55 protein-coding genes and 5 tRNA genes (1 of these 60 running past the window's edge) are annotated in these 57671 nt (G+C 48.1%); 44 read left to right on the top strand and 16 right to left on the bottom strand.

Annotation, left to right across the window (positions count from 1 at the left end):
- The 3 genes from R6242_RS15025 to R6242_RS15015 all read right to left on the bottom strand — a co-directional run.
- On the bottom strand, positions 1 to 302 hold the 5' portion of the coding sequence (locus tag R6242_RS15025) for a DsbC family protein (RefSeq protein WP_318428248.1). It extends 427 nt beyond the left edge of the window; 302 of the gene's 729 nt are visible here — the first part of the coding sequence; it begins with the start codon at positions 300 to 302; its stop codon lies off the left edge, out of view.
- A 7-nt stretch (positions 303 to 309) separates the two neighbouring features.
- Entirely contained in the window at positions 310 to 1485 is a 1176-nt protein-coding gene (locus R6242_RS15020; RefSeq protein WP_318428245.1) for a UbiH/UbiF family hydroxylase, read from the bottom strand.
- A gap of 114 nt (positions 1486 to 1599) precedes the next feature.
- A complete protein-coding gene (locus R6242_RS15015; RefSeq protein ID WP_318428243.1) occupies positions 1600 to 2256 on the bottom strand; it encodes a glutathione S-transferase in 657 nt (218 codons plus the stop codon).
- An 82-nt stretch (positions 2257 to 2338) separates the two neighbouring features.
- Here R6242_RS15015 and R6242_RS15010 point away from each other — a divergent pair, with 82 nt between their 5' ends.
- Entirely contained in the window at positions 2339 to 4594 is a 2256-nt protein-coding gene (locus R6242_RS15010) for a DNA internalization-related competence protein ComEC/Rec2 (protein ID WP_318428240.1), read from the top strand.
- 160 nt (positions 4595 to 4754) lie between these two features.
- Here R6242_RS15010 and R6242_RS15005 read toward each other — a convergent pair whose 3' ends face one another.
- A complete protein-coding gene (locus R6242_RS15005) occupies positions 4755 to 7460 on the bottom strand; it encodes an ImpA family metalloprotease (protein WP_318428238.1) in 2706 nt (901 codons plus the stop codon).
- Positions 7461 to 7864: 404 nt separating this feature from the next.
- Between R6242_RS15005 and R6242_RS15000 the strand changes: the two genes are divergently transcribed.
- The 5 genes from R6242_RS15000 to R6242_RS14980 all read left to right on the top strand — a co-directional run bounded on the left by R6242_RS15000 (position 7865) and on the right by R6242_RS14980 (position 13389).
- Positions 7865 to 9325, top strand: a complete 1461-nt coding sequence (locus R6242_RS15000; protein WP_318428236.1) for a catalase — start codon at positions 7865 to 7867, stop codon at positions 9323 to 9325.
- A gap of 343 nt (positions 9326 to 9668) precedes the next feature.
- Positions 9669 to 11453 carry a DNA helicase RecQ gene (gene recQ / locus R6242_RS14995; RefSeq protein WP_318428234.1) on the top strand — a complete coding sequence of 595 codons (1785 nt, stop codon included), beginning with the start codon at positions 9669 to 9671 and terminating at the stop codon, positions 11451 to 11453.
- A 94-nt stretch (positions 11454 to 11547) separates the two neighbouring features.
- Positions 11548 to 12294: a substrate-binding periplasmic protein gene (locus R6242_RS14990; protein WP_318428232.1), complete on the top strand. Its 747-nt coding sequence runs from the start codon at positions 11548 to 11550 to the stop codon at positions 12292 to 12294.
- A 225-nt stretch (positions 12295 to 12519) separates the two neighbouring features.
- Complete coding sequence (locus tag R6242_RS14985; RefSeq protein ID WP_318428229.1) at positions 12520 to 12840, top strand: DUF2845 domain-containing protein; 321 nt, start codon at positions 12520 to 12522, stop codon at positions 12838 to 12840.
- A gap of 66 nt (positions 12841 to 12906) precedes the next feature.
- A complete protein-coding gene (locus R6242_RS14980; protein ID WP_293936013.1) occupies positions 12907 to 13389 on the top strand; it encodes a hypothetical protein in 483 nt (160 codons plus the stop codon).
- A gap of 13 nt (positions 13390 to 13402) precedes the next feature.
- On the opposite strand, the gene R6242_RS14975 is transcribed toward R6242_RS14980, so the two are convergent.
- Together R6242_RS14975 and R6242_RS14970 are read right to left on the bottom strand one after the other, a co-directional pair.
- Positions 13403 to 14107, bottom strand: a complete 705-nt coding sequence (locus R6242_RS14975) for a hypothetical protein (RefSeq protein ID WP_318428227.1) — start codon at positions 14105 to 14107, stop codon at positions 13403 to 13405.
- Positions 14104 to 15189 (bottom strand): oxygenase MpaB family protein, encoded by a 1086-nt coding sequence (locus R6242_RS14970; RefSeq protein WP_318428224.1) that lies wholly within the window; start codon positions 15187 to 15189, stop codon positions 14104 to 14106. The genes R6242_RS14975 and R6242_RS14970 overlap by 4 nt, the downstream gene beginning before the upstream one ends.
- Before the next feature lie 678 nt (positions 15190 to 15867).
- Between R6242_RS14970 and R6242_RS14965 the strand changes: the two genes are divergently transcribed.
- The 6 genes from R6242_RS14965 to R6242_RS22310 all read left to right on the top strand — a co-directional run bounded on the left by R6242_RS14965 (position 15868) and on the right by R6242_RS22310 (position 22279).
- Entirely contained in the window at positions 15868 to 18576 is a 2709-nt protein-coding gene (locus R6242_RS14965; RefSeq protein WP_318428221.1) for a hybrid sensor histidine kinase/response regulator, read from the top strand.
- Positions 18577 to 18888: 312 nt separating this feature from the next.
- Positions 18889 to 19896, top strand: a complete 1008-nt coding sequence (locus tag R6242_RS14960) for a methionine ABC transporter ATP-binding protein (protein WP_293936006.1) — start codon at positions 18889 to 18891, stop codon at positions 19894 to 19896.
- Positions 19896 to 20570, top strand: a complete 675-nt coding sequence (locus R6242_RS14955) for a methionine ABC transporter permease (RefSeq protein ID WP_318428218.1) — start codon at positions 19896 to 19898, stop codon at positions 20568 to 20570. The genes R6242_RS14960 and R6242_RS14955 overlap by 1 nt, the downstream gene beginning before the upstream one ends.
- Positions 20571 to 20675: 105 nt before the next feature.
- A complete protein-coding gene (locus tag R6242_RS14950; protein ID WP_318428216.1) occupies positions 20676 to 21449 on the top strand; it encodes a MetQ/NlpA family ABC transporter substrate-binding protein in 774 nt (257 codons plus the stop codon).
- Between the two features lie 418 nt (positions 21450 to 21867).
- Positions 21868 to 22113, top strand: a complete 246-nt coding sequence (locus R6242_RS14945) for a hypothetical protein (protein ID WP_318428213.1) — start codon at positions 21868 to 21870, stop codon at positions 22111 to 22113.
- Positions 22055 to 22279: a PaaI family thioesterase gene (locus R6242_RS22310; RefSeq protein WP_412100266.1), complete on the top strand. Its 225-nt coding sequence runs from the start codon at positions 22055 to 22057 to the stop codon at positions 22277 to 22279. Before R6242_RS14945 ends, R6242_RS22310 begins: the two co-directional genes overlap by 59 nt.
- 139 nt (positions 22280 to 22418) lie before the next feature.
- Here R6242_RS22310 and R6242_RS14940 read toward each other — a convergent pair whose 3' ends face one another.
- A complete protein-coding gene (locus R6242_RS14940) occupies positions 22419 to 22622 on the bottom strand; it encodes a cold-shock protein (RefSeq protein WP_130107085.1) in 204 nt (67 codons plus the stop codon).
- A gap of 457 nt (positions 22623 to 23079) precedes the next feature.
- Between R6242_RS14940 and R6242_RS14935 the strand changes: the two genes are divergently transcribed.
- The 5 genes from R6242_RS14935 (at position 23080) to R6242_RS14915 (ending at position 26157) form a co-directional block, all read left to right on the top strand.
- Positions 23080 to 23418 carry a zinc ribbon domain-containing protein YjdM gene (locus R6242_RS14935; RefSeq protein WP_318428210.1) on the top strand — a complete coding sequence of 113 codons (339 nt, stop codon included), beginning with the start codon at positions 23080 to 23082 and terminating at the stop codon, positions 23416 to 23418.
- 175 nt (positions 23419 to 23593) lie between these two features.
- Positions 23594 to 24238 (top strand): glutathione S-transferase, encoded by a 645-nt coding sequence (locus R6242_RS14930; protein ID WP_318428208.1) that lies wholly within the window; start codon positions 23594 to 23596, stop codon positions 24236 to 24238.
- A 70-nt stretch (positions 24239 to 24308) separates the two neighbouring features.
- Positions 24309 to 25304 carry a LacI family DNA-binding transcriptional regulator gene (locus tag R6242_RS14925; RefSeq protein WP_318428206.1) on the top strand — a complete coding sequence of 332 codons (996 nt, stop codon included), beginning with the start codon at positions 24309 to 24311 and terminating at the stop codon, positions 25302 to 25304.
- A gap of 96 nt (positions 25305 to 25400) precedes the next feature.
- A complete protein-coding gene (locus R6242_RS14920; RefSeq protein ID WP_318428204.1) occupies positions 25401 to 25853 on the top strand; it encodes an Rrf2 family transcriptional regulator in 453 nt (150 codons plus the stop codon).
- 91 nt (positions 25854 to 25944) lie between these two features.
- Entirely contained in the window at positions 25945 to 26157 is a 213-nt protein-coding gene (locus tag R6242_RS14915) for a VF530 family protein (protein ID WP_293935994.1), read from the top strand.
- A gap of 92 nt (positions 26158 to 26249) precedes the next feature.
- On the opposite strand, the gene dsbG is transcribed toward R6242_RS14915, so the two are convergent.
- The 3 genes from dsbG to dsbD are packed head-to-tail and all read right to left on the bottom strand — an operon-like array spanning position 26250 to position 29570.
- Positions 26250 to 26996: a thiol:disulfide interchange protein DsbG gene (gene dsbG / locus R6242_RS14910; protein WP_318428201.1), complete on the bottom strand. Its 747-nt coding sequence runs from the start codon at positions 26994 to 26996 to the stop codon at positions 26250 to 26252.
- A 10-nt stretch (positions 26997 to 27006) separates the two neighbouring features.
- Complete coding sequence (locus R6242_RS14905) at positions 27007 to 27795, bottom strand: redoxin family protein (RefSeq protein ID WP_318428199.1); 789 nt, start codon at positions 27793 to 27795, stop codon at positions 27007 to 27009.
- Between the two features lie 5 nt (positions 27796 to 27800).
- Complete coding sequence (gene dsbD / locus R6242_RS14900) at positions 27801 to 29570, bottom strand: protein-disulfide reductase DsbD (RefSeq protein WP_318428196.1); 1770 nt, start codon at positions 29568 to 29570, stop codon at positions 27801 to 27803.
- A 110-nt stretch (positions 29571 to 29680) separates the two neighbouring features.
- On the opposite strand from dsbD, the gene R6242_RS14895 reads away from it, so the two are divergent.
- The 20 genes from R6242_RS14895 (at position 29681) to R6242_RS14800 (ending at position 50703) form a co-directional block, all read left to right on the top strand.
- Positions 29681 to 30346, top strand: a complete 666-nt coding sequence (locus tag R6242_RS14895) for a response regulator transcription factor (RefSeq protein WP_318428194.1) — start codon at positions 29681 to 29683, stop codon at positions 30344 to 30346.
- On the top strand, positions 30343 to 31662 hold the full coding sequence (locus tag R6242_RS14890) for an ATP-binding protein (RefSeq protein ID WP_318428192.1): 1320 nt from the start codon (positions 30343 to 30345) through the stop codon (positions 31660 to 31662). Before R6242_RS14895 ends, R6242_RS14890 begins: the two co-directional genes overlap by 4 nt.
- A 304-nt stretch (positions 31663 to 31966) precedes the next feature.
- Entirely contained in the window at positions 31967 to 32224 is a 258-nt protein-coding gene (locus tag R6242_RS14885; RefSeq protein ID WP_318428190.1) for a hypothetical protein, read from the top strand.
- A 59-nt stretch (positions 32225 to 32283) separates the two neighbouring features.
- Entirely contained in the window at positions 32284 to 33120 is an 837-nt protein-coding gene (locus R6242_RS14880; RefSeq protein ID WP_318428188.1) for a DUF692 domain-containing protein, read from the top strand.
- Positions 33095 to 33238 carry a hypothetical protein gene (locus R6242_RS14875; RefSeq protein WP_318428185.1) on the top strand — a complete coding sequence of 48 codons (144 nt, stop codon included), beginning with the start codon at positions 33095 to 33097 and terminating at the stop codon, positions 33236 to 33238. The genes R6242_RS14880 and R6242_RS14875 overlap by 26 nt, the downstream gene beginning before the upstream one ends.
- A complete protein-coding gene (locus R6242_RS14870; protein WP_318428181.1) occupies positions 33213 to 33974 on the top strand; it encodes a DNA-binding domain-containing protein in 762 nt (253 codons plus the stop codon). Before R6242_RS14875 ends, R6242_RS14870 begins: the two co-directional genes overlap by 26 nt.
- 544 nt (positions 33975 to 34518) lie before the next feature.
- Positions 34519 to 36789: a nitric-oxide reductase large subunit gene (locus R6242_RS14865; RefSeq protein WP_318428179.1), complete on the top strand. Its 2271-nt coding sequence runs from the start codon at positions 34519 to 34521 to the stop codon at positions 36787 to 36789.
- Positions 36790 to 36947: 158 nt separating this feature from the next.
- Positions 36948 to 37265, top strand: a complete 318-nt coding sequence (locus R6242_RS14860) for a DUF2249 domain-containing protein (protein ID WP_318428176.1) — start codon at positions 36948 to 36950, stop codon at positions 37263 to 37265.
- A 381-nt stretch (positions 37266 to 37646) separates the two neighbouring features.
- Positions 37647 to 38684, top strand: coding sequence for a copper-containing nitrite reductase (gene nirK / locus R6242_RS14855; protein ID WP_318428173.1), 1038 nt, complete (start codon positions 37647 to 37649; stop codon positions 38682 to 38684).
- 51 nt (positions 38685 to 38735) lie between these two features.
- The gene (locus R6242_RS14850) at positions 38736 to 39119 is read left to right on the top strand and encodes a cytochrome c (protein WP_318428171.1); all 384 of its coding nucleotides are present in this window, start codon (positions 38736 to 38738) and stop codon (positions 39117 to 39119) included.
- Positions 39116 to 39868, top strand: coding sequence for a formylglycine-generating enzyme family protein (locus R6242_RS14845; protein ID WP_318428169.1), 753 nt, complete (start codon positions 39116 to 39118; stop codon positions 39866 to 39868). The genes R6242_RS14850 and R6242_RS14845 overlap by 4 nt, the downstream gene beginning before the upstream one ends.
- Before the next feature lie 45 nt (positions 39869 to 39913).
- Positions 39914 to 40513, top strand: a complete 600-nt coding sequence (locus tag R6242_RS14840; RefSeq protein ID WP_318428166.1) for an SCO family protein — start codon at positions 39914 to 39916, stop codon at positions 40511 to 40513.
- A 506-nt stretch (positions 40514 to 41019) separates the two neighbouring features.
- A complete protein-coding gene (locus R6242_RS14835) occupies positions 41020 to 42993 on the top strand; it encodes a TonB-dependent copper receptor (protein WP_318428164.1) in 1974 nt (657 codons plus the stop codon).
- 384 nt (positions 42994 to 43377) lie between these two features.
- Positions 43378 to 44685: a GGDEF domain-containing protein gene (locus R6242_RS14830; RefSeq protein ID WP_318428161.1), complete on the top strand. Its 1308-nt coding sequence runs from the start codon at positions 43378 to 43380 to the stop codon at positions 44683 to 44685.
- 458 nt (positions 44686 to 45143) lie between these two features.
- Positions 45144 to 46025, top strand: coding sequence for a ribokinase (gene rbsK / locus R6242_RS14825; RefSeq protein WP_318428159.1), 882 nt, complete (start codon positions 45144 to 45146; stop codon positions 46023 to 46025).
- The gene (gene rbsD / locus R6242_RS14820) at positions 46026 to 46424 is read left to right on the top strand and encodes a D-ribose pyranase (RefSeq protein WP_293932059.1); all 399 of its coding nucleotides are present in this window, start codon (positions 46026 to 46028) and stop codon (positions 46422 to 46424) included.
- Positions 46425 to 46701: 277 nt separating this feature from the next.
- Positions 46702 to 48177, top strand: coding sequence for a sugar ABC transporter ATP-binding protein (locus R6242_RS14815; protein ID WP_318428156.1), 1476 nt, complete (start codon positions 46702 to 46704; stop codon positions 48175 to 48177).
- Between the two features lie 2 nt (positions 48178 to 48179).
- Entirely contained in the window at positions 48180 to 49118 is a 939-nt protein-coding gene (locus tag R6242_RS14810) for an ABC transporter permease subunit (RefSeq protein WP_318428153.1), read from the top strand.
- A 114-nt stretch (positions 49119 to 49232) separates the two neighbouring features.
- Positions 49233 to 50168, top strand: coding sequence for a ribose ABC transporter substrate-binding protein RbsB (rbsB, locus tag R6242_RS14805; RefSeq protein ID WP_318428150.1), 936 nt, complete (start codon positions 49233 to 49235; stop codon positions 50166 to 50168).
- Between the two features lie 214 nt (positions 50169 to 50382).
- Positions 50383 to 50703, top strand: coding sequence for a hypothetical protein (locus R6242_RS14800; protein WP_318428148.1), 321 nt, complete (start codon positions 50383 to 50385; stop codon positions 50701 to 50703).
- A gap of 303 nt (positions 50704 to 51006) precedes the next feature.
- Here the strand turns inward: R6242_RS14800 and R6242_RS14795 are convergent, their stop codons facing one another.
- The 3 genes from R6242_RS14795 to nadA all read right to left on the bottom strand — a co-directional run bounded on the left by R6242_RS14795 (position 51007) and on the right by nadA (position 53614).
- On the bottom strand, positions 51007 to 51450 hold the full coding sequence (locus R6242_RS14795; RefSeq protein ID WP_318428145.1) for a hypothetical protein: 444 nt from the start codon (positions 51448 to 51450) through the stop codon (positions 51007 to 51009).
- Positions 51451 to 51488: 38 nt separating this feature from the next.
- The gene (locus R6242_RS14790; protein WP_318428143.1) at positions 51489 to 52538 is read right to left on the bottom strand and encodes a bifunctional nicotinamide-nucleotide adenylyltransferase/Nudix hydroxylase; all 1050 of its coding nucleotides are present in this window, start codon (positions 52536 to 52538) and stop codon (positions 51489 to 51491) included.
- A 158-nt stretch (positions 52539 to 52696) separates the two neighbouring features.
- Complete coding sequence (nadA, locus tag R6242_RS14785) at positions 52697 to 53614, bottom strand: quinolinate synthase NadA (RefSeq protein ID WP_318428140.1); 918 nt, start codon at positions 53612 to 53614, stop codon at positions 52697 to 52699.
- 280 nt (positions 53615 to 53894) lie between these two features.
- Here nadA and R6242_RS14780 point away from each other — a divergent pair.
- The 7 genes from R6242_RS14780 (at position 53895) to R6242_RS14750 (ending at position 56191) form a co-directional block, all read left to right on the top strand.
- Positions 53895 to 53970: transfer RNA gene (locus R6242_RS14780), tRNA-Gly, on the top strand.
- A gap of 38 nt (positions 53971 to 54008) precedes the next feature.
- A tRNA-Gly gene (locus R6242_RS14775) sits at positions 54009 to 54084 on the top strand.
- A gap of 33 nt (positions 54085 to 54117) precedes the next feature.
- Positions 54118 to 54193 (top strand) — tRNA-Gly (locus R6242_RS14770).
- A 21-nt stretch (positions 54194 to 54214) separates the two neighbouring features.
- Positions 54215 to 54290 (top strand) — tRNA-Gly (locus R6242_RS14765).
- Positions 54291 to 54332: 42 nt separating this feature from the next.
- A tRNA-Cys gene (locus R6242_RS14760) sits at positions 54333 to 54406 on the top strand.
- 207 nt (positions 54407 to 54613) lie between these two features.
- The gene (locus R6242_RS14755) at positions 54614 to 55774 is read left to right on the top strand and encodes a site-specific integrase (RefSeq protein ID WP_318428138.1); all 1161 of its coding nucleotides are present in this window, start codon (positions 54614 to 54616) and stop codon (positions 55772 to 55774) included.
- Positions 55775 to 55792: 18 nt separating this feature from the next.
- Positions 55793 to 56191 carry a thioesterase family protein gene (locus tag R6242_RS14750; protein ID WP_318428136.1) on the top strand — a complete coding sequence of 133 codons (399 nt, stop codon included), beginning with the start codon at positions 55793 to 55795 and terminating at the stop codon, positions 56189 to 56191.
- Here the strand turns inward: R6242_RS14750 and R6242_RS14745 are convergent.
- The 3 genes from R6242_RS14745 to R6242_RS14735 all read right to left on the bottom strand — a co-directional run bounded on the left by R6242_RS14745 (position 56175) and on the right by R6242_RS14735 (position 57469).
- Positions 56175 to 56666, bottom strand: a complete 492-nt coding sequence (locus R6242_RS14745; RefSeq protein ID WP_318428134.1) for a hypothetical protein — start codon at positions 56664 to 56666, stop codon at positions 56175 to 56177. The two genes, R6242_RS14750 and R6242_RS14745, sit on opposite strands and share 17 nt — an antisense overlap.
- 112 nt (positions 56667 to 56778) lie before the next feature.
- The gene (locus R6242_RS14740) at positions 56779 to 57189 is read right to left on the bottom strand and encodes a DUF5675 family protein (RefSeq protein WP_318428131.1); all 411 of its coding nucleotides are present in this window, start codon (positions 57187 to 57189) and stop codon (positions 56779 to 56781) included.
- A gap of 1 nt (position 57190) precedes the next feature.
- Positions 57191 to 57469, bottom strand: coding sequence for a hypothetical protein (locus R6242_RS14735; protein WP_318428129.1), 279 nt, complete (start codon positions 57467 to 57469; stop codon positions 57191 to 57193).
- Positions 57470 to 57671 lie beyond the last annotated feature (202 nt).

Below are 57671 nucleotides of genomic sequence, written 5' to 3'. Positions count from 1 at the left end.
GTTTTTTGTAATTCAGCAGCACGCTGCTCTGTTAGGCTAGATTTTTTAGCCAAATCAATCATATCCCCAGCCAAGATATATTCACCCTTAGCATCGGTATACACAATCTGCCGCTTTGCAATCACTACCTCGTAAATACCTTTCATTGGCGTGGTATTGATCGAGGTAATTTCACGGCCAGGTAATTGCTTTGCCAGCTTTTGCTTAAGCTGGGAAATAGAATTATCTGCCGATGCAGAGCAAGCCGTTAAGGCTAAAAAACCAGCAGCAATCAAAACTTGAGTAATAGACTTCATTTTCATAAATATCCTAAGCATCCATTGCATGGCGAATCAATTGTCTTTTTAGCCATGGTAATTGGTTAGTGGCCCCTAAGCCTAGATTCCGTAAAGTTTTTAGCAGGGGATTGGTGTTATTAAATAATTTTTGTAAACCATGACACACACTTTGCATAGTGTAGACCGCTTCACTGCGCGCACGTTCATAGCGACGCAACAATAAATAATCACCAATTTGATTAACCGGCGTTTGTGCCAATAATGCCGCTAATTCAGCCACATCACCAAAACCTAAATTTACGCCCTGCCCTGCTAAGGGGTGGACGGTGTGCGCGGCATCGCCAATCAGCACCACCTTATCGCTCACGGTATGCGGCAATTGATTTAAGCGCAGAGGAAAAGCTGCTGGTGCTGTTATCAGTTGCAAAGCCCCTAAACGTGCCCCGCCTGCTGCGGCAACATGCTGGCACAGCGCTTCAGGAGATAGCGCCATTAATTCAGCTCGCTTGGCATCATTACAAGACCAAACCATCGACATGCGATGACCTGCCAATGGCAACCAAGCCAAGATGCTATCGGGCATAAACCATTGATGCGCCACGCTAAGATGCGGCTTTTCAATTGTGAAATTAGCCACCACGCCAAACTGCTGATACGGCGTGACCTGTGGCTCAATTCCTAGCTGACTACGCACCCAAGAATTTGCACCATCCGCCCCCACCACCAAACGCGCACGCAATTGACGTCCATCGCTTAGACTAAGCGTAGCCCCACGCTCATCCACATTAAGTAAGCTAGGCGTAGCAGGTGCAATAATTTGGATATGGCTACAATCGGCAAGACCAGCCCATAGTGCTTTTTGCAGTTCGCGGTTTTCTAGCATAAAAGCCAGCTCATCCACGCCTGCTTCCAGTGCATTAAATTGTAAAGAGGCGGCATGAGCATCGCCAAATATTTTCATCGCAGATGTAGCTTGTAAACGCGTGGCATCCATCTGTTGCCACGCACCAATCCGCTGCAATAATTGCCGGCTAGCACGGCTAATGGCATAAATGCGCTGGTCCCAAGACTCTAGTGGCCAATCCCAAGCGGGCTGGCGGCCTTCTATTAGCATGACCGTAAGGCTAGTCTGTTTCAGCGCCAAAGCTAAGGCACTTCCTACCAAACCGCCACCTACGATGATGACATCTGCGTCAAAATTTTCCATGGAGCGAAGTTTATCAGGCTGTTGCTTTAGAAACCAAACAAAGAACAGTTTGCTACAGCCAATTTTTCACAGCACTAGGGCCTGTTGACGTATGACTCAAGCGGCACTGGCTGGCTATCTGCGGCCGCCAAAGGCTTCAAGCAACATATCCTGCTGCGGGAGGACTAAGGTTTCTAGCAATGCCGACTTCTCCCACTCACGCATTGCGGGGTGAGCCAGCATCCATTCGCAATAAATAGCCGCATCATCGGGCAAGGCCACGTTATAGCAATGAAAACGCCAAACAACGGGGGCAAACATTGCATCCACAATTGAAAAATCACCAAACAAATAATGCCCAGCCGTGGCGTAGCGACGCGCCTCTCGCCACAAAAAGCAGATTCGCTCAACATCGTGCTTTACATTCATGACTAGCTCGCCACCTTGAGCGCGCAATTTAATATTCATCGGCATTAGGCTACGTAAGCTGGTAAAGCCTGAATGCATTTCAGCTGAAATACTTCGCGCCCTCGCCCTTGCTTGCACTTCCTTTGGCCACATCTCAGGGTGTTTTTCGGCTAAATACTCTGCAATGGCCAAGCTATCCCAAACATTAAATTCTTGGTCATATAAGCAGGGATACAGGCCACTCTCAATGTATTCCCGATACTCACACTCCCCCAGCAAGGGCGCGCTTTTTTCAATAAAATCGATATTAAAATGCTTCAGTAACAGCCAAGGACGCAAAGACCAAGAAGAGTAATTTTTGCTACCTATATGCAATTGATACATTTGCCACATCCTTTTGCTAGAGCGCTTTCAATAGCCTATGTCATCGGAATGGTTATTACTAGTTACCCTGCTAAGCTAAAACATGCTGACCCGCTATTTACTCCTAATCGCGGGCTTTGTAAGTGGAATATGCCTGCTGCAAAGCCTAGCGTCCCTACCTGTGCTTTGGCCCTTGATCGCCACAGCGCTAGTCTGCTTTAGCTTGCAGCGTAAGCACTTTATTTTTTTATTACTGGCGGTGATGTGCTGCGGCTTTAGCTGGGCCAATTGGCGGGCGCAACTGCGGATGGCGGATAGGCTTCAGCCAGCGCTTGAGCAGCAACCGATTGAGGTAGATGGCTACATCACGGATTTGCCGCAGGCTACGCGTTTTGGCACACGGTTTTTGTTTATTCCAGAATCAAGCGGCCAGCCCTTACCCAGCAAGCTGCAATTACAATGGTATGGCGCGCCAGATAGGGTCAAAGCGGGTGAGCGTTGGCATTTTTTACTGAAACTAAAACAAGTGCATGGCCAAAGTAACCCAGGGAGTTTTGATTTAGAAAGCTGGTTTTTGCAGCAGGGCATCGGCGCAACGGGCACAGTAAAATCGGGGGTTCTTTTACCCGAGCAACGTGCTTGGCTGCATCGGATTCGTGCCCAGCTACGCAGCAAAATTCAGCAGGCCCTACCCGGTGCGCCGTATCAAGGCGTGATGATTGCGCTCACCGTGGGTGATCAGGGTGCAATTCCTTCCGAGCAATGGCAGCGCTTTGCTGCCACGGGCATTACCCATTTAATCAGCATCTCGGGCTTACATATTACTTTGCTTGCGGCGATTGCAGCGGGTATCTGTAAAGCATGTTGGCGGCGTATTCCCTATCTAGCGGCACGTTTTGCCGCCCAACGCGCCGCACTACTCGCTGGCGTATTTACCGCACTTTGCTATTGCCTACTGGCGGGGATGGCCGTGCCCACTCAGCGCACCCTCTTTATGCTAGCTATTGCAGCGCTCTGCCTATGGCGGGCGCAGCCCAGTGCCAACAGTGCCATTTGGGCCGCCGCCTTATGCGTCACCGTGGCCATTGATCCATTTGCGGTGTTATCCATTGGATTTTGGCTATCTTATTTGACGGTGGGCGCGCTGCTTTGGGCGGGAGGGCGGCAAATTGGGCAAGGAGCTAAATGGCAGATGTGGATCAGCACGCAGGCCGCCGCCACCATCGCCTCTGCCCCCATCTTGCTCGTGGTGTTTGGGCAGTTGCCGCTGGTTTCACCCTTAGCCAATGCGTTTGCGATTCCTATTGTGAGCGTGCTGATTACACCGCTCGCCCTTCTTGGCCTACTCGATCCCTTTGGCTACCTACTCTACGCCGCCGAGCGCTTGTTTGCGGGCACCGACTACCTGCTGCAATGGTGCAGCACCTTGCCCAGTCTTGCGTTTAATATGCCCTCCGCGCTCACCCTTATCCCCGCAGGATTTGGGGTGATGCTATTACTGCTGCCACGCGGTGTACCGGGGCGACATTTGGGGCTGATTTGCTGCCTGCCGCTGTTTATACCGACGCCCAATCACATCGCCGCCAATAGCTACCGGCTTACCGTGCTGGATGTGGGCCAAGGCTTGGCCGTATTAGTACAAACAGCCAAGCATCAGTTGCTATTTGATACTGGCCAGCTACCAAACGGTGAGCGCGTGCTGCTGCCTGCCTTACGCAGTCAGAGCATTCGTCAGCTCGATGCACTGGTGTTATCCCACAACGATATGGATCATATTGGCGCGGCCCCGCCGCTACTCAAAAATATCCCCATCCAAACCATCTGGCATAGCCTGCCCGACGATCATCCCCTCTTCGCCTCACTGCATATCAACCGGCAACACTGCCAGCTTGGCAAAAGCTGGGTTTGGGATGGAGTGCGCTTTCGCTTTATCTGGCCCGATCCGGCCTACGCCGCCAGCACCGATAACGCCCGCGGCTGCTCTCTACTGATCGAAAATGATCAGCATACTGCGCTCATCCCCGCTGATATCGGCATCCATGAAGAAGCCGAGCTGATTAATCAGGGCTTGGGAAAAATCGATATTCTGCTGGTGCCACACCACGGCAGTAAATCATCGTCGTCCTTAGCCTTTGTAGAGACAACAACGCCACACTATGCTGTTTTTTCAGCTGGCTATTTAAACCGCTTTGGCCACCCCAAGCCAGAAATCACCGCACGCTACGCCGCCGCCCAAGCAATCAACTTACGCACAGATCAAGAAGGCGCGCTGATTTTTGATGTGGATAAAGAAATAAAGCTCAGCAGCTGGCGAAGAGCCCACCGCCATTATTGGCAGCAGGCCAGTGCGGCGTTTTAGCCGCTAATAGTCAAAACAAACACAAATTTTTACTGAGCATAAGGCGCGGTTAATTTGCACCGCCATGCCATAACATCGTGCCCAGAATGGCCTGCTTTGTGGATATTTAGCCAGAGCGCTACGATAACCCACGCATGCATTGGGCTATCGCAGCGGTCATTTACAGCGGATAAGCTGGGCTGGTGGTTGATAAATCCAGCCATTTTCCCGTTGAGACTTGATTGAATTTCTTCTGCGCCAGCGCATAAAACTGCTCTGTTGCCACAGGCAGCTGCAAGTCCGCCACCGAATCAAGCGCCGTTTGGCTGAGCGGCAAGCCATACATAGCAAAGATTTTACGCACGTCTTGGCCGATGATTTTAGAGCTCAGCACATAGATCAGCTCATGATTGCTGATGGTGTTATTTGCATAGCGGCTCATGCCATATTTGTTGCCAGCGGCCCACTCCTTGCTAACTAAACGATCCGCCTTGGTCAGCAAGGTAAAATAATCCATGCTGGCCTGCATGCTAGGTACGGCTTCTTTAGCACGATATTTGCTGAATAAAAAAGCCAGCTGAAAATGCACCGCCCGCATTGGGTCTTGCGATTCACCGCCCCACAGGCGTGCTTCCATATCAGCGCGCTGTGCTTCGCCAGTTTTCCCACTTTTCCGGTTTTCTACAATGTACTGATAGAGCGCTGGGTGATCAGTGATATGGCCATTATCTAGGCCAATCAATGCGTACTGACGCATCATATGGGCGCTGGCCAGAATATTGTTATCACACTCCACCAAGCAGCCCTTGCCGTTCAGCTCAATATGCATTACCCGTTGCACGGTATTGTGGCCCAGCTCGTGCGCATGGCCCCAGCCGGTACCGCTGATTCCGGCGTAGCCATCAGAGGGATTACCGGAGCAGAGATAGCCGCAGGCAGCAATCCAGCCCACAAAATGCTGCACGCCCGGCGCACGGTGAACCAGCCCATCACACGTCCAGCCTACAGACGTACACAGCGTGGCTACATTGCTCGACATCGGCATATTGCTATAGCCATTGGCGATATGATTTGAATCGAACAACATGCCTTTGATTTGATCGACGATATAGACTTTTGGATCCAGGCTGCCCATCGCCTCAATCGCGTAGGCCGTGGTTTGCTGAATTTCACCACCGGTAAACTTAGCTGTCTGCCAGCCAAAATCCTTACGCTTTAAGGCCGCCACGGCTTCATTAACCTCGGCATCGCTTTGCGGCTTAGTAAAATCAAAATGTGCGTATTTGGCTGCGCCACGAATCTTTAGCGTGACGCTTTGACCAGGCGTTGCGCCACTGTAATTCAGATACAGCGGGCCACCAGATGATGTAACAAACACAGTTTCACCACTGGTTTTTAGTGGAATACTGAATGAATGCGGGCGGCGTGGCCGCTTATAGCCTTCGCTCACCGCATCGACCAGCGGGTTACCCCAGGTACGCAGGTAGTTGGTTTGCACGGCCAGCTTGCCGTTGCCACCGCTTACTTCGATATACAGCGGCTGGCCTGGCACCGCTGCACGTCCAATGGCGGTAGTGCCATCTGTTTGCGCAATGGTGACTTCAATCGTTTCAGCGCTACTACTCACCGGCAGGCTTTGTGCTGCTACCGGCATAAAGTCCCCTTGCCCCGCTTTGGCCACCGTGGTACTGGCACGGTTAAACACCAGCCATGAATCGGTAGCGTAGGTGCGCAAAAACTCAGCGGGCTGCGTCTCACGATTAATTTTGCCGTAGACGATATCGGGGCGATATAAATCGGCCCATAGCACCAGCAGCTGATGCAGATCGCTAACCGGCTCAGCAAAAATATCAACACCAGCGCTTTGCTGAGTAGCCAGCTCGTTGTGTAAGGCCGTAATAGCATCAGTGGATGCGCTATCTTTGCTCAGATCAAGGCTTAAACTACTGCTGCTCATTTGTGAAATGGCCTGCACCAGCGGCGACATCTTATCGCCCGCTTTCAACACATCACTCAAGGTGCGGCTATTGCCCACCGATGTGCCGGCGGTGCTGGCAAAATAATTACCGCCATAGCCGCCCAAACTCATACCTAGGCCCTGCAAGACTTTACGCCCGCCTGCAGAATCGCCCCAATTTGGGTGCATATAAATAACCGCTTTACCGCTACTTAAATAATGACGCACTTGGCTAAGCAACGCCGCATCATCTTTAACTGCCCCGCCATAAATCAATACATCCGCATCCTGCCCGCAGCTATCCACGGCCAGATCACAGCTGGTAGAGGCGGCCCCCATACGGCTTAACAGCTTAGTCACGGTTTTAGCGTCGTAGCCTGCAGTTGCAAATTTCACTGTGGCAGGCAGCGGGCCAGCAGCCTTGCCAGTCAGCACCCAATTAAAAGCGCGGTTAAATAAGGGGTAGTGCTGGTTTTCTGCTGACTGAGCGGCCATCCAGCTTAAAACATCGGCACCATAAGCTAAGCCACGTCCCTTGCCATATTGCGCAATCGCCGCCATGCCACGGCCCTCGTCCGAGCTGATCAACGGGCTGGCAATGGTCGACAAGCCAATGCCAATCTGATTACTGTTTTTGCCAATATTCAGCGTTAAATCAAGATTGGCAGTGCCATAAATATCGCCCAGCGCGGCATTTTGCTGCTGCTGATAACGCTTAGCCAGCGCTAAAGCCTGCTGTAATAGTGGCTCACGCTGGGCCGTGCTTAAGCCTGCCACGCTGCCATTTTTAACGGCGGTGGCAATTAAAGCGACATCGTTGCTAGACACACTGGCCGTAGATGAAGCGGTGCTAGATGAATCAGAACCACCACCTCCACAGCCCGTCATTAGGGCAAGGATCAGCGTACTCAGAAGTGCTTGATATTTCATCAGAAGAATGGCCTTTATAAAAAAGCAGTGCTACTCGCGATTTGCTATGCAGCGAATCGCGAATATTAGAAATTTATAATACTTACAACTGCGCAGAGTATATGACATCAGCGTTTTACACCATCCACAATCTCCGCAATCTGCCAGCCTAAAACTCCCGCCGTCTATCAGACGCCCCTGCCCTCTCCCCCATCTTGGTCAAAAGTGATACAGGCATAGCCCTCGGTTAATAAAATCTATCAATCACATTTAAACAATCAATTTGTTTTAGCTATTATAAAAACCCATAATCGCTTCAACAAGGAGCCACCATGAAGCAAGACACACTTGGGGAACTCTTTTGCGAACTGCTTGCCAGTCTTAGCTGGATGCAGTGATCCCAATCTTTGCAAAGGAAACACATCATGACATCGAAAAAACTCACCACCCAAGCAGGCGCACCTGTCAGCGATAACCAGCATGCCATGACAGCAGGCCCGCGCGGCCCAATGCTGATGCAAGATGTTTGGTATATGGAAAAGATGGCGCACTTTAATCGTGAAGTGATTCCAGAGCGCAGAATGCACGCCAAAGGCTCGGGCGCTTACGGTACATTTACGGTAACGCACGACATCAGCCCCTACAGCAAGGCCAAGATTTTTTCAGAAATCGGCAAGGAAACGCCGCTGTTTATGCGCTTTTCTACCGTAGCCGGTGAGCGCGGTGCGGCGGACGCCGAGCGTGATATTCGCGGTTTTTCGATGAAGTTTTATACAGAGGAAGGCAATTGGGATCTGGTCGGCAATAACACACCGGTGTTCTTTTTACGCGACCCGCTCAAATTTCCTGATCTAAACCACGTGGTGAAACGCGACCCGCGTACCAATATGTTTAACGCCAATTCGCAGTGGGATTTTTTCTCCAGCCTGCCAGAAGCCCTGCACCAAATCACCATTGTAATGAGCGATCGCGGCCTGCCTAAAAACTACCGCCAGATGCACGGCTTTGGCAGCCACACTTTTAGCCTGATTAATGCTGACAACAAGCGCACTTGGGTGAAATTTCACTTTAAAAGCATGCAAGGCATTGAAAACTACAGCAATGCAGAGGCTGCAGCCGTGGTAGCGGCAGATCGTGAAAGCTCGCAGCGCGATTTATACAACAGCATCGAAAACGGCGCTTTCCCACGCTGGAAAATGGCTGTACAGCTAATGACTGAAGCCGAGGCGGACAACTACGCCATCAACCCCTTTGATCTGACTAAGGTCTGGCCACACGGTGACTTCCCGCTGCATGAAGTCGGCATATTGGAGCTGAACCGCAACGCAGAAAACTACCATGCCGAAGTGGAACAATCGGCGCATAACCCAGCCAATGTGGTTCCCGGCATTAGCTTCTCGCCAGATAAAATGTTACAAGGTCGTTTATTTGCTTACGGAGACGCACAGCGCTATCGCCTAGGTGTAAACCACGGCCAGCTACCGGTGAATGCCCCTAAATGCCCATTCCACAATTATCATCGCGACGGGCAAATGCAAACGGGTAATTACAATGGCAGCGCCTACCCAAGCTACGAGCCAAACAGCTTTGGCGGCCCGGTTGAAGACCCAAGCGCAGCCGAGCCACCTTTGGCCATTCACGGCAGCGCCGACCGCTACAACCCACTGCAAGATCAGCCGGATGATTACATCCAAGCCGGTAATTTATTCCGCTTAATCGGCAAAGCAGCCCAAGAACGCCTGCTGGACAATATGGCCGGTGCGCTCAGCCAAGTGACGGTAAAAGAAATCCAAGTGCGCCAGCTGCGCCACTGTTACCAAGCAGATCCGGCTTATGGCTTAGGATTAGCGAGCCGCTTGGGGATAGCTGAGGCTGAGATTAAGTAAATAGATTTGCCAAGCTGTAAATCAAAAAAAGGTCACTCTGCAAGGGAGGCCTTTTTTATGCTTATCAGCCCTTTAGCTTGAATGCGTTTTATCCGGCCAGAGAATTGCGAAAACTTATAACAACTGAGTAAATAACGCTTTAGTACCTTCGGCAGGTTGATTTTGAGCTTGATTACACACAACAGGTAAAACGCCATTTTTACTTCATGCCAAAATCTGGCAGGTCATTACCTCGCTACATTACATACTCACGCCTCGTAAATTATCCCTCCAAACCACGCCAAGTTTTAGCTTCGCCCCACACACGGGTACAATCCTCCCTTTGCTGCGCATAAGATTCGCCATGTCCCCCCATTCAGTCCTTGAACACGTCTTTGGTTACCGCAGTTTTCGCGGTGAACAGGAAACTATTGTTAGCCATGTGGCGGGGGGTGGGGATGCGCTGGTTTTGATGCCGACTGGCGGGGGGAAATCGCTGTGTTATCAGATCCCCGCTCTACTCAGGGATGGCTGCGGCGTGGTGGTATCCCCACTGATTGCGCTAATGCAAGATCAGGTGGATGCCTTAAAAGAGCTGGGGGTTGCGGCGGCGTTTTTAAACTCTAGCCTCAATCAGGATGAAGCGCGTGCGGTTGAAAACGCGTTTATCAGCGGTCAGCTCAAGATGCTGTACGTTGCCCCAGAGCGGCTGGTAACACCACGCTTTATGGCGCTACTCAAGCGTGCGCAGATTGGCCTGTTTGCCATTGATGAGGCGCATTGCGTATCGCAGTGGGGCCATGATTTTAGGCCGGAATATCTGGCGCTATCCCTTTTAGCCGATGAATTCCCAGGTATTCCGCGCATTGCCCTTACCGCTACGGCCGATCACGCCACGCGCACCGAGATGATAGAGCGGCTGCGCTTAGAGGACGCGCAAAAGTTTGTTTCCAGTTTTGATCGGCCCAATTTGCGCTATGCCATGGTGGAGAAAAAAAACGCCCGCGATCAGCTGCTCACCTTTATCCGCAGAGAGCACGAGGGCGACTCGGGCATTGTGTATTGCTTAAGCCGTAAAAAAGTGGAAGACACCGCCGCGTGGCTCAGAAGCAAGGAAATCAACGCCCTGCCCTACCATGCTGGGCTAGATGTGAGCGTGCGTACCAAAAACCAGCAGCAATTTATTCGCCAAGAAGGCGTGGTCATGGTGGCGACGATTGCCTTTGGGATGGGCATCGATAAGCCCGATGTGCGCTTTGTGGCCCACCTAGACTTACCCAAAAGCATAGAAAATTATTATCAGGAAACCGGCCGTGCGGGGCGTGATGGCCTACCCGCCAATACCTGGCTGGCTTACGGCCTGCAGGATTTAATCTTGCTCAATAGCATGATTGATAACTCCAATTCGCCGGATATGCAAAAGCTGGTGGAGCGGCGCAAGCTGGACGCGATGCTGGGGCTAGTGGAAGCCACGGCCTGCCGCCGCCAAACGCTGCTGGGTTATTTTGGTGAAGAAAGCCAGCCCTGCGGCAACTGTGATAATTGCCTGAACCCGCCTAAGCTGGTGGAAATGACCGAGGCGGCCAGAAAAGCGCTGTCGTGCATCTTTAGAACCGGCAATCGCTTTGGAGTTGGGCATTTGGTGGATATTTTGCAGGGCAAGGCCACGCCTAAGGTGAAAGAGCATTTCCATGAGCGCATCACCACTTTTGGCATCGGCAAAGAAGTAGATGAATCGAGCTGGCGTGCGGTGTTTCGCCAGCTGCTGGCGCGAGGAGCCATCCGCCTCAACGCATCCGGCCACGGCGGCTTAGAGCTAACCGATGCAGCAAGACCACTACTCAAAGGTGAAACCACGCTGTATTTACGCGAGCGCACCGAGAAGTTTAATTACAAAGGCGAAAAAGGCAGCGACTTTAGTAATGCTGCCGACCAAACACTCTGGCAAGCCCTGCGCCGCTTACGCAAAGAGCTGGCCGATGAGCAAAATGTACCAGCCTATGTGATTTTTGGCGATGTCACGCTCAAAGAGATGGTGCGGCTACGCCCTGGTGATCATTATGAAATGTCACGTGTTTCTGGCATTGGTGATCGCAAATTAGAAAAATATGGCAATGAATTTTTAGAAGTGATTGCTGCGCATCATTAAGCACGCCCCTCCATCAAGCCAATAATAGTATTTAATAATAATGTGACTCTGCACAGCTAAAATAAAAAAGACTCATAGTATGCAAAGGATAAAAATGAGCAGCAGAATAAGCCGCTACTTATCAGGCTTGGTTGCCATTGTGCTATTTAACTCAAGCATGGCGGCCGATCTACACGCCTATACCGAGGATTTACCACCACTTAATTATTTGCAGCAGGGCCAGCTACAAGGCTATAGCGTAGAACTACTGCAAATAATCGCTCATAACGCAGGTATTAACATCGATATTGAGGTACTGCCTTGGGCTAGAGCGGTTGCCACTGCCGATGCAGACCCAAACAGCATTTTATTTACCGTCGCCCGCACGCCAGCAAGAGAAGAGCAATACCAATGGCTAGGCCCAATTAGCAAGCGGCGCATTGTATTAATTAAACTGGCTCATCGTGGCCATATTCAGGCTAAAACAGTAGAAGATGCAAAAAAATACACGGTGGGTGCCGTGCGTGAATCAGCATCGGCTAAAAAACTACAGCAACTTGGCTTTATCCCCGATAAATCACTTGATCTATCCCCCAATGATGCCATTAGCTTTAAAAAGCTGATTAAGCAACGCACCGATATTATTGCAATTTTAGACTGGGGTGCGGCATGGCAAGCCCGCGAGCAAGGGCTTAAATATACTCAATTAAGCACCGTTGCCGTACTTGATGATGAGCTTGATTATTATTTTGCTTTAAGTAATAAAATTAATCCTCTACAGTTTGCTAGGCTAAAAGCGGCATTAGTTCAAGCAGAAAAAACGGGGAAAATAGAGCAGCTTCGGCACAAATACTTTAATTAAAAGATGCTACTCATTACGCTTTGAGGCATACAAAAACCACCTAGCACGAAGCAGCTAGCACTTTTATCTAAAGCATGGCAAGAAAAGTAAAACCCATATGCCATTGATTTAATTCAGGTATATTTCAGTGAATAAGCCTGCCAGCTCACCCTTACTAGCGATGAACGCTGCTAGCACTTAGGGCTATGTAGCTGGTGTATTTTTGCCGTACTCAATGGAAATAATATGAAATATCTAATCTCACTCTGCTTTTTTGCCAGCATGACCGCCCAAGCAGATTCAATGCGCTGTGGTCAGCAGCTTGTTAGCAGTGGCGATCCTATTTTTGCAGCAGAAGCCAAATGTGGCGCTCCAATGGATAAACGTGAATACAGCATGCCTGCCATCTATATCAATAGTAAAGGCGATAAAAAAATAGATCCCAACAAAGCCCCCATTTTTCATCAAGAATGGACTTACAACTTTGGCTCCGACCGACTTATGATGAAAATTAAAGCCATCGATAATAAAATTAGCACCATCGAAACGCTAGGCTATGGGCATTAATGGCATCCTAGCCTGTAGCCGCGCCTTTAGCGGTACACTGTAGCAAATCCACAAATAAGGAACATCATGTTTCCTCATTCACTTGCAGAACTCGATGCTTTAAGAAGCGATTGCAAAGCTATGGTAAATAAACGGGCAGGGCTTTCTGCAATGGCGGCGGTGATTCCAATTCCAGGCGCGGATATTGGTGCGGATATGACCTTACTATTGGAAATGATTCCTGCCATTAATCAAAAATTTGGCTTAAGCCCTGCCCAGATTGCATCGTTGGATCCACAGCTTAAAAAAATTGTCTTAATTGGCATTACTAGTATTGGCAGTCAACTTATTGGCAAAGTCATTACCAAGCCCATTATTTTTAAAGTATTAAGCCGAATTGGGGCACGCGTTGCCAGCAAATCAATGGCTAAATTTGTCCCAATCTTAGGGCAAGCTTTGGCCGCCAGTATTAGTTTTGGCGCAATGAAACTAGTTGGCAATGCCCACGTTGATGATTGCTATCATGTAGCAAAGCAAGCTTTATTGCTTACGCATAAAATAAGCGAATAAAGTAATAACTTGCCTAGGTTAGTTTTGCCTGCTTGCGCAACTGCCAAACGTAGCGGCAATACACCACATCCAGAAGGCTTGAAGAAACGGCCAAAACCAAAATAAATACATCTGCAGGGTTGTGAAGATACATATAAACCGAAATCAAACCTGTACCTAAAGTACGTAGCCACGCAATTGTCCAAGCATAACCTACCGCACTTGGCTGCTGAATCAATAATATCATGCAAAGCAAGCTAATAATAAATTGGCAGATATAGGCAGATCGTGCGCCAATTGGGGTATCAATTCCAGTAAGCGTCATGCTCCAATAAACCAAGATAAAGAACACTACACTACTCCAAACTATTTTTTTATAATGCTGTTTGAATAGCGCATTAGTAAACTGGCCAAAGCCCAGCTGCAATACCTGCCAAAAAATAAACAAATCAAAAATCAACCAAGCACGATAAGTCCAAACTAAAAAAACACCCATATCAGTGCGTAATAAAACACCCCATACAAATTCCCAAGCCAAATTACTTGCCGCCGCAATCACCGCCATTTCTACGGCACGATGCCGTTTAGCTTGCAGCAAAATAAACCCATATGCCAACACCCAAAGCAGGCAGCCAACCGCAAATAAACCCAATTGCAGCGGAGTATATAAACTACCATCCACACTCACGGTATTAAACCAAGCGTCTGGATTATTAATTGCACCACCAAATAGAATCATACTTTGCTCGGCACTAAATCTGCAGCAACGCTGCTCGTTACGTGCAACTGCTCAGGAATTTGAAAAGGGGTTCCAGGGTTTGGCCCCGCCCAATGCTTTTGTAATGCGTCCATAAAATATTCACCATATTCCTGCATAAAGCTTTCGGCAGTATGCGAGCTATTGGCTAAGCGGCTTTTCAAACGGAAAATAAACCGCAGCAAATCAAGCGCCCAGCCCCAAGCACTATGTTTTTTTAAGCCTAAGTAACGGGCATTACGACGGCCCAATAGCGTGGCCATTAGCTCTGGCACTAGCCCTGCAGCAAGATCAGGGAGATTTGCTTGCAAGAAAGCCACATGGGCATTAGTAAGCATAGCGCCCGCTTCAGAGTAACCAAAATTACGCCGCTCCAGCGCTTTCCAAACCTCACGCGCCTCATTCAGATTATTTGGCATGGCCTCTGGCATAATCCCCAAAGCGGCACCAATCACTTTCCACAAATAAAGCTGATCCTCTTCTTGCTGCTTGCTAACTTTAACCCCTAATTGGCGCAAGCCTTCAATCGCCTGCTGCGAGAACGCCAGCATAGTGCCGATTAATTCTTCTTGATTAATCGGCACCCCCCAATCTGCATGCCAGTTATACGAGGAGCTGCGTCGCTTAGAACGGGCAAAATGACGAACTGCAGCATGCATTAAGCGTATCTTACGAATAGTCAGCAAACCTTGCCCACCCACAGCAAGGCTATTGGGCTCGGCCACATTTAAAATAAAACGCAACGTTTCAGACGCTCTACGCTCAAAATGCCCCGTTAACTGCCCAGTTGCCGCTAAAACCTGTGCGCCACCTACTTTGCCCGCATATAACACAGGTAAGGATCGGCACATCAAGCTCAGCCCAAAAGGAATGCCATAAGTAGTAAAAAATTGTTGTGCCCGCGCTATACGTGGCATGTCGATATCAGCGGCTAGCTTAGATGTTGCTTCCAAATAATCGAGTAATTTGGGTGGCATATCGCTAGGCCATGCGATATAAGTATCCATTTGAGCTAAAATCTGATTAGCCTTGCTAATATTACCGCTCAGAATCAGATCGCGCATGCATTGATCCGCCAAGGGATCTGCGCTTATTTTTAGCTGGTCAAGAGTGGCATCTGACCAAATGGGGGAATGAGTTCGTAGCGTCACAGTATGGTTCTTGTTCTAAGGCAAATCAGTGGTTTCTTGATGGAAAAGCCACCAAGTAATGTAAGTTTCACTGATTGGGCCACTAGATTTATTGATAATGAAACCCGATGAGCAGCTTTACTCAGCACTTTTAGCCGTCATTTCCGTATAGAACCCACCCTTGAATATTTGGGTCGGGTACAGGAATCTAGTGTATTTGGCACAAAAAAACTCTAGTTCTCCGATAAAAGTACTCAGAGATGACGCAATTCAAAGCAAGCGTACTCAGGCTTAAGTTTTGCTGAACAAAGCTACTAATCAGGTAAGAAACGTATTACTTTAAGGCCGAAACGCAAAAACGCTTCTGGCGTACTTTATCTAAGTAAACAGCCTTGACTAGGCCATTAACTTATAAATTAGTTAAGTTTAACAAGTGTATTTTAGCGCAAATAATTACTCAATTGTTATTTTATGTTACTTAAGCAGAAAGTTTGCTACTGGAAAAATAAAATAATCTAGCCTACCTCCACTAAGAACGATCCTGTGCCTACTCTGACACTCCAATATTTTTCCTCCATTTTATCGCTAAGCAAATTGGTTTTTTGCTTTGGCTTGCTAATAGCTTGCCCTAGCCATGCACTTACCATCAATAGTCAATTACCAGGCGTACAACTCGAGCAAGAGCTAAAAATTTGGCAAGATCCAAGCCGCAAAATGAGCGTAAATGAAGTAACAGTGCAGCGCGATTTAGGCCGTTTTCAAGCGCAAAAAAGCGCGCGGCATTCGCTAGGCTATTCAAGGAATGCCGTGTGGTTTTCCTTTGTGCTAAATAATCCCAGCTCAGCCGACATTGTCAATTATGTGGAATATACCGAAGCACAAATTGCTAGCGTCAGCCTCTATACCCGCTCTGCAGGGGAAAGCTGGCAAGTACAGCATTTTCACGCGGCTCAAAGTGCTGAAAGCCGCCCATTAGCCACAATTAGGCCCGTATTTTTACAAAAAATCCCCGCCCATACCCAAGTCGAAGTATTAATGCGCGTGATTTATAGCGACCAAGAAGACATGGCCGGCCCCATTATTTCTGATGTGCGAATTTGGGGTGAGCAAAATTTTATCCACGCGAATAATGAAGAAATGCTGCTCTGGGGCGGTATGGCAGGGATTATGCTTTTGGTAGCGTTTGCCGCACTGGCGGTTTTTTTTGCCTCAAAAGATAAAACCTTTTTATTTTATGGCTTAAATCTCTTAACCCTTACCCTTGCTCACTTAAGTGCCATAGGCGTGCTGCCCTTATTTTTATGGCAAGGCCAATATAGCCTAACGCTTTTATATGTATTAAGCGGGCTTTATTATATTTGCGCAGCACAATTTGCTCGGCAATATTTAAAAACCGCGCAAATCACCCCTAAGCTAGATATCGCCTTAAAAGGAATTATCGGCTGTGGCGCAATAAGCGCATTCAGCGCTTTATTAGGTTTCACCCAATTTACATTATTGGTTTTAGAAATTGGCGGCGTGGGCTTTATGCTTAATATTGTAGCTAGCCTCTATGCGGTGCGATATGGCGTTTCTGGAGCAAAATTATTTGCCTTAGCTTGGGCTATTTATGCGGTTTCAATCACCGTTACCTGGGGTTTACGTGGCACTGGGGTGATCGACCACACCCCACTCACTTACCGATTTAATTCGGTAGGAATTGTGATTGAGATTTTATTATTTAGTGCCGCTATGGCACTGCGCGTTGCCGAAATTAATCGGCAAAAAGAACACCTAGAAATGGTATACCGCCAGCAACTCGAAAAAGAAGCTTCAGAGCTAGAGGCACTGGTAATGCAACGCACTTACGAACTTGATTTAGCAAGGCGTGATGCCGAGGCGGCCAGCTTAGCTAAGGGCAATTTCTTAGCCCATGTAAGCCATGAGATTCGTACCCCACTCACCTCTATTTTGGGCTACGTAGATCGATTAAAGCATGATGAATCTTTAAACCCCCTACAAATGCAAAGCCTAGCGCGTATTGCAGATAGCGGTGATTATTTATTAAGCCTGATTGGTAATGTACTTAATGTAAGCCGCTTAGAGGTTGGCTTAGCCGAATTAGATGAAAGCCCTATCTCAATTGAGATATTAACTCGCCAACTTAATGCCCTATTTGATGAACAAGCCAAAGTTAAACATATTGCACTCGAGGTACATTCTGATGTGCAAGGAGAATTGTTATTAGATGCCGGAAAACTCAGACAAATACTTGTCAATCTATTAGGTAATGCCATTAAATTTACCGAAGCAGGCTTGGTGCGATTAAATATTAGCTTGCAACAAATCGAAGAAAAATATTGGCTGATTGCAGAAGTCAGTGATACCGGCCCTGGAATTGCAGATGCCGATTGCAAAAAAATATTTGCCCCCTTTGAGCAAACTCTACAAGGTAAACGCGCCGGCGGCGCAGGGCTTGGCCTATCCATTAGTAAAGATTTTGCCTTACTAATGGGGGGCAATTTGCATGTAGAAAGTACGCTAGGGCAAGGCGCAATCTTTACCCTCTGTGTACCCGTTAAAATCAAGCCCGTTTCAAGCTGTCAAGCCACCTTAGCAATTCCCAATAAAATACGGCTAGATGGTCAGCATATTTTAATTGCCGAAGATCAAGCCATTAACCGCGAGCTGCTGAATGATCTACTGATCAGTACTGGGGCAAAAGTAACGGCCGTTGAAGATGGATTATCGGCACTGAATGCATGGCGCTGCGATAGCTCTATTGCTACCGTATTGTTGGATTACCATATGCCGCTTCTGAATGGTATGCAAGTCTCACGCAGCCTGAGGGCACTAGGATTTAAAGGCCAAGTATTACTACTTAGTGCGGGGCATTCCCCTCAAGCCGATACGCTGCAGGCAGCAGGGATAGACCAATGGATAGAAAAACCTTTTCATCGAGAAACACTGTTTGCCGCCCTACAAAATCAAGCCAGACTGCCTACTCCACCAACAGCGGAACAAGAAATCCTTGATTTAGAGGCGGCCTGCCAAGCGCTCGCTTACTCATTAGAAAAATGTGTAAATATGGCACAAAAAGGTTTAGATAGAATTAGCCAACTATTAGAGGCAATACCAGCAGAAAGTAATCTAGAGAACAAGAGCCGTCATGCACACAGCGCGAGGGGAATTGCAGGGCAAATTGGCGCGCATCAGCTCAGTACTAGCCTTGGCCGATTAGAAAGCCAGCCTGATAATCAACAATTACATATTCAAGCCATAGCCTGTACTCAAGCGGCCTTTATTGCGCTCCAAGCATGGCGGCAACAACTTCTAAAATAAATAGATGACTTAGCGGCGGCAAGTCTCCAACGCAATGGCGGCTAAGCAGAGCAGAAACAGGTATAATCCTTACATAAAATTGATTTATCAATTGCCTTATGCGGATTAAATAATTCAACGCAGCTGGCATAAAGAGCTATATCTCTATATTAAAACGGCTCGGCAGCGTTCTGCTTGGCCGTTTTATGCTTTATAGAGCTTAGTTTATGGCATAAAAGATTTTAGGATTATATGTAAGGGCTATACAATCCTGAATTACTCTGTGGGATTTACCCGCTTTTTTTAAATCAAGCCCACAAGGTTTGCACTACCGTGATTAAACTTGAAAACGTCAGCAAGGCGTATCGGGTCGATGGCCGCGATATTCCAGCACTTGCTGGTGTGTCTTTATCGATTACTGCCGGAACCGTATTTGGCATTATTGGCCATTCAGGCGCGGGTAAATCCACGCTGATTCGGCTTATCAATCTATTAGAACGCCCAACGGGTGGCCGCATTGTACTAGACGGTGACGATGTTACCCAGCTAAGCACCACTGGGCTACGTGGCTTACGCCAACAAGTTGGGATGATTTTTCAGCACTTTAATTTGCTGGGCTCCAAAACCATTGGTGATAATGTCGCCTTCCCCTTAAAAATTGCTGGCAAACTTAGCAAGGCCGAGATCAGTAAACGTGTCGATGAATTACTCGCACTAGTTGGCCTCACTGAGCACAAAGATAAATATCCAGCTCAACTATCTGGCGGGCAAAAACAGCGCGTCGGCATTGCACGCGCCTTGGCTAATCGCCCCAAAGTATTGCTTTGCGACGAAGCCACCAGCGCACTTGACCCACAAACCACCCAATCGGTTTTGCAATTACTGCTGGATATTAATCGTCAACTGGGCCTGACTATTGTCTTGATCACCCATGAAATGGACGTGATTCGCAGCATTTGTGATCGCGTGGCTGTTATTGATGGCGGAGCTATTGTGGAAGAAGGCGAAGTCACGCAAGTCTTTCTACATCCCAAGCACCCCACCACGCGCCGCTTTGTATTTGAAGCAGAGCATATCGATGAAAATAAGCAATTTGACGACTATGCGCATGTCAGCGGCAAAGTAGTTCGCTTAACTTTTATTGGCGAATCAACCTATCAGCCCATTTTGGGATCGGTAGCACGTGATTGCGCGGTTGATTTTAGTATTTTAGCCGGCCGTATCGAACGGATTAAAGACACACCTTGCGGCCAGCTAACCATTGCCCTGAGTGGCGATGATATCGACGCCGCCTTAGCGCGTTTTGCCGCTGAAGGAATCGATGTAGAGGTATTACGTTAATGGAACTTTTAAATCAACTCACAGCCAATATCGATTGGGCAGAGATCTGGCTGGCTGGGCAAGATACCTTACTGATGCTGCTTGGCTCCTTGGTGTTCACCTTGGTGCTGGGCCTGCCACTAGGCATCTTGCTATTTTTAACCGGCAAACGCCAATTGCTCGATCAGCCGGTGATTTACGGCATATTGTCCTTTTTAGTAAACATATTACGCTCTGTGCCATTTGTGATCTTACTGATTATCATGATTCCGTTTACGGTGCTGATTGCAGGCACATCGCTCGGCGTAGCAGGGGCGATTCCACCACTGGTAGTAGGCGCAACACCATTTTTTGCCCGCTTAGTTGAAACAGCACTACGCGAAGTAGACAAAGGCATTATCGAAGCCACCCAAGCCATGGGTGCCAATACACGGCAAATTGTTTTTGGTGCGCTACTGCCAGAAGCATTGCCAGGATTATTAGCCGCCATGACGGTTACCGCAATCACGCTGGTATCCTATGCCGCCATGTCAGGCGTTATTGGCGGCGGTGGACTTGGCGATTTGGCGATTAGATTTGGTTATCAGCGCTTTCAAACTGATGTCATGGTGGTTACCGTTGTATTACTGCTGATCTTGGTGCAGATATTACAAATGATTGGCGATCGTTTAGTCAGCCACTTTAGCCGTAAATAAACTTTGGCTGCGTGCTGTGGAGTGCTGATCTTATATACAAAGCACACTCAACCGGTCATAAGCCATTTTTAGCAAGCACACTCAACTCTCAAGGGAATCATCTTTATGAAAAAGATACTCGCTCTCCTTACCGCAACACTGGCTTTAAATGCATATGCAGCTGACACGCTTACCATCGGTGCAACGGCAGTTCCTCACGCCGAGCTACTAGAATTTGTAAAGCCACAGCTGGCTAAAGATGGTGTACTGCTTAAAATTAAAGTGTTTACCGATTACGTGCAGCCTAATGTGCAATTATTAGAAAAGCGTCTCGACGCTAATTTCTTTCAACACAAGCCATATTTAGACGAATTTAACAAAGGCAAGGGCGCTAATCTGCAAAGCGTGGCCAATGTACACGTAGAGCCATTTGGTGCTTATTCAACAAAAGTAAAATCCCTTAAAGAGCTGGCTGATGGTGCGACTGTAGCGATTCCTAACGATGCCACCAATGGTGGCCGTGCATTACTGCTGCTAGAAAAAGCCGGCTTGATTAAACTAAAAGACAGCAAAAACATCCTTGCAACAAGCCGTGATATTGTAGAAAACAGCAAGAAATTGAAGTTCCACGAATTAGAAGCCGCCACCCTACCACGCGTACTCACCCAAGTTGATCTCGCCCTGATCAACACCAATTACGCCCTTGCTGCCAACCTCAACCCAAGCAAAGACGCACTCGCCATCGAAGGTGCACAATCCCCTTACGCGAATATCATTGCTACCCGTGCTGACAACGCCAACAGCCCAGCAATTAAAAAATTAATTGCTGCACTGAATAGCCCAGCGGTTAAAGCCTTTATCCTTGAAAAATACAAAGGCGCCATTGTTCCAGCGTTTTAATATTTTATATTGCATAAAAAAACCCAAGCTTCATTGCTTGGGTTTTTTTATGCCAAAGATAAAGTGCAAATTAGGGTGTAATCTCCTCATGCTAAACTTTATTCTACAGCCTCATTTTTTTTAGAAAAGAGTATCGAAGCATGCTAATTAACAAGACAATATCAAGCCATTAAGTAAAGCATTGGGACTATTGCTGAGTGTTCAGTGGAATTAAACAATTACCTGATTATGCCTCTTGCTCAATGGACTCTGTGTAGATGAATTTCTTGAGTGCTTGCCTTGGTTTTGGAATTGGTGGCGGGTGAAACCCGCGAGCAATGCTGAAGAAATACGCGGGCTTCACCCGCCCTACGATATTTATAATGAGATTGAGCAAGAGGCATAATCAGGAACAATTAAGCAGCAAAGAAAGCCATTCATGCTTGATAAAGACGATGCCAATCAATTTGGCGCTGAGTATCTACCTGGGCATCTTGGGATTGTGATTACAGAGTTATATAGAGGCGAGGTCAGCGTGGTAATGCCAGTTCAAAAAAGCTTACTGCCTCCAAATGGCTATTTACATACGGGCAGCGTGATCAGCTTGGCTGATAGCTGCACCGATTATGGTTATATCGCCATATTTACCAGAAGGAGCAACGGGATTTACCACCATCGAGCTTAAATCCAATCACCTTGGCACAGCGCGGGCTGGAATAGTCAGCTGCACCGCAAAAGTGGCTCATCAGGGTAAAACCACCCAAGTTTTGGATGCGGTAGTTAGCCATCAAGAAACGAGAAAAACCATCGCGTTGTTTCGCTGTACGCAGATGATTCTTTATCCGAAGTAACAAGTACTCCAGCTTAATTGCTATTACGGCTGAATATTTTCAAACTCTGCCACACAAACTGCAGATACAAGTAGGTATGATTTTATAGGCAATAAAAAACCCCGGCGCAAAACCGGGGTTTTTCTTAAGCGGCAATAAATTATTGCGGCTGGATGTTCGATGCTTGCTGACCTTTTTGGCCAGTTGTCACATCAAAGCTTACTTTTTGACCTTCTTGAAGTGACTTGAAGCCACTTGAAGTGATCGCAGAAAAGTGGGCAAACAAGTCTTCGCCGCCTTGATCAGGAGTGATGAAGCCGAAGCCTTTTGCATCGTTGAACCACTTTACAGTACCAGTTGCCATTGCTCTTTACCTTGAACTAAACATTGTGAGCACACGCTCACTGACTCAATAATGCCTGTAAAAAACAATTGATGCAAGGATTAAAGTGATTACTGTGCACATACTTGCGGCTTAACAGGGCCAAAACAACAGCAACCCACTGAATTAACATCACTTTTTATATTTATCACATCATACGCCGCCATAATCATAGCAGCGCCTAAGCACTACATAATTATAAAACTTGTTGCTGCATCCCTAAAATTTAATGCCATCACAGCTACGTTTTATAGTCGGTTTCTTTTTTTCTTATAGAAGGATTACAGCTCGCCGGCTCCTTTATGTATATCGATTTGCATATTGCCCACCAAAATCCAGACTAAAACCCAGGTTTGGGTACTTTTTAGCTAAGAAGAAAGGCCATGCACGCAACGGCGTATAATCCAGCCGATCTAAATCAACGTCTAGAAAAAAAATCATGTCTAATATCCCCGCTTGCCCACAGTGCACTTTAGAAAACACTTACCCAGATGCAGAAAACTATATCTGCGCCGACTGTGGTTTTGAATGGCCTCAAGCAGCCGCCAGCGACGAGAGCGATGATGTGCTCATCAAAGACGCTAACGGCACAGTGCTGGTTGATGGCGATGCGGTGGTACTCATTAAAGATTTAAAAGTAAAAGGCACGTCTACTGTGCTGAAGCAAGGCTCTAAGGTGAAGAGTATTCGCTTGGTTTCTGGTGGCGATCATGAAGTAGATTGCCGGATGGATGCAGGCAACTTTATGCTAAAAGCGTGCTTCTTAAAGAAAGCCTAAGGGTTTGGGTGAAAGCCGATACGATCGGGCTTCACCCTATCAAAAATCATAGCTTACTCAGTTTGAACCGATCTACTCTACTAGATAAAGCAAGAGCAAGACTCGTCTAGCCAGTCGCACTCGTGGAGCAATCAATAAGGCGTATCATTCGCTTAAGCCATTTACTTTATTGATCATGCTCCCCATCCTTTACTCCTTCCGCCGCTGCCCTTATGCCATGCGGGCCAGAATGGCGATTCAATACAGCGGCATCGCCGTTGAATTGCGCGAAATTGTGCTGCGAAATAAACCCGCTGAAATGCTGCTCGCTTCCCCCAAAGGCACGGTGCCTGTTTTAGTGCTAGGCAATCAGCAAATTATTGAACAAAGCCTTGAGATTATGCTTTGGGCATTAAATCAACACGATCCGCTCGATTACCTTTGTCTAAAAACCCCAGCGCTACAAATATCTATCCGCGAACTCATTACTCACAATGATCACGTTTTTAAATTGCATTTAGATCAATATAAATACGCTGATCGCTATCTAGATCACAGCCAAGAATATTATCGCACCCAAGGCGAGCTCTTTTTGCAGCATTTAGAGCAATGCTTGGAACAAACTACATTTTTGCGACTCAATCAAATCTGCTTAGCAGATCTGGCGATTTTTCCATTTGTGCGCCAATTTTCTAGCGTTGATCCAAAATGGTTTGACTCGGCCCCTTATCCTAAGTTAAAGCAGTGGCTAGATTTTTTCTGTAGCAGTACCGAATTTTCGCACTGCATGCAAAAATTTCCTGCTTGGCAAGCGGGCAACGATTGCTTAATTTTCCCTTAAATCACAAATATACAATTCAAACGGTCGTGGTAACCTTGCCGCTTGAATGTGTATGAAGAACTGAGTCATCGTGAGTCAATTTATTCGCCTAACTATGGATGACATTGCCCGTCTGGCCAATGTATCCAAAACCACGGCTAGCCTAGTGCTAAACGGCCGCTCTGCCGAATATCGCATCGCCGAATCTACTAAAGAGCGCGTGCTTGCCATCGCGCGCGAGCATCATTTTCAACCATCCCAATCGGCCAAAACACTGCGCTCACGCAAAAGTGGCACCTTAGGTTTACTGGTGCCGGAGCTAAGCAACTTTGCCCACGCCAGCCTTGCGCAAGCTTTAGAGCCGCTTTGCCGTGAGGCAGGCTATCAATTACTGGTAATGAGTAGTAATGAGCAAGCCAGCATGGAAACTGCAGGCATCGAGCATCTGCTCACCCGCCAAGTAGACGGGCTGATTGTGGTGCCCTGCAGCAGCGATGCCACGCAGTATTTAAAATGGTCTTTGCGCCTACCACTGGTGTTTGTAGACCGCCATATTAAAGACTGCCCCATTCCCTTTGTGGTGACCGACGCCATTGATGCGGTCACCTCCTTAGTGGTGCACACCATCGCCAATGGCAGCCAAGAGGTGGTGTATTTTGGCGGCCAAGCCGATTTATCCCCCAGCCAAGACCGCCTTGCAGGCTATCGAAAAGGTCTAGAGCTCAGCGGCGTAGCAGAACAGGAACACTGGGTTTGGCAGCGAGATTACCTGCGCCCATCGGGCTACAGCATGATGGCCGAGTGCTATGAAAAACTAGGGCATTATCCAGACAGCCTGTTTACCGGCTCGCTCACCTTGCTAGAAGGCGCACTGGCCTATATCAACGAAAAACAAAATGGCATGCCTAAGCATTTAATGACCTTTGACGATCATAACCTGCTGAACTGCTTACCTTGGGGCATTCAATCCGTGGTGCAAGACAGCCAGCTGCTCGCCAGCGAAAGCTTATCCCGCGTATTGAAACTGATGCAGGGCAAGGCTGTGGATTCGATATGGGTACCGGCTAGCCTGCATCAGCGCAGCTGATTTCTAGGAAGTGCAGCACACTGGCATTAAACGACATATTCTTATTACGAATGAAGATGTATTATAAATGCTTATTTTAAAGTCCGGACAACAGCAATGCGCCTGAATGTTTTTACCGATTACTGTTTGCGCACTTTAATTTACGTTGGTGTACAGAATGATGGCATTGTCACCCGGGGCGAGATTGCTACTGCCTATGCTATTTCTGACAATCATCTGATGAAAGTCATGAGCTTTCTAGCCCGTAATGGCTTTTTAGACACGACCCGTGGCAAAGGCGGTGGCATGCGTTTATCCCGCCCTGCTCATGAAATGAGCATTGGTGCCCTAGTGCGCTTAAGCGAGGCAGATAGTCCCATGGTGGAATGCTTCGACCGCGAACACTCCACCTGCAGTATCAGCGCGGCATGCCGTTTAAAAGGCGTGCTCAATGAAGCCATGCAAGCGTTTTACAGCGTACTAGATCGCTATACCCTGCAAGATTTAATTAATAATCCGGTCGAGCTCAATGCCATCTTCAGCATTCCACTGGTGCAAAAAAAACACTAGTGATATTTGATATGCCGCTGCACTAGCCAGTACGCGCCGCCACACTATATAGCTCCCCCACAAATTAATCATCACAACAGAAACTCACTGAATGACCCAGACCAATAACCCGCAGCATGGTATTACCTTAGAAAAAATGCTGAGCGATTTAGTTGAACACTTTGGCTGGCCAGAGCTGGCCCGCCGCATCCCGATTCAGTGTTTTGAAAAAGAGCCCTCGATTAAATCCAGCCTAAAATTCCTGCGCCGCACACCTTGGGCGCGCAGCAAAGTAGAAGAGCTGGATGCAAGAATGCGCCGCTAAGCCTGCGGCGCATTCAATCTTCTCATTCAAGCCACTTAATCCTAAGTGGCTCTATTTTTTAGCCCTCCTTTTTATGCCTGCAAGATCCTGAATCAGCGCGGGCCAAATATTTTGGGCAGCATTTCGGCTGGTGGTGCGCCCTGTGCTTTTTGCATTTTGCCCTCGCTGTCTTTGTAAAACGTGACGGGTGTAGCAAAAAGATCAAATCGCTGCATCAATTGATAATTGGCATCTAGCTTGCTACGCACGTCTTTAGGGATCTGCGCCAAAGGCTTTACCCCACCGCTGGCATGCTGTATTTCATGCTGATAAAGCGCCGCCTCTGGCGCTTTGGCAGTCATCAGCGCGGCGGCTTTGCCCATGCTATCGCTTTTAATAATGCCCACCATAATATGCCGGATCTGCACCTTGCCTGCGCTCACCCAAGGCCGAGCATCGTTCCACAATTTATTGCAATAAGGGCAATTAGGATCGGTAAACATATATACAATCCTTGGCGCATTTTTATTGCCGTCGCTAATCCAATGGCTATCTTCTAACTGCTTCCAAAGCTTATTGCTAAATAGCTGATCAACCGGCGCTTGCTTAAGCGCCTCGCCTTTGCTATCGACCATCGAGCCAATAATTGCTTGCTTACCATCGGCAGTTAAATACACCGTAACCGGCTGCTGCTGATACAAAGCAGCGTAGCCTGTTACGCCGCCAGGGGCTTTAAAGCTATCCAGCACTTCCATGCCTTTTCTTTCTAGCGCTTTAATCGGCGCAGGCCAATCGGCTGCGGCCTGAGCGTGGCTCATGATCAAGCAGCTACTGACTAATGTAGCGATCATTACTTTCATTGGATTATTCCTATTGGGCAGAGCGCAGCAATTTAAGCTTACTGGCTAAAGAAGCTGCAGACAGCTCACCACGATGTGTGTCGAGTAATTGGCCATCTGCACTAAAAAACAAAGTACTTGGAAACGCCACCGCGCCGTATTCCTTAGCTAGCAAGCTAAAAGGATCGACCAGTACATGGCTTAAGTTCAGCTTATTTTTGTGCAAATACTGCTCAACAACGGCATTTGCTTCACCCTGATTTGCAAACACAAAGCGGATATGGGGCTCTGCCACCTGAGCGGCTTGCAGCACCGGCATTTCACGCAGGCAAGGCGGGCACCAGCTGGCCCATAAATTAAGCACCAGCGGCTTACCATCCGCTAATTTTGCCAGCGTGGTATTTGTGCCCGCTAAAGGCTGCAAGGGCAAGGCGGAAAGTTGTGCGGGCTTTTGCATGCTCACGATGGCTGTCATCGCTCCCCAAGCCAATGCGCCAGCCAGCAAGCTCCAGGCAAGGGGTTGGCGCAAAGGGATGTTTAATCTCACTCGCCACGCTGCATACAGCAAGGCCGCCACCAAGCCGCCCCATACGTTGTAGCCGCCATCGCGTATATCAATCATGGCCCAAAGTGAGGGGTAAAGATCAAACCACAAGGCAATAAACACCAAGCGCGCGCCCAGCACCCCCACCCATAAAAGATCAAGCAGCAAGGAGCCGATGCCGAGCCCTTTCGCCAAATAGCGACCCACGCCTGCACCGATCAAGAGCGATAGACCCAACACTGCATAGGCCAGAGGAAAAGGGCCGATACTCATCATGCTACTCATAACTTGGCTTGTGCTAAACGAGCAAGAAAAGCATCGGCACTCAGCTTGCCTACAATCCGCTGTGCTCGCCGCTCTTTACCATCGGGGCCGATCAATAATAGCGTGGGCGGGCCAAGCACTTGGTAAGCAGAGAGCAGCGCTTGGCTTTGCTCTCCCGAAGCCGTCACATCAGGGCGGATTAATTTCATCCCCGCCAAGGCTTGCTGCACGCGGGCGTCCCCCAGCACATCACGCTCGATTTCTTTGCAAGCCACGCACCAATCCGCGTAGTAATCCACCAAGGCCCACTGCCCTTTTTCGCTGGCCGATTGTATTTGTGCAGCCAATTCGCCAGCGCTGTTCACCGTGATAAAACGCTCCAAAAAAGGGCTCTCTTGGGGATGAGCCGCTGTTGCCTGCATAAAAACCAAGGGCTGATACGGATTATGATTACCAGCGGCAGCGCCCAGCACCATTGCCGCGCCCCAAAGCCCCATCACGGCGGCAAGGCTACGGATTGCCCACGCTTGGCTTGGCAGCAGCCATAAGCAAAAAGCCATCGCCAGCAATAAAGCGCCCCATAGCGCCAAAGCCAGCGCGGGCGGCATGATGCGTGCCAAAAACAAAATCGCCATGCCTAGCAGCACAAAGCCAAACACCATTTTGACGCGATTCATCCATAGCCCAGGCCGTGGCAGAAAACGTGCGCCTAGTGTGCCCACCAGTAGCAGCGGCAATCCCATTCCCAGCCCCATAGAGAGCAAGGCCAAACTTCCCTTCAATACGTCGCCGGTATTGCTGATATAAAGCAAAGCACCTGCCAATGGCGCAGTCATGCACGGCCCCACCAGTAAGGCCGATAAAAACCCCATCGTGGCCGCACCCGCAATTGTTCCGCCTTGTGATTTTTGATTGGCAAGCGATAGCCGATCACGTACTACGGCGGGCAGCTGCAACTCGTACGCCCCAAACATCGCCAGCGCCAACAGCACAAAAATCATGCCAAATACACCCAGCGCCCAAGGATTTTGCAAAAAGGCCTGCAGATTAGCCCCTGCCATCGCCGCAGCGGCCCCCAATGCCGCATAAGTCAACGCCATAGGTAAAACAAAAGCCAATGACAGAATAAAACCGCGCCGAGGCGTGGCCCCACTGCCCGCAATCAAGCTAGAGAGAATAGGCACCATCGGTAACACGCAGGGAGTAAACGTCATCAGCAAACCTAGGCCTAAAAACATCAGCAACATCCACCCCAAATGCGCTTGGCTTAATCGCTGTGCAATTTGCTGATCTTCACCCAGCTCGGCTACTGGCACAGCTTTAAGCACCGGCTGCTGGCTATCGCTATGATTAAGCGGGCTGGCGGGTCTATCTAAGGCATCCAGCTGATCCAATTTAATTTGCCGTGTTTGCGGCTGATAGCACAGCCCCGCTTCAGCGCAGCCCTGCCAGCTGATGGCCAGCACATTGGCATGCGGGGCCTTCAGCAGCACATCCACCTGATTAAAATAAACCTCGGTTTCGCCAAAGAATTCATCCGTTTTAGCTATACCAGCGGGTAGCTCTGTTTTTTCGATCAGCCCAGCAGGCAGGCTCTCTACTTTTATATTTTTACGGTAAAGGTAATAGCCTTGGGCAATATCCCAGTGCAGCTTAATTTGGCCGGATTGCTCCTTGCTCACCACCAGTTTAAAAGCTTGCTCTGGTGGCAAAAAATTATCCTCAGCCTGAGCAAAAGGCAGCCATAGCAGGGCCAGTAGCAGGCCTATCCATAATGAACGCAACATCAATCTCTCCAAAATCAAAACCGGAAATGTAAGAATGTCGCCTTTGGATTAAGGCAACATTAACTGTGCAATAATCTGCGGCCTGAATTCAGAGCAAAGAAAAATCACCCATGCGCGTGCTGCTGGTAGAAGACAACGATTTAATTGCCCATGGCATTAAAGCAGGCTTGCGGGCCCATCAATTCACGGTAGATAGCGTGGCCAGTGCTGCAATGGCAGAGGCTGCACTCGCCACTTTAAATTGCGATGTGCTGATTCTAGATCTTGGCTTACCTGACGAAGATGGTATGAAGCTTCTGCCACGCTTAAGAGCAACAGGCATTGTTTTACCCATCTTGGTGCTCACCGCGCGTGATTCAATTAAAGACAAAGTCATGGCATTGCAACTAGGGGCCGATGATTACCTGCTAAAGCCTTTTGATTTAGATGAATTAGTCGCCCGCTTACATGCCTTACAGCGCCGCGTGGCTGGGCGTTGTGTTGATCTGATTGAAGACGGGCCATTAAAACTCAACCCTGCTACCGGCCATGTCAGCCTTAATGAGCAGCCCATCGCCTTATCCCGACGGGAAATGGCGCTGCTGGCCGCACTGATGCAAGCCAAAGATCGAATACTCAGTGCCGAGCAGCTTAAAGACCGGCTTTACGACTTCAGCGAAGAAATCGAAAGCAATGCCCTCAATGTGCATATCTATCATCTACGCCGCAAATTAGGCGGCGAGATTATCGAGACGATTCGCGGCATGGGTTATCGCTACGGTGGAATCAAACAATGAGCTTACGTCTGCGTTTATTACTACTGATTGGTATTTCTTTGAGCCTATTATGGGGCGGTGTAACGGCTTGGACTTTATATAATCTAGACCGGCAAATTCGCCACACTTTGGATCAGCGCCTTAGCATGTCGGCGCAAATGGTAGCGGGGCTAATCTCGCAAAACGTCGCCGCCTGGGATGCGGCGGCCAAAGGCAAAAAACGCGATACCCTGCTGCTACCTGCTGGCAAGGGCTTAGCCTGCCAGATCAGCTCTTTACGCGGCGAAGTGCTGGCGCGCACCGATCATACTCATCCGGATGCCACTCGCTCTAAAACGCTGGGCTTTACTGATTTAACCATTAATAAAGAACAATGGCGCAGCTACACCATCGAAGCCTTCGGCCTGCGCGTCACCACCGCCGACCGGCTAAGCGAAAGAAACCAAATGCTGCAGGATGTGCTACTCGCCACCACGCTACCCTTTATAGTTGCGCTGATCGGCAGCCTGCTTTTGCTTTGGTTTGGCGTAAAACAAGGGCTGCGACCGCTAGAGAAAATTCGCCAAGCCCTTGCAGGCCAAACGCCGCAAACCTTAAGCCCACTCTCTACCCAGCGGATTCCCAAAGATTTGCAGCCTTTAGTAACAACCTTAAATCAATTACTCAGCCGAATAGAGCAAACGCTGGAGCGAGAACGCCAGCTCACCAGCGATGCCGCGCATGAATTACGCACCCCGCTTACCGCCATCAAAATCCATTTACAAGTCGCCCGCATTACCGAAGGCGAAGAAGCAAAAACCGCTTTAGATTACGCCGAAGAAAGCGTAGCAAGGCTACAACATACGCTGACGCAACTACTGACCCTCGCCCAAATTGAAGGCGATTTTTGCTGGGATGACGGGCAAAGCACCTCTAGCAACGAGATCTTAAAACTTGCCATCAGAGACGCCGCCCCCCAGCGGCCAGAACGAATAGATGCAGGCGAAATAATCACAGCTCATCAGCTTGCCCTACCTCAAGCGCTGGCCGTAACGGCGCTGCGTAATCTGCTGGATAACGCACTCAATTACTCCCCAGCCAATAGCGTGGTGCGAGTGGAAATACACTACTTGGAAGATGCCATTTGTTTTTGCATTATTGATCAAGGGCCGGGGCTTTTGCCCGCTGAGCTCGCCTTAGTGACCCAGCGTTTCTGGCGGCGTAGTAGCATAAAAGGCAGCGGGCTTGGCCTATCTATCGTGGCCGCCATCGCCAAGCGTTTTAATGGCAAGCTCGAATTAAGCCAGCATGAACATGGCGGAGTAAATGCCATGCTCACCTTGCCAATTCTGCGGTAAATATCTTCAACAACACACGCAGATCACTTGCATAGGCTGGTCGCTTATTTTCCCCAAGCTTGTGGCGCTTAAGATTTAGTCGATCAGTTTGACTGGCTAGTGCTGGCTAGCCAGAAGCTTGCTAGTGGCAAGCAAAGTGATGTCTACTAGAATAGATAATACTTACAATTAGCCAAACAAATACTGACACCATCATCCCAAAAAAAATAAAAAAAATCTTCGTCATATTTTGCTGATCTGCTACGACTAAGAGTCAGCAAGCAATCGTGCTTGTTGCCTATCCAGCAAAATTTGGAGAATGACCATGAATCGTATAACCGGAGCAACCTTAGCTGCTGCAGCTGCAACCCTCTTCTCTCTTGCGGCTTATGCCGAGGAAAAGCCTGCTTCACACGATGCAAGCACAGAAGTAAAGTGCGCTGGGATTAATAGCTGCAAAGGCACATCAATGTGCAAAACAGCAGATAACGCCTGCAAAGGCCAAAACGTTTGCAAAGGTCATGGTTGGTTGCCAGCTGCCAGTGCCAAAGCATGCAGCGAACATGGTGGAAAAGTTCTTTAAAGCCGCTATTTATTTACAAAGGGGGCCTTCTCTGCCCCCTTTATTTTATTTGAGCCGCAATGCATCCACTACTCACAGGCTTTGGCCTCGGCCTTCGGCCAGAGCACTATGCAGATTTTTTAGCCCAAGCGCAGCCTGTAGATTGGCTAGAGGTTATTTCAGATAATTACCTTGTCCCTGGCGGAAAACCACTGTATTACCTCGATAAAATTCGCCGTGATTACCCAATGGTAATGCATGGCGTGGCAATGAATTTAGGCTCGGTTGACCCTATCGATTTAAATTATCTTGCAGAGATTAAAGCGCTGGCCGAACGTATCGAGCCATTGGCGATTTCTGACCATCTTTGCTGGACAGGCGTAGACGGCAAATACCTGCATGATTTGCTACCAATTCCCTATACCGATGAGGCCGTCAAACATGTTGCTAGGCGAATTTTGCAGGTGCAGGATTTTTTAGGCCGACGCTTAGTGATAGAAAACGCATCGACCTATCTTGAAGCAAAAGCGGATCTACACGAGTGGGAATTTATCAGCGCCATCCTGCAAGAAGCTGACTGCCACATCCTGCTTGATATCAATAATATCTATGTTTCTAGCCGCAATCATGGTTTTGATCCGCTGCGCTATTTACAAGGTATTCCTCGCCAGCGTATTGCCTATATCCATTTGGCGGGCCACACCGATCATGGCGATCATTGCATTGATACCCACGATCAGCCGATCTGTGCCGAAGTATGGTCTTTATATACTGAAGCCCTAAGGCAATGGGGAGCGATTCCCACCATGATTGAACGCGATGCCAATATCCCAGTTCTGCCTGAATTATTAGCCGAGCTAAATCACGCCCGTGAGATAGGAGCCGCCCCCCATGAATCTGCACATATGGCAGCGTGATTACCCAAGGGATTCCAAGCATGATGCAAGTATTCGAGCTCTGCCTGTGCGACTTGCCGAGCTAAATCACGCCCGTCAGATAGGAGCCGCCCATGAGTCTGCACGCATGGCAGCGTGATTTGCAGGCCAGTATTTTAACGGCCAGTGATCAAATACAGCAGCCGCTTATTCAGGGAAGTATCAGCCGCGAGCGGAAAATTGCCGTCTATAGCGATGCCTATTTTTTACGCTTAGCAGAAGCATTGCAGACTAACTATCCCGCCTTATTTCAAATCTTGGGCGATGATGATTTTTACAACTTGGCCCGTGACTATATCGCCGCCTATCCTTCATCGCATCCATCGATTCGCTGGTTTGGCGAGCAACTGGCCACCTTCCTTCTGCAAGCAGAGCCCTACGCCAGCGTTGCCATTTTTGCTGAGCTTGCTGCTTTTGAATGGGCTTTGCGCCACACCGTGGATGCCGCCGATGCACCCTTGATGACGTTAGAAAATTTGCAGGTGATTCCCGCTGGGGATTGGGGCCAACTGAGCTTTAAGCTGCATCCTTCCTTAAGTATTTTATCGCTGCAATGGAATGCGCCTAAGGTGTGGCAAGCGCTGATGGCTGAGGAAGCGCCGCCAGAGCCACAGAGCTTTCCTCAGCCCTATTTAGTCTGGCGCAAGCCTGATTTAACCATCAATTGGCGCAGCGCTAATCCAGCCGAAATCCATGCATTAAACCTACTGGCAAGCGGCGCAAATTTTTCATCCATCTGCGAAGCGTTATTAAACGACGATATCAGCGATGTGCCTTTAACCGCGGCCGGTTTCTTACGCGTTTGGATTGAGCAAGGGCTGATCACCGCAGTTTAAACACGAAGGAAACGCCGATCAAATCGTCATCCCCAAGTATTTTTATCGGCAATCCAGTGTAAATACTGGATTCCCGCCTACGCGCATAAGTATCTACACAATTTCTATAGAAGAAAGAGGTCATCGTAGGGCGGGTGCAACCCGCGAGTCATACTGAAAAACGCGGGTTGCACCCGCCCTACGAATGGCAGATTGCTTAAGCTGATAGGATTGCCATGACACTGCACTGTGGTGGGTTACGGCTAAGATAGGGCAGCGCCCATATTATGAATACATTTTCTGGCCTAACCCATCCTACGGATACATTCCTTGTGCATTTCAACTTGTGTAGATACTTTTGGCCTACGCGGGAATGACGAAACTGAATAAATCAGAATTTCCCTAAACACCCAGCATAAAATAAGTGCTCGACATCAAACCCCAAGCCCTTCTGCTCTAGAACTACGCTTCATCTTAAATATGCATATTATTTGCATCTTTTTAAAATAGGTATATATTATGCATATATAAACCTCAGCAACCTTTCGTCCATTCGGAGCACATCATGCATAAAACGCGCAATTTATGGCGCTGGCTTGCAGTTATTTTCTTCCTGTCTTTTGCCGTGCTTGGCTGGATAGGCAGAGAAATTTACCTCGAAAAGCCACCTATCCCTCAGCAAGTACTCAGCAGTAGCGGCAAGCTGCTGTATACCGGCGAGCAAATTCAACGTGGGCAGGAAGCTTGGCTTTCTGCTGGTGGGCAGCAAATGGGCTCGGTATGGGGCCATGGCAGTTATGTGGCGCCTGATTGGTCGGCAGACTGGCTGCACCGCGAGGCAATTACCCTACGTGATATCTGGGCTAAGCAGCAGTTTAAAAAAGACTACTCCGCACTGAGCCGCGAAGAACAAGTACCGCTGGATGCACGCTTAATCTCGGTGATGCGTAGCAATACTTACGATAAAGCCAGCGATACGCTCACTATTCAAGCCGATAGAGCCGTCGCTATCGAGCAGGTTGCCCAGCACTATATGGGCCTGTTTGGCACCGATGCTTCGCAAGATAAGCTGCGCGAGCAATACGCGATGATTGCTGGCTCGATTAAAAACGCTGACGATTTGAAAGCCCTGCCCGCTTTCTTCTTTTGGTCGGCATGGTCGGCCACGACTAATCGCCCAGGCCTTGATCATATTTCCTACACCAGCAACTGGCCGCACGAGCCGCTAGTGGCCAATACCCCTACCACCGGCACCAGTGTTTGGTCGATTGCCAGCATTATCCTGCTGATCGCCGGTATTGCAGGGATGGTCTTATTCCATCAAATGCACCGCGATGAAGAGCCGGTGATTTGCCCAGAAAATGATCCGCTGGTCACCTTAAAGCTGACACCATCGATGAAAGCCACCATGAAGTATTTCTATGTGGTGATTGGCTTACTACTAGTACAAGTTGGGATGGGGATTGTTTCAGCGCATTACCAAGTTGAAGGCGGTAGCTTCTTTGGGATTCCGCTGGCCGAAGTACTGCCCTTTACCATTAGCCGCACTATCCATACCCAGCTGGGCGTGCTGTGGATTGCTACCGCATGGCTGGCGACGGGCCTGTTTCTTGCCCCTGTTTTAGGGGGTAAAGAGCCTAAGTTTCAAAAGCTCGGCGTGGATATCTTGTTCTACGCTCTGCTATTGATTGTGGTTGGATCGATTGCCTGTGGCTGGGTTGGCACATTGCAACGCCTTGGCACCAGCTATAGCTTTTGGTTAGGTAATCAAGGTTTAGAATACACCAGCATGGGCCGCGTCTGGCAAGTACTGCTGTTTATTGGCCTGCTGATTTGGGTGGGTTTACTGGGCCGTGGCTTATGGCCTGCGCTGCGTAAACCATCAGAAAGCCAAGGCCTGATCGCCATGGTGTTTATCTCTGCGGTATGTATCGGCCTGTTTTACGCATCATCCTTGGTGTGGGGGCAAAAAACCCATTACGCGCTGATTGAATACTGGCGCTGGTGGCTGGTGCATCTGTGGGTAGAAGGTTTCTTTGAAGTATTTGCCACCGCCGTGATCGCCCTGTTGCTCAGCCGCTTAGGTTTAATCCGTGCCGCATCGGCTAACCGCGCCATTGTGCTGGAAACCATTGTGTTCTTATTTGGCGGTATTTTAGGCACGTTGCACCACCTGTACTTTACCGGCTCACCCACCAGTGTGATTGCGGTCGGTGCCATGTTCTCTGCCTTAGAAGTAGTGCCATTAGCGCTGATTGGCTCTGAAGCCTATCAAACCTATCGTCACAACCAAGCGGCACCGTGGGTGGCTAAATATCGTTGGGCGATTATGTGTTTTGTGGCCGTGGGCTTCTGGAACACCGTGGGTGCCGGGCTGCTTGGCTTTGCCATTAACCCTCCCATCTCGCTCTACTATGTGCAAGGTTTAAACATGACCGCCGCCCATGCTCACGCCGCCTTATTTGGGGTGTACGGCATGCTGGGGATTGGCCTGATGTTGTTCTGCTTACGCGGCCTTGCGCCTGCGGCTAATTGGAATGACAAACTGCTGAAACCGGCTTTTTGGTCGCTGAATATTGGCCTATTTATGATGGTGTTTATGTCGCTCTTGCCATCCGGTATTTACCAAGCTATTGCCAGCGTAGAACACGGCCTGTGGTATGCCCGCTCTGCCGAAATTATCCATTCCCCTGTGATGGAAGCCCTAGTCTGGCTACGCGTGCCTGGCGATATCGTGTTCTCGGTAGGTGTAGTGTATCTAGCGGTATTTGCCCTGAAACTATTAGGCAGAGATCGTAGCCTGCCTTTGCCAGCGGGTAAGTTGGTTGATGCTTGAAAAGCGTTTTTTTGAATAAACTTGTAGCTTGGATTAGCCAGCCTTATCGCATAAGCCAATGCACCTAAATGTTGGGTTACGCAGCTTTGTCCGCCTCAAATAGGCGAACAAAGCCGCTAACCCAACCTACGCCATATTTTTAGTTAAAAGGAATCACCATGCATGACTGTAGCCTCCCCACTCAATTAGACGGTGTATATGGCTTTGATGCGCGTGGAGTCGCCAAGCGCTTTCGTCATGCCGCCATCTTTGGGGCGATCGAATCCCTGAATGAAGGCGAGACCATGCGCTTTATTAATGATCACGATCCGCTGCCTTTACTTGCGCAAATTGAGCAACGTTATCAAGGCCAAGTTAAAGCCAACTATATTCAACGCGATCATGAGGCAATTGTGATTGATTTTTCAATTCAACCTAAGCCAGCCGCAGCGAGTGAAGGCTGTGGTAGCGGTGGATGTGCGTGTAGCGGGGAATAAAGCTAGGCCAGATATACGCAATATACGGGCTTAAAATACATTGCCATATAACAGACTAAGAATTTTATAGTCACTTATCAGCGTCATTTCCGAGTGGTTTTATCGGAAATCCAGCAGTACTGCTGCCCCCGACAAAAATAATCGGGGGGTGGACGATATTGAAAGGCTAAATGTCTATATGGCAAAGTATATATTTAAAAAAAACAATGATTTACCCTAAAAAACGGTGCCTAAGATGCACCGTTTTTTTTGCCTGTAAGAAGTATAAAAAGATCACGCCGCTTATTGATTTTTATCAATGTTAAATATGCATATTAAATACAATATATGTATAGAAAAAGATAAAACATACACACACAGCATGGTAAATGGAGCTTCATCATGGAATTAAAATCCTGTTATTTAAATACCAAATGGGCATTGAAATCTTTGCTTATTTTCAGCGCTTTAACAGCACCATTGGCATGGGCAGAAGCGGATTTACCAAGCGAAACAGCCGTTCTTTTAGCTCCGCCCAATGTACCGCCTGCGATTACGCGTAAAACCCCTGCCAAAGTCATTGTTAATCTCACCGTAGAAGAAATGGTGCGCGAAATTACCCCTGGCACAAAATATATGTTTTGGACTTTTGGCGGCACAGTGCCGGGCAAAATGATTAGGGTGAGGGAGGGAGATACCGTAGAGCTTAATTTAAAGAATTTAGCCAGCAGCAAATTGCCACACAATATTGATTTGCATGCCGTATCCGGCCCCGGTGGTGGTGCATCACAAACCCTCATTGCGCCGGGCAATCAAGCCAAATTTACTTTTAAAGCATTAAATCCCGGCCTCTATGTTTATCACTGCGCCACAGCCCCCGTGGCCATGCATATTGCCAATGGCATGTACGGCATGATTTTAGTTGAGCCTAAAGAAGGATTAGCACCGGTAGATAAAGAGTATTACGTTATGCAGGGCGATTTTTATACCCCGGGTGCATTTGGCGCTGGCGGAATGCAGCCCTTTGATATGCAAAAATCAATTGATGAAAAAGCCAGCTATGTTTTATTTAATGGTGCTTCTAATTCACTCACCGGCAAAAATGCACTCACCGCTAAAGTAAATGACAAAGTACGTATTTTCTTTGGTGATGGCGGGCCTAATTTATTATCCAGCTTTCATATTATTGGCGCAGTGTTTGACAAGGTTTACACCGAGGCCGGCTTAAAATTCCAAGAGCAGGTACAAACAACCGCAGTTCCCCCCGGTGGTGCAGCTATCGTCGAATTCACCCCCAAAGTACCCGGCAATTTAACCTTGGTTGACCATGCCCTAAGCCGTGCTTTTCATAAAGGAGCAATTGGCATTATGTCAGTGACGGGAGACGAGCATCCTGAGATTTATAGCAAGGGAATACAAAGTAAATTAGGCGCTGAATAAACCTGCAGCTTGGTGGCTCTACCACCAAGCGCAATGATGAAGGTGAAGATTATGAAATCGCTATTATTACTCTTAACAGCCTTTGCATCTTTTCAAGTATTAGCCATCGATGTGAGTGCAGGCAAAGCCGTTTATGATAAAACCTGTACCAGCTGCCATATGGCCAATGGCGATGGTTTACCCGGTGCATTTCCTCCTTTAAATAAATCTGATTATTTTAAAAAATCTAATCCAGCGCAGATTATTAAAATATTAGACCAAGGCTTAAATGGCGAAGTCACGGTTAATGGCCAGAAGTTTGCATCCGCCATGCCAGCACAAAATCTAAGCGACCAAGAAATCACAGACGTATTAAATTATGTGAGCGTAACCATGAATAGCGGCAAGCCTATCTTTAAAGTGGATCAAGTTAAAAAACTACGGGTTCCAAAATGAAAATCCTAGCTCTATTGGCATTCAGCCTAATCAGCAGCGTATTTGCTGCTGATTATATGCCAATAGCGGGTGGCACTTTACGCACCGCTTTGCCAACCGATGGCGAAACGGTGCAAGTGGCGGCTTATCGCTTAAGGTCTAAGCCGGTAAGTAATCAGGATTATTTAAATTTTTTAAAAAATAATTCACAGTGGCAACGTGGAACGATTGCCTCTCTCTTTGCGGGAGCTGGCTATTTGGCCAATTGGCAATCACCCACGGATTACTCGCCTAATTATGATCACGCTCCAGTGACACAAATTAGTTGGTTTGCCGCCAATGCCTATTGCGCCAGCGAAAAGGCGCAATTACCAACATGGTCGCAATGGGAGTTTGCAGCAGCTGCCGATGCCCTGCGAAAAGACGCCAGAAATGATCCACTTTGGCGAGCCAAGATATTATCTTGGTATGCTGAACCTGCCGCTTTCCCATTAACCCAATCAGGACAGCAAGTCGCCAATATCTATGGTGTTTACGATTTGCACCAATCGATTTGGGAATGGGTAGAAGATTTTAATGGCCTATTTGTAACTACCGATAGCCGTAGCCAAGGCGATCAAACCTTATTAGAAACCTGTGGCGCGGCCAGCTTATCGCTGGGAGATAAAGAGAATTACGCCATTTTAATGCGCATTGCCTTATTGGCGGCATTAAATGGCACAGATACGGTGAATACCCTTGGCTTTCGTTGTGCCAAGCCAATGCAATAATCTGATGGATATAAGGAAGTTTAAATCTATTAATGAGGAAAGATCATGCTAATCAAATTATTTATTATCAGTACCTTATTTGCAATCAGCAATATTGCAATGGCCTGCGATGACCATGCAGCACATAAGGCGGCCAGTGCAGCAATTCCCAGTGGAAATTCACTTTATCAAATTGATGCCCCCTTAATGGATCAGGCAGGCAATCCATTTAAGCTGGCCAATGAGCAGGCTAAAATAACAATCATCACCATGTTTTATGGTGATTGCAATTTATCCTGCCCCATTGTGATGGAAAACGTAAAACGCACCATTGAAACCGTGCCTGCAGCCCAGCGTAAAAATATCAGGGCGCTATTAATTAGCCTGAACCCTGGAGTGGATACGCCTAAATCTTTAGCTGGATTAGCGAAAGTCCACCAATTTGATCCAGCAATCTATCGACTAGCCATTAGTGATAACGATAGCCATACTCGGCAAATTGCCGCATCCTTAGGCATTAAATACCGCCGTGCGGCCAATGGCGAAATTAATCACAATACCCGATTTGTATTGCTGAACCAGCAGGGGGTCATTATTAAAACAAGCGATACGCTCAGCATTACGCCTGATCCAGAGATACTGGCAGCGATTCAAGCCAATCTATAAGCCGCCCACCTTTATGCACCTTTAGAAAAAGCCCCTCAATAATAAATGACAAATAAATAAAATAATTCCTATGGTGGGTGCAGCCGCATAGGCGCTAACCAAAAAAATAATGATATTAATCAGCCAGTTAAATCTTAAACCACAGAGAACACAGAGACCCACAGAGTTTCACAGAGAAAATAAAGCCCTGTTTTGTGCTTTTCTCTGTGTCCTCTGTGCTCTCCTTTTCCTCTGTGGTTCAAGGTTTAGCGCCATTTCATGCACAGTTCAGGCTCTATGTAACTTGAGTTAGCGCATATGGGGTCGCACCCGCCATACGATAATTCAACACTTATAGTGGATGAGATTGGCTTTACCCACCCCACACAGCTCGCACAAAATAGACTTGATTCAATTAATCTCCTGCTGATTTAGCTCAACATCCCATTTGCATACATACGTATTATTTTATTAAGAAATAGATTCATTTCCAAACAACACATTAATTTAATGATTGAAGCTCACCAATGAAAAAAATAATTGCCCTCGCATTAAGCTCCGCATTTTCAACGCACTTTGCCAATGCAGAAACCATTCAACTCTCCCCCGTTATTGTCACTGCGCCTGCCATGCAAGAAGCGTTAAAAGTAGAGTTTGATGCTAGAAACCCGCAGCAGCCTTTGCCCGCCACCGATGGGGCTAGTTTTTTAAAAACGATTCCGGGTATGAATGTGATTCGCAAAGGCGGGATTGATGGCGATCCGGTATTTAGGGGTATGGCAGGCTCTAGGCTCAATATTTTGCTAGATGGCGAGCAGATTCTAGGCGGATGTGGTGGCCGTATGGACCCACCCACAGCCTATATTTTTGCTGATTCTTATGACAAGGTAAGCCTACTCAAAGGGCCACAGACCGTACTCTATGGGCCGGGGAATTCTGCAGGCACAGTACTATTTGAGCGCAAAGCGGCATCGTTTTCACAGGGTGATATCAAGGCCAATGCGGCGCTCACCATCGGTAGTTTTGGCCGCTTAGATGCCATGAGCGACGTTTCCACCGGCAATGGCAAGGCCGATGTCAGCGTGATTGCCACCCACTCCCAGCAAGATGATTACAAGGATGGCGATGGCAACGCCGTGCATTCAAACTACCAAAGGCACAGTGCCAACCTTACCCTAGGCTGGACGCCCGATGAAGATACCCGCCTGCAGCTCTCCGCCACCCAAAGTGATGGCGAAGCTGCTTACGCCGATCGCGGCATGGATGGCAGCCAGTTTGCACGTAATAGCCTGAGCTTTAAATTCAGCAAAAAGAATATCTCACCGTGGCTTAAGCAGCTGGAAGCACAGCTTTCACATGCCTATATCGATCATGTAATGGATAACTACAGCCTGCGCCCCTATACACTGGGTAAGGAAATGGCCAGTAATCCCGACCGCCTAACCTGGGGCGGACGCATCATGGCCACCTTAAATACCAGCGATGATAGTCAGTTAAAAGCTGGCTTGGATTTCCAGCAGGATGAGCATAGCTTACGCACCGGCAAAGATTATCAAGATAAGCCACGTATCGACGATGCCCGCTTTAAAAATAGCGGCGTCTTTGCCGAATTTAGCTACTTTATTAACGAGCAATCACGGCTGATTAGCGGCGCGCGTGCCGATTTCTGGCAGGGCAATGATCAACGCCAAAGCAGCGCAACTGCCAAGCAAGAACGCAATGAGATGCTGGGCAGCGGCTTTGTGCGCTTTGAGCAAGATATCAGTGCGGACACGATGGTCTACGCAGGCTTAGGCCGCAGCGAGCGCGCACCAGATTATTGGGAGCTGATTAGCAAGCAAAGCGCAGACAGCAATTCGGCCTTTAACACCGCCACCGAAAAAACCAGCCAGCTTGATCTTGGCGCAATCCACCAAAACGGCCCCTTATCGCTTAGCGCTTCGACGTTTTATAACCAAATTGACGACTATATTTTGATTCAATCTGGCGTGCCCAATGGGCGCATGGGCACAAAAACCATTAGCCGCAATGTAGACGCCAGCACTTGGGGGGGTGAAATGGGGCTGGCCTATCAACTGAGCCCCAAGCTAAAAAGCGAGTTAGCGCTCTCCTATGTGCGTGGTAATAATCAGACCGATCACAGCGCCCTTGCCCAAATCCCCCCACTGGAAAGCCGCATCAATCTCAGCTGGAACGAAGCCAACTGGAATATTGGCGGCTTGATCCGTGCGGTGGCAGCCCAAAATAGAGTTGATCTGGGCAAGGGTAATATCGTTGGGCAAGATACTGGCAGCACGGCAGGCTTTACGATTTTCTCGCTCAACGCCGCTTATAAGCCAAGCAAAAACAGCCAGCTAAGCCTCGGTGTCGATAATCTATTTAATCGCAGCTATGCGGAGCACATCAGCCGTGCTGGCGCGATGGTTGGTGGATTGTTACAAACGAGCAAAATTAAGGAGCCTGGCAGAACGCTTTGGCTGAAAGGGCAAATTAATTTATAATAATTTTGGCTTGGGAAGATGGTACAAAGCCATCTTCCCTAAATCTTAAAACAAAGCCCCTTATCCATTCAATCAAATTAGGGGGCCTCGAATATTTTTAAATAAGACAAGGCGCGTTTTAAAAAAATTAACGCTGCATATGCTTGATATGTAATGATATTTTTTTAAAACGCAACGCAGTATTATGAGATCAGATGGATTTTTCGAGATTCACATTAACCATAAGCAGCACACACTTTTTATATCGATCAACATAATCAATAGCAAGATTAGACTAAACCATCCTAACGGCTGTTTTGCATACTCCGCTAATTTCAACAAGTGACTAGCCATTTGTGCGTTTCAAATCGATACTACAAACTAATGCAATGATAAGGTTTGAACATGCCCGCACAGAAAATCCTCACCCAGTGGCGTATTCTTCAACCCATCCATTTTGTGCTTGGCCTGTTAATTGTGCTGACTGCCACTTTATTACTCTGGCAGCACTACGGCATGAATTTATATTTACGCTTTGACCCCAGCAATTTCAAAAAAGTCAGTGCTAGCGACGATAGAGATACCGAAGGTGGTAAAAGCTTAGGCTCACTCAGCACTAACCCCAAATACTGGCGTTTAGACTGCCAGCTTAAAGAAGGGCATCGCTCGCCTTACTGCTCAATTGATCTGGACTTGAGCCATGGCAAACAGGGAATTGATTTCTCTAAATACGCAGATCTTACTATTCAATACCGCTATCAAGATCCACGAGAGCAAATCAATTTGGTATTGATTAATTTCAATGCCGAATATAGCGTGGAGGAGGACTATCGCAGCCAAAAATTTACCGAAATTTATCTACCTGGAGCGCTGGGCTGGAGCACGCATACTTTGAAATGGAATCAATTTAATGTAGCCTCATGGTGGATTGCTGATAAAAAAATCCCCCCAAAATGGACCGATAATGAATTTAGTAATATTCGGGAAATTCGGGTTGCTAGTGGCCTTTACCCAAAAAGAATAAATCATCAAATTGATCTGGCCTATATCGAATTACACGGAAAATGGATTAGTAATAATACTTTGCAATTATTACTTCTTCTATTATGGGGGGCCAGTGCTGCCTGCTGGCTAATTACTGAATTACGCCGTGCTATGCAGGCATTACAGCATAGCAATAAGCAGCAACAGGCCTTAAAAAACGCACAAGAACATTTAAAAGAAACAAATCAATTACTCACAGAACGCAGCATGCGTGATCCGCTGACCTTGGCATTTAATCGAGAAGGGCTCAGTGTAATACTTGCCAATGAGCCGCCCAATACGCTCAGCAGCATTATTTTTATTGATATCGACCACTTTAAAAAAATAAATGATAACTATGGCCATGCAATCGGTGACCAAGTGCTTTGCCTGCTTACTCAACATATTCAACAGCAAATTCGTCCCAGCGAACAACTCATTCGCTTAGGTGGAGAAGAGTTTGTCTTGATATGTCAGCACAGTGCTTTGGCGCAAGCCAAGCAGCTCGCAGAAAAACTGCGCCTCTGGCTATTTAGCCAAAGCTGGCCAACTGGCAGCAGCCTAAGCTGTAGTTTTGGCGTGGCAGAGCGGCTAGAAAATGAAAGTTTTGAAGCGGCGCTACATCGAGCCGATCTTGCGCTGTATCGTGCAAAAGCTGCTGGGCGAAATCGGGTAGAAATTGCTGAATAAGAACGATCGCCCGTTTGCGGCATCGCTCTGTGATATTTATTTCATCGACGATGCCTTTAGCCCAAGCCATTTCCATTCCAATCATATCTGCAATGGCGCGCTCTGCCGCAGCTGCACCTACTCTGTGCACGCCTCATTCTTTTCAAAGTAGTTCCTGATTATGTCTCTTGCTCAAACCAAGCCATATATTGCATATAGGCCAATGTGCTGCGCCCCTAAGGCTTATCTCCCTGCATGTCGATGCATCTCAGGTAAAGCACAAAAATGAGCAAGAGGCATACTCGGGAAGTCGTTTCCCCCTGCTCTTGTCTAAACGGCCCCAAACAGCGCTCATCAGGAAAATCCCGTAGTTTATTCAAAAGCACTACATTTTCTTGATTTAGATCTATATTATTTGCTGCGTACGGTTTAGCATTGCTCGCAAATCACATAGCAATCAGCATAAATAAGGGTGCAGCATGACAAAAATAGTCGTCGTTGGCAGCATGAATATGGATTTAGTCGTCCATAGCCAGCAGCTTCCTCGCATGGGCGAAACGCTGTTTGGCGAGCAATTTTCTACCCATCGGGGTGGCAAAGGAGCCAATCAGGCCGTGGCTGCGCAGCGCCTTGGCGCATCGGTTGTAATGGTGGGCTGTGTTGGAAATGATGAATTTGGCCAAATGCTCACTGCAGGCTTGGCGGCAGAAGGGATTGATACCCGTTGGCTAAAAACCAGCCCAGACACCGCTACCGGCGTGGCGCTGATTACGCTTTGCCAAGGCGATAACGCCATTGTGGTGGTACCAGGCGCGAATAATCAGCTCAGCCCAAGCGATGTACAAGCTGCCGAAGCGGCATTTATCGATGCCGATGTGATTCTTGCTCAGCTAGAAATCCCCTTAGCCAGCGTGATGGCTGCGGCGCAGTTGGCGCAAAAGCACGGCAAGCCCTTTTTTCTGAACCCTGCTCCCGCACAAGTGCTGCCTGCCGAATTACTGGCGCTTTGCACCCTGCTCACCCCCAATGAGTTTGAGCTACTTCAATCACTGGGCGAACCCGCGGGCGATTGGAAAAAAGTATTGGCTCAGCACGCGGCGGTGATGACCAAGGGCAGCGATGGCGCTTGGTTTAATCAAAATGGACAGCTGCAGCATCAAGCAGGTTTTAAGGTGGAATTAGTGGACAGTACTGGCGCAGGCGACACGTTTAATGGCGCGCTCGCTACCTTTTGGCATCAGGGCATTGCAGAAGCCACCCGCAAGGCTAGCGCAGCAGGCGCATTGTCGGTGACGCGTCACGGCGCACAGGGCGGCATGCCGACCCTTACAGAACTTGAACAATTTTTAAAGAATCAATAAATGAAAAAGCACGGCATATTAAATAGCGACATCGCTCGCGTTCTTGCCCAATTGGGCCACACCGATAGCATTGTGATTGCCGATTGCGGGCTGCCAATTCCAGATCATGTAGAGCGCATCGATCTGGCACTCAAACTTGGCCAGCCTAGCTTTGTAGACACGCTGCAAGAAATCCTCACCGACATGCAGGTAGAGCGTGCGGTATTTGCCACAGAATGCCTTGCTACCAATCCAACAGTTGCAGCTCAAGCAGAGGCCATGCAATCGTCAGGTATTAGCATTGATTTTGTCAGCCATGAAGAATTCAAACAGCTCTGCCACAAGGCCAAAGCTGTGATCCGCACCGGCGAAGCCACGCCTTACGCCAATATCATCCTGCATTCAGGGGTGATTTTTTAAGGCTTAGTACCGCCCTAAACCCAAATCTTGAAACACGGAGGACACAGAGGTACACGAAGAAAACCTAAAAGAGTGCTTTTACTTGAGTTTTTGTGGCATCTGCTTCGTGTCGAATTAAACCTCATGAGCACAGTGTTTTCTCTCATATTTTTTCTCCGTGAGACTCCGTGTTCTCTGTGTCCTCCGTGTTTCAAGATCTGGGTTTGTATATACACCTAATATTTTTATGTATTCATGTTTTAAACAACCGTCACTCATTAAAAACCAAGGCTTTCGTATGCTGATCCAAATGCAAGGCATTAATAAAGCTTTCGGCCCAGTAAAGGTGCTGGAAGGGGTGGATTTTGCGCTGGAACGCGGCGAAATCCACGCGCTAATGGGCGAAAATGGCGCGGGTAAATCCACGCTAATGAAGATCCTTACCGGCATTTACCCAAGCGACGCTGGCCGTATTCATGTGGATGGGCGTGAAGTGCATATCCATAGCCCCAAAGAAGCAGAGGCACTGGGCATTGCCATTATTCATCAAGAACTAAACCTGATCCCACAATTATCGGTGGTAGAAAACCTCTTTTTGGGCCGTGAAAAAACCCGTGGCGGCCTGCTTAAATCAGCTGAAATGCATGCGCAGTGTTTAGAGTTTCTGGCGCTACTTGGCATACACAATATCGATCCTAACCAAGAAGCGGGCACCTTATCCGTAGGCCGACAGCAAATGGTTGAGATTGCCAAGGCGTTGTCGCTGAACGCCCAAGTGCTGATTATGGATGAGCCAACGGCAGCGCTCAGCCACAAAGAAACCGAAGTGTTGTTTACACTGATGCACGATTTAAAATCGCGTGGCGTAGGTATTGTGTATGTTTCCCACCGCATGGAAGAAATCTTTCAGGTTTGCGACCGGATCTCGGTGCTGCGTGATGGGCAATTTGTTGGCAGCCGCGTGATTAAAGAAACCCGCTTTGATGAAATTGTAAAAATGATGGTTGGCCGTGAAATTAGCGATCGCTATCCAGCACGTAGCAACACGCTTGGCCCCGTGCGCTTTAAGGTTGAGGGCTTATGCGATACCCGCACCATCAGTGATATCAACTTTGAGATTCGCCAAGGCGAAGTGCTTGGCGTGGCGGGTTTAATGGGTGCAGGACGCAGTGAAATTGCCCATACCTTATTTGGCCTAGCGGCCAGATCTGCTGGCAAAGTCTGGTTGGATGGAGAGCCTATTCACTGCCGCTCGGCCATCGAGGCCATCTCTCACGGCATTGGCTATGTCACGGAGGATAGAAAAACCCAAGGCTTAGTACTGAGTTTATCTGTCAAAGAAAACATCAGCCTAACTAAAGCGCCCAGCCACTGGGGCGTGGTTGATAGCCAGACCGAGGATAAAAATGTCAGCGAGCTCATTGCCAAATTATCTATCCGCACCCGTGATGCCGATTTAGAAGTGAAATCACTTTCCGGCGGTAATCAGCAAAAAGTGGTGTTTGCCAAATGGCTGGGCATTGCGCCCAAAGTGCTGTTTTTAGACGAGCCTACCCGTGGTGTAGACGTGGGTGGCAAGGCAGAGATTTACCACATCATTAATCAACTGGCCGCCAATGGCGTGGCAATTTTAATGATCTCGTCTGAGCTGCCCGAAGTGCTAGCCATGAGCGATCGCATCCTTGTGATGCACCAAGGCAGCAGCGCCGGAATATTCAACGCCAAAACCGCCACCCAAGAATCCATTATGCATGCAGCAACCGGAGGGCAATAAGAATGAATGCTCAGCAAAAAGCCACACTACAAAAACTTGGCCCCCTACTCGCCTTACTGCTTATATCTAGCGTTTTATCGGTAATGAGCCGTGATTTTCTAACCGTCAATAATCTACTCAATGTGCTACGCCAAGTATCGATTAATGCACTGATCGCCTTTGGCATGACCTTTGTGATTTTGCTTGGCGGGATTGATTTATCCGTAGGTGCCGTGCTGGCGCTATCTTCTATTGCCATTGCCAGCATGATGGCGGCAGGAATGGACCCAATCCTTGCTACGCTATGCGGCGTTTTAGCCGGTGCGGCGCTGGGTGCGGTTAATGGGCTGATTATCAGCCGTGGCAAGGTCGCTCCCTTTATTGCTACTTTGGGCACCATGACGGTATTTCGCGGCTTAGCACTCGTGGCCTCAGATGGCCGCCCGATTACCGGCTTTAATAGCGATTTTTTCGCCATGCTGGGCGGGGGCTATATCGCCAATCTGATTCCTGTGCCAGTGATCACCACCACGCTCGCCTTTGTAGCGCTGTGGTTTGTGCTGAAAAAAACCGTGTTTGGCCGCCATGTCTATGCAGTGGGTGGCAATGAAGAGGCCTCGCTGATATCTGGTGTCAAAGTAAACCGCGTCAAACTGTGGGTGTATACGCTTTCTGGCGGCTTATCTGCCCTTGCGGGGATTATTCTCACGTCTCGACTGAACTCCGCCCAACCCAATGCAGGCATGGGCTATGAGCTAGATGCGATTGCTGCGGTGGTATTAGGCGGCACCAGTTTATCCGGTGGCCGAGGCTGGATTGTTGGCACGCTGATTGGCGCAGTATTAATTGGTGTACTTAATAACGGGTTAAACTTACTATCTGTGTCATCATTCTACCAGCAAGTCATTAAAGGTAGTGTCATTCTGCTGGCAGTATTACTGGATAGAAGTGCAAAGAAATAAAAGGCGAATAAGGTGAACCCACCTGAAACTGCCATAGCTAAACACACTTAAAAGCGAAAAAATACGCTAAGTGCTGATGTTGATGTTTTTACCCACACACACAAGGCTTTAATTATGAAAACCTGGCTCAAACCACTCCTTATCGCCTCTATGGCACTTGCCTTCTCCGCCTGCTCTAAACAAGGCCCAGAAAGTGCGGCACCTGCTGCATCGGCCCCCGCAGTTGCGGCAGCGGGCAGCAATACCATTGGCCTTGCCATTTCTACCCAAAACAACCCCTTCTTTGTTACCTTAAAACAAGGTGCAGAAGAAGCCGCCAAGGCCAATGGCCTAACGCTGATCACCGTGGATGCGCAAGACGATGCGGCCAAGCAAATTGCCAGTATCGAAGATTTAATTCAGAAAAAAGTCAAAGTCATCCTGATCAACGCTACCGATTCTGATGCCGTTGTTTCTGCAGTAAAACAAGCCAACGCAGCGCACATCCCAGTGATTACCCTTGATCGCAGCATTAATGGCGGCGAAATCGCCAGCCATATTGCCTCTGATAACGTGGCAGGCGGCAAAATGGCGGCTGAATTCTTGCTAGAAAAAATCGGTAAGCAAGGCGAAATTGCTGAGCTAGAAGGCATTGCAGGCTCCTCCGCCGCACGTGAACGTGGCCAAGGCTTTCATGCTGTGGTGGATGCAGAAAAAGGCGTAAAAGTAGCCGCCAAGCAACCTGCAGACTTTGACCGTGCCAAGGGCCTATCAGTCATGGAAAACATTCTGCAAGGGAATAAAAAGATTAAAGCCGTGTTTGCCCATAACGACGAAATGGCGCTGGGCGCAGTACAGGCACTAGAAGCTGCAGGCTTGAAAAACGTAATCGTTGTCGGCTTTGATGCAACTACTGATGCCGTTGCTGCAGTTAAAGCGGGCCGCATGGCCGCAACCGTACAACAAAAACCTGAGCTGATCGGTAAAATGGGGATTGAAGCCGCCAAAAAAATTATTGATGGCCAAACCCCGGAAAAAAACATTCCAGTACCTTTAGAGCTTGTTAAATAAGCTGTAAAAACACAACCAGCCTGCATCCCGTGATGCAGGCTTTTTTACGTCATAAATCCACTAAAACAACTTACCAGCGTAAGGAATACAGTACTTTTCAAAAAAGGAAAGCGTATTGTAATAATTACCATTGTCAGCCTTGATTAAGGAGCAGACAATATTAAGTAATAAATAACCCTAAATTTTAAATGCTTCAGTCGGAGAAAAATCAGCAATGCGTATGCTCTTTTTAGCCTTAAGCTTTTTGCTGGCCAGCCAGAGCCATGCTCACATTCTGACTTCACATGAAAAGTTTGAATCACTTCATGCCAGTAGCCCTAAGGCTCTGAGTAATGAACAAAATATGAAAGGCAGCTTTAATTTGGCACGCACTGCTGCTGAACCCTCCCTAAAACAAGGGCTACACAGGGCAAGCTTAAACATAAGCTTAAGCCACCTTGGTAGCAACACGGACTTAGTCAGCACAGAGACTAGCGTATTGTTCGGCCTTGGAATCAGCGCCCTAGTGTATCGCCGCCGCAAATTACAGTTTTAAACCAAGCAGCTACGAATAAAAATGCCCCAGATCATTTTTAGAATGATTTGGGGCATTGCTTTATCTAACCTTATTGTTTGATTAAATAAGTTTTACTAATTATGTCTCTTGCTCATTTTTTGTTGTTTACCTGAGATGATCGGCATAAAGGGACATAATCAGGTAAGTTTTTGTATGACATAAAACAATGACACCACGCGCCAGAATTGTTATCGCTTAGCGGTGAAGCAATCATTACGCCCAACAGTGCCTTAAGTTGATAGGATTGCCTGCTCAATTGCCCTAATTTTAGAGAGCATGCAATCAGAACTCGCCCATCTCTTTTAAAACACTCGATACTATTGCTGCCGCAGATTGATTCAATAATATTTGCGCCGCCAATAAAAAAATACGTTCAGAGCTAATTAAAGGACTAAATTGCTCGTTGATTTTATTTTTCCAAATCACCTCGCTATTAGCCGTTAAAGGCAGAGCAAATGCAATCACAATATCGTCATCATCCAATTCATACTGAACGAATTCTCCACCATTTAAACCAATTACTTTATTTAACCTAGCACTTGATGAATGGATAACAACATCCGTGTCTTCGGCCTCATTTTCAAAAAAAATGTATCCCATTTGCAAGTCAATCTCGATGCCTGTGGCGGCGTACTCGATTACCGCATCATGACTATACTCACCAAGATCGAAATCAGAAAAAATCACATCCCAAAATTCTTTATTGATTAATTCAATCACTTTCATCGTCTTAATACCTCACTAGATAACGAGTGCTTAATGGTTTAAATCTGCCCCAAAAACCAATTCACAATATAAAAATGATCTTCAAATAGCTCTGCTTCCATGCGGTTAAACTCAAATAGCGGCACCCATTTAGCACGATCGGCATCATCACCACCGCGCACCTTGGGTAAACCTTCACCCGTCGGCGTCAGCTCAATCAAAAAAGCATGAGTAATCGTTCGACCACGTAAAGAGCGATGCGGATGATCAAATACCCGTGAAGAGCGAATCGAGCCTGCCAGCACCGGCGCAGGTACTTTTAAGCGCGTTTCCTCACGCAGCTCACGAATCACCGCGTCTTTTACCAGCTCATCTTGATTAATAAAGCCACCCGGTAGCGCCCACAGCCCGCGCCCTGGCAGATTTTTGCGCCGCACCAGCAAGATATGCCCAGAGTGAATCACCACCGCATCAACCGTCACAAAAGTGGGGGGATGGGGACACGTCGACCATGCCTTACGATAATCCTGCACAAAGCACCATTCAGCTTCTAGATTGGCGTAAATCTCACCTTGGCGAAACAGCTGTAGATGCTGATAGACGGGTGCGGGCAGTTTATCGGCGCATAGCCCTGCCCCACCTTGTGCAAATAGATTACGCCGCACTTGTGAGGCATGGATGCCGATCATTTCTGGCACTTCCACCCTGAGCCACTGAGGAAAAAGATCAAGGTAATAGGTGTGCTTGCTGCGGCTGCTGCCCACGATGCCCACTTTAAATTGTGCTTCGCGACTACCTAGGCTAGCGTTATCTACCGCAATCACCTTATCCACGAGGCTTTGCACCTCGGTCACCCACTGCTGATCGTTGTACATTCGATCTGAGCAGCCCACCACAAACACGCGATCTTGCATCTCTGCTGGCAAAGCCGAGCGCAGCATCGCCTCGCGCTCAGGCACCGTCCACGGATTGCGTGGGTTTCTGGCTTGGCGAGCCGAGCCGCAAATTACAATTAACTTGCCTGCACGCTCTAAAGCAGCTTTTACGACCTGCAAATGCCCTAAATGAAAGGGTTGAAAGCGCCCAATAAACACAAGGTAATCCAGCATTATCACCCCCCTGTTAATGTTTCAAACGCTAATAATGCGTTTTAAAAAACAAATCGCCAGCAAAATCCTGCCAAGTAAAAACTCAGCAGGCGGCTAGCGATTCATACAAAAGGCCCGCTTATTGATTACGCATAGGCACTTTCAGCTTGCTCAAAGGCTTATTGGTAATAACGCTTGGAGAATTCCAGCATGCGCTCGATCGGCAAGCGGGCATCATCCATTTGCTGAGGAGTCAGATAATCAATGCGTGTGCCCTCACCCGCTTGGGCACGCTTCACCGCATCGATGGTGTTCATCTTCATATATGGGCATGAATTACACTGACAGCCCGCATAAATTGGCGCTTGCTTAATATTTAAGTCAGGACGAGCAAGACCCATATTGTAGAGAATGCCGTCTTCAGTCGCGACAAAGATCACCGCATCTGGCTCTTTATTAAACGCTTTAATCCAGTTCAGCATGCCAGAAGTAGAGCCTACGTAATCGGCCTGCTGCAGCACGGGCAGTGGGCTTTCTGGATGGGCAATCAGGTATTTAGCCGTTTTAACCGCCGCAAACGCCTCATCCAGCGCAGCTTGGTTAAACTTATCATGCACTTCGCACACCGCGCTCCACAGCGGCATATCGTAGCCGTACTGGAAGTTTAAATAGGCCCCCATATTGCGGTCTGGCGAGAACGCTACTTTTTTACCTTCAGCGTAAAGGCTGGCAATAATGTCATCTACATTGCGGCTGGTTACAATCCAATCCGATATCGCTTTATGCTCGGCAGAGGAATTGATATAAGAAACATGCACGTAATCTGCATGCTCTTCTCGCCATTTTTGTAAGGCTTTTACATCGGTTTGGGTAACTAAGGAACAGGTTGAGCCACTCGCAGGCAAAATCACCTCGGCCTGCGGGTTTAAAATTTTGGCGGTTTCAGCCATGAAACGCACACCAGCAAACACAATGACATCGGCGCCGCATTCTTTGGCATAAAGAGACAGCTCTAAGCTATCGCCGACTTTATCGGCCATTTGTTGGATTTCTGGTTGGGTATAATAATGAGCAAGCGTAACAATACGTTTAGACACGGGAAGTCCTCCGATGTAGACGCCGCCGTCATCTCGGCAGCATAAAAAATAAAGGTTTGCTAATGACAAACATCATCACCAGTATCCCTGGCAAGCATCAGCAGGTATAAGGTTAACATAAGCAGACTTATTAGCCTTTAAATATCAAGACACTATCTATTCGATAAGCTTTCTAGCAGAAAAATACGTAGATAGTACTTGACGAAGTGAGGGGCCATCTTCATAATGCGACTCCTCTTCTGGTGCAACGACAGAAAAGAAAACGCAATAAAAACGCGATGCGGGAATAGCTCAGTTGGTAGAGCACTACCTTGCCAAGGTAGATGTCGAGAGTTCGAGTCTCTTTTCCCGCTCCAGCAAATACAGAGTACCGTTGTAGATCTTAAAATAAGATGCGGGAATAGCTCAGTTGGTAGAGCACTACCTTGCCAAGGTAGATGTCGAGAGTTCGAGTCTCTTTTCCCGCTCCACTTATTTTGAGTCTTGTAAGATGCATGATAGATGCGGGAATAGCTCAGTTGGTAGAGCACTACCTTGCCAAGGTAGATGTCGAGAGTTCGAGTCTCTTTTCCCGCTCCATTTCATGTAGTATTGCCCTATGCGGGAATAGCTCAGTTGGTAGAGCACTACCTTGCCAAGGTAGATGTCGAGAGTTCGAGTCTCTTTTCCCGCTCCAAATTTTAAGAATAAAGAAAGAACCCTTTATTTAAGTAACCATGGCGGAGTAGCAAAATGGTTATGCAGCGGCTTGCAAAGCCGTCTACGCCGGTTCGATTCCGGCCTCCGCCTCCATAAGCAAGACCGTTAAAGCCCTGATTATTCAGGGCTTTTTCTTTGCCTGGCGTTCCTGTCAGCGCCTTACGGTTATGTAAATATCTCTAAAAAACAGCCAACAACAGCCTGAAATAGCCTATTATTCCCCTTAAAAAATGGCATGCCATTTTTTGATTAGTCGTGTTGGTGGTCTACGCGAATTTATAAACAGGGGTGAATTTAATCATGGCCGGCAAAAGAAAGCGCAATAATTCTTGGGAATACGCCGTCAGGTGCAAAAAACTACTGCCTAAGCCTCTCACTTTTACCTTCTCTGATGAAGCAGAAGGCGACGCCTATATAGCTAAACTAGAAGCGCTCTTAGAGCGGGGGATTCTCCCCCAAGAGCTGGCAGAGCACGGCATGAATTTACTCACCGTCAGAGACGCGATTCGGGCCTATCAAAAAGCCATTGCCGTGCCGGACACAGATATCCGGCTACTAAACCGACTGGAAAGCATCACCGATGGCATTGGTGCCACACGGCTAACAAGCATTGATTACCCGTGGGCAGAGCGCTGGATCTCCCAGATGAAACAAGAAAAAGCACTCAGCCCAGTGACGATTCGCCACTATGTGGGGGCGCTGGCCAGATGCTTCGACTGGATGACGCGCAGGCACTATGCCTCTTTAGCCGTCAATCCGCTGCGCTCACTCCCCAAAAGTTACGCAAAATATAACGACGACGACGCGAATGCAGTAGAAATGCAAGGCATTGCCGTGCCGATCGCCGAAGAGCGCGACCGCAGGCCCAGCGCTAAAGAGCTGGCACTATGCCAAGCTATTTTGAACAAAGAAAAACCAGCAAGTAAAGAGCGACCGCTGGCGCTAACATGGCAGGCCGCGCTGGAATGTATTTTTGAGCTAGCCCCAGAAACCGCGATGCGGCTCAGTGAAATGTTTACGCTGGAATATGCGCAAATCGATCTGCCGCAAAGAACCATCTTTTTAGATAAAACTAAAAATGGCGATAAACGACAAGTGCCTCTATCCAGCACAGCCAAAGAAATATTAAACCGATATATTCATCTCGTTAAAACGGGCGAACGCGGCATGGAGGGCTTTCAATTCACTGCTGGGGCATTTTTCCCGTGGCCCAGCGCCACAGCGCTGGAAAGGCGCAAAACCACGGCAAAACTCTCCGCGCAATTTGCTAGGGTTTTTGCGGCAGCAGGCTGCCCAGATTTACATTTTCATGATTTACGCCATGAAGGCACTTGCCGCTTTTACGAGCGCACCACGCTTTCAGACATTCAAATTGCAAAAATCACCGGCCACAAAGATTTGCGCATGCTCAAACGCTATGCGAATTTACGCGCTAGCGATTTAGCAGAAAAACTTTGGTAATTTATTAAAGAGACTTCAATGATCAAAACAGAAACAAAAATTCTCGTACAAGGCTTTCACTGCGATGCCTATGGGCATGTGAATAACGCGCGGTACCAGGAGTTTTTAGAGCAAGCCCGTACAGACTTTTGGAATGCGCACGGCAAGGCTTGGTTTAATGAGCGCAATATTGGTGCGGTGGTAGCGGAATTCTCGCGCATTCAGTACAAGCGGCCATGCGGGCCAGATGATGAGCTGAGCGTGGTTACGCAATGGGATGGAGTGCCCAGCACCGAAGCGTGGGTGGTGCAAGACATTATGAAGGGGCCGAAAGTGGCACTTTCAGCCCGGTTAAAACTGGTGTTTTTTGATACTCAAACTAAGCGCTCGCTGCCGCTAAGCGGTGAGCTACTGGATAGAATCAGTCCTGCACAGTAATCAACCACCCCTGCAGAGCAGTCAGCTGTTGCTCGACTTCTCTGCAGTAACCGGCCTCGATGCCGTGTTGCTCTGCAATTTCAGAGAGCTTAATCCCGCTGGAGGCCGCATCAGCAGCTCCGGGGGCTTCGGGCGGTAGACCACTGTTTGCGGCGTTCCACACGCTGACAAAGCCATTGTTGATAACAGCAGCAGCATCGTTTTCTTGAGTAACATAGATCGGCACCTCTTTGATTATGGTTTGGCCCTGCTCGCGCACGATGCGCACTTTATCGACGTATTCTGTAACCACCTGCACCGTGGCCACCGCGTCATTTAGCTGTATGGTGGCCACTGCTTTTTCTGAATTTGCGAGCGCTAAATTCCACTGCGACTGAATACGGCCAGCGCCGTAATGCCAGCCTGTTGCCATGCCCAGCCCAAAAACACCAAACAGCAGCGCTAAGCCAATTAATATTTTTTGAATAAATGTCATGTTTTGCCTAAAAAAAGAGCGCCCCGAAGAGCGCTTGTGTCGATTGAGTTACAGCAATATGACTCACTGTGTTACCCACTGAAACTGTGGATAACTAAGTAATTACGACGGCTTATTTAATCTCAATCGTCACTTTTTCTTTACGATCAAGTGCCGCTTTGATTTTTGTAAACAACGCATCAAAAGCGATGCGCGAGCCACCCACTTTATTCAGCCAGCGGGCATTACCCACCAGTAAGCAGCCCTCGGTATCTGCATCTGTATTGCCGCAGTGAATACGAATGCCATCAAATCCCGACACGCCCGACAATAGCGGCAAGGGCTTCTGAAAGCGCGGGCTATAGGTAATTGTAAGCGGGTAAATCCCTCGCGGAATCGCTGTCAGCCCGTGGATTTTGGCCCCGCCTGTTTCTAGTTTTCTATCTACATCCTCCAAGACAAAACACTGAAACACGCCATCGATCGAGAGAACGCCAGTAGTGGATTCTGGGGTAAAGAAATCTCGTTTTAGTAATAAGTTCATATCAGCCCTTTATTTTTGAAACTTGTTTCTTCAGCCACATTTCTAGGAACTGAGCGCCGGTAATGCCTAATGCGCAGCCCACAGCCATTAGCGCCAGCGTCGGCAGATTTGGGATTTGGATCAGCAGCGCACCGGCCACGGCAGTAGTTGCACTACCTAAAATTGAGCGGCCAATCACTAAACGGATCGTGAGCTCTTCTTGAGAGACAAGTAGCTTGCCCAGGCCAATAGCGGCCCCCAGCAAGAGCAGCCAGATCAGGTTTTTTTCATGTTCTTGCATAGGATTCCAAAATCGATAGGCGAAAAAAAACCGCCCAAGGCGGCCATCATTAATAAAACTTAGCGCAGGTTTAAATTAACCTGATTATGTCTCTTGCTCAATTGAGGCTTGAAATACCCCTCTTGGACAAGGTTTAGCCTGCATCACGGCTTTGAGTAATCGAGGAATCAGAGCGCACAGGTCTGCTCGACGATTGAAACGG

It is taken from the genome of Iodobacter sp. CM08, assembly GCF_033446605.1.
GTDB lineage: Bacteria > Pseudomonadota > Gammaproteobacteria > Burkholderiales > Chitinibacteraceae > Iodobacter.
Note: the sequence above shows the minus strand (reverse complement) of the source record. Positions and strands in the feature narration are given on the sequence as shown.

Bases quoted from the DNA above. Each gene is read 5' to 3' on its own strand.
- R6242_RS22310 (WP_412100266.1), top strand. From the start codon at position 22,055: ATGGTTATATCGCCATATTTACCAGAAGGAGCAACGGGATTTACCACC.
- R6242_RS14840 (WP_318428166.1), top strand. From the start codon at position 39,914: ATGCTAATCAAATTATTTATTATCAGTACCTTATTTGCAATCAGCAAT.
- R6242_RS14745 (WP_318428134.1), bottom strand. From the start codon at position 56,666: ATGACATTTATTCAAAAAATATTAATTGGCTTAGCGCTGCTGTTTGGT.
- R6242_RS14905 (WP_318428199.1), bottom strand. From the start codon at position 27,795: ATGATGAGTATCGGCCCTTTTCCTCTGGCCTATGCAGTGTTGGGTCTA.
- R6242_RS14940 (WP_130107085.1), bottom strand. From the start codon at position 22,622: ATGGCAACTGGTACTGTAAAGTGGTTCAACGATGCAAAAGGCTTCGGC.
- R6242_RS14870 (WP_318428181.1), top strand. From the start codon at position 33,213: ATGAGTCTGCACGCATGGCAGCGTGATTTGCAGGCCAGTATTTTAACG.
- nirK (WP_318428173.1), top strand. From the start codon at position 37,647: ATGGAATTAAAATCCTGTTATTTAAATACCAAATGGGCATTGAAATCT.
- R6242_RS14990 (WP_318428232.1), top strand. From the start codon at position 11,548: ATGAGCAGCAGAATAAGCCGCTACTTATCAGGCTTGGTTGCCATTGTG.
- R6242_RS14845 (WP_318428169.1), top strand. From the start codon at position 39,116: ATGAAAATCCTAGCTCTATTGGCATTCAGCCTAATCAGCAGCGTATTT.
- R6242_RS14950 (WP_318428216.1), top strand. From the start codon at position 20,676: ATGAAAAAGATACTCGCTCTCCTTACCGCAACACTGGCTTTAAATGCA.
- rbsK (WP_318428159.1), top strand. From the start codon at position 45,144: ATGACAAAAATAGTCGTCGTTGGCAGCATGAATATGGATTTAGTCGTC.
- rbsD (WP_293932059.1), top strand. From the start codon at position 46,026: ATGAAAAAGCACGGCATATTAAATAGCGACATCGCTCGCGTTCTTGCC.
- R6242_RS14890 (WP_318428192.1), top strand. From the start codon at position 30,343: ATGAGCTTACGTCTGCGTTTATTACTACTGATTGGTATTTCTTTGAGC.
- R6242_RS14885 (WP_318428190.1), top strand. From the start codon at position 31,967: ATGAATCGTATAACCGGAGCAACCTTAGCTGCTGCAGCTGCAACCCTC.
- R6242_RS14915 (WP_293935994.1), top strand. From the start codon at position 25,945: ATGACCCAGACCAATAACCCGCAGCATGGTATTACCTTAGAAAAAATG.
- R6242_RS14835 (WP_318428164.1), top strand. From the start codon at position 41,020: ATGAAAAAAATAATTGCCCTCGCATTAAGCTCCGCATTTTCAACGCAC.
- R6242_RS14865 (WP_318428179.1), top strand. From the start codon at position 34,519: ATGCATAAAACGCGCAATTTATGGCGCTGGCTTGCAGTTATTTTCTTC.
- R6242_RS15015 (WP_318428243.1), bottom strand. From the start codon at position 2,256: ATGTATCAATTGCATATAGGTAGCAAAAATTACTCTTCTTGGTCTTTG.
- R6242_RS15020 (WP_318428245.1), bottom strand. From the start codon at position 1,485: ATGGAAAATTTTGACGCAGATGTCATCATCGTAGGTGGCGGTTTGGTA.
- R6242_RS14875 (WP_318428185.1), top strand. From the start codon at position 33,095: ATGAATCTGCACATATGGCAGCGTGATTACCCAAGGGATTCCAAGCAT.
- R6242_RS14795 (WP_318428145.1), bottom strand. From the start codon at position 51,450: ATGAAAGTGATTGAATTAATCAATAAAGAATTTTGGGATGTGATTTTT.
- R6242_RS14935 (WP_318428210.1), top strand. From the start codon at position 23,080: ATGTCTAATATCCCCGCTTGCCCACAGTGCACTTTAGAAAACACTTAC.
- dsbD (WP_318428196.1), bottom strand. From the start codon at position 29,570: ATGTTGCGTTCATTATGGATAGGCCTGCTACTGGCCCTGCTATGGCTG.
- R6242_RS14850 (WP_318428171.1), top strand. From the start codon at position 38,736: ATGAAATCGCTATTATTACTCTTAACAGCCTTTGCATCTTTTCAAGTA.
- R6242_RS14790 (WP_318428143.1), bottom strand. From the start codon at position 52,538: ATGCTGGATTACCTTGTGTTTATTGGGCGCTTTCAACCCTTTCATTTA.
- R6242_RS14930 (WP_318428208.1), top strand. From the start codon at position 23,594: ATGCTCCCCATCCTTTACTCCTTCCGCCGCTGCCCTTATGCCATGCGG.
- R6242_RS14980 (WP_293936013.1), top strand. From the start codon at position 12,907: ATGTTTCCTCATTCACTTGCAGAACTCGATGCTTTAAGAAGCGATTGC.
- dsbG (WP_318428201.1), bottom strand. From the start codon at position 26,996: ATGAAAGTAATGATCGCTACATTAGTCAGTAGCTGCTTGATCATGAGC.
- R6242_RS15010 (WP_318428240.1), top strand. From the start codon at position 2,339: ATGCTGACCCGCTATTTACTCCTAATCGCGGGCTTTGTAAGTGGAATA.
- R6242_RS14895 (WP_318428194.1), top strand. From the start codon at position 29,681: ATGCGCGTGCTGCTGGTAGAAGACAACGATTTAATTGCCCATGGCATT.
- R6242_RS15005 (WP_318428238.1), bottom strand. From the start codon at position 7,460: ATGAAATATCAAGCACTTCTGAGTACGCTGATCCTTGCCCTAATGACG.
- R6242_RS15000 (WP_318428236.1), top strand. From the start codon at position 7,865: ATGACATCGAAAAAACTCACCACCCAAGCAGGCGCACCTGTCAGCGAT.
- R6242_RS14750 (WP_318428136.1), top strand. From the start codon at position 55,793: ATGATCAAAACAGAAACAAAAATTCTCGTACAAGGCTTTCACTGCGAT.
- R6242_RS14735 (WP_318428129.1), bottom strand. From the start codon at position 57,469: ATGCAAGAACATGAAAAAAACCTGATCTGGCTGCTCTTGCTGGGGGCC.
- R6242_RS14985 (WP_318428229.1), top strand. From the start codon at position 12,520: ATGAAATATCTAATCTCACTCTGCTTTTTTGCCAGCATGACCGCCCAA.
- R6242_RS14975 (WP_318428227.1), bottom strand. From the start codon at position 14,107: ATGATTCTATTTGGTGGTGCAATTAATAATCCAGACGCTTGGTTTAAT.
- R6242_RS14755 (WP_318428138.1), top strand. From the start codon at position 54,614: ATGGCCGGCAAAAGAAAGCGCAATAATTCTTGGGAATACGCCGTCAGG.
- R6242_RS14945 (WP_318428213.1), top strand. From the start codon at position 21,868: ATGCTTGATAAAGACGATGCCAATCAATTTGGCGCTGAGTATCTACCT.
- R6242_RS14815 (WP_318428156.1), top strand. From the start codon at position 46,702: ATGCTGATCCAAATGCAAGGCATTAATAAAGCTTTCGGCCCAGTAAAG.
- R6242_RS14955 (WP_318428218.1), top strand. From the start codon at position 19,896: ATGGAACTTTTAAATCAACTCACAGCCAATATCGATTGGGCAGAGATC.
- rbsB (WP_318428150.1), top strand. From the start codon at position 49,233: ATGAAAACCTGGCTCAAACCACTCCTTATCGCCTCTATGGCACTTGCC.
- R6242_RS14970 (WP_318428224.1), bottom strand. From the start codon at position 15,189: ATGCGCGATCTGATTCTGAGCGGTAATATTAGCAAGGCTAATCAGATT.
- R6242_RS14800 (WP_318428148.1), top strand. From the start codon at position 50,383: ATGCGTATGCTCTTTTTAGCCTTAAGCTTTTTGCTGGCCAGCCAGAGC.
- R6242_RS14920 (WP_318428204.1), top strand. From the start codon at position 25,401: ATGCGCCTGAATGTTTTTACCGATTACTGTTTGCGCACTTTAATTTAC.
- R6242_RS14740 (WP_318428131.1), bottom strand. From the start codon at position 57,189: ATGAACTTATTACTAAAACGAGATTTCTTTACCCCAGAATCCACTACT.
- R6242_RS14880 (WP_318428188.1), top strand. From the start codon at position 32,284: ATGCATCCACTACTCACAGGCTTTGGCCTCGGCCTTCGGCCAGAGCAC.
- R6242_RS14810 (WP_318428153.1), top strand. From the start codon at position 48,180: ATGAATGCTCAGCAAAAAGCCACACTACAAAAACTTGGCCCCCTACTC.
- R6242_RS14830 (WP_318428161.1), top strand. From the start codon at position 43,378: ATGCCCGCACAGAAAATCCTCACCCAGTGGCGTATTCTTCAACCCATC.
- recQ (WP_318428234.1), top strand. From the start codon at position 9,669: ATGTCCCCCCATTCAGTCCTTGAACACGTCTTTGGTTACCGCAGTTTT.
- R6242_RS14860 (WP_318428176.1), top strand. From the start codon at position 36,948: ATGCATGACTGTAGCCTCCCCACTCAATTAGACGGTGTATATGGCTTT.